General features: G+C 40.6%; 46 protein-coding genes (1 of these 46 only partly in view). 32 read left to right on the plus strand and 14 right to left on the minus strand.

Annotation, left to right across the window (positions count from 1 at the left end; genetic code table 11):
* The 6 genes from radC to MSG38_RS21445 form a co-directional block, all read left to right on the plus strand.
* Positions 1 to 456, plus strand: partial view of a DNA repair protein RadC gene (radC, locus tag MSG38_RS21420; RefSeq protein ID WP_050619728.1) — the 3' portion only. 219 nt of this gene lie to the left of the window's left edge; the window shows 456 of its 675 coding nt (coding positions 220–675); its start codon lies off the left edge, out of view; its stop codon occupies positions 454 to 456.
* Positions 457 to 747: 291 nt separating this feature from the next.
* Complete coding sequence (gene rpmB, locus MSG38_RS21425) at positions 748 to 984, plus strand: 50S ribosomal protein L28 (RefSeq protein ID WP_004728407.1); 237 nt, start codon at positions 748 to 750, stop codon at positions 982 to 984.
* A 13-nt stretch (positions 985 to 997) separates the two neighbouring features.
* Positions 998 to 1,165: a 50S ribosomal protein L33 gene (gene rpmG, locus MSG38_RS21430; protein WP_002535344.1), complete on the plus strand. Its 168-nt coding sequence runs from the start codon at positions 998 to 1,000 to the stop codon at positions 1,163 to 1,165.
* A gap of 204 nt (positions 1,166 to 1,369) precedes the next feature.
* Positions 1,370 to 1,894, plus strand: coding sequence for a hypothetical protein (locus MSG38_RS21435; RefSeq protein ID WP_050652114.1), 525 nt, complete (start codon positions 1,370 to 1,372; stop codon positions 1,892 to 1,894).
* Between the two features lie 2 nt (positions 1,895 to 1,896).
* On the plus strand, positions 1,897 to 2,706 hold the full coding sequence (gene mutM / locus MSG38_RS21440) for a bifunctional DNA-formamidopyrimidine glycosylase/DNA-(apurinic or apyrimidinic site) lyase (RefSeq protein WP_050652093.1): 810 nt from the start codon (positions 1,897 to 1,899) through the stop codon (positions 2,704 to 2,706).
* A gap of 91 nt (positions 2,707 to 2,797) precedes the next feature.
* On the plus strand, positions 2,798 to 3,802 hold the full coding sequence (locus tag MSG38_RS21445) for an NAD-dependent epimerase (protein ID WP_248402548.1): 1,005 nt from the start codon (positions 2,798 to 2,800) through the stop codon (positions 3,800 to 3,802).
* Positions 3,803 to 3,855: 53 nt separating this feature from the next.
* On the opposite strand, the gene MSG38_RS21450 is transcribed toward MSG38_RS21445, so the two are convergent.
* The 3 genes from MSG38_RS21450 to MSG38_RS21460 all read right to left on the minus strand — a co-directional run bounded on the left by MSG38_RS21450 (position 3,856) and on the right by MSG38_RS21460 (position 6,468).
* The gene (locus tag MSG38_RS21450) at positions 3,856 to 4,611 is read right to left on the minus strand and encodes a glycosyltransferase family 25 protein (RefSeq protein ID WP_248402549.1); all 756 of its coding nucleotides are present in this window, start codon (positions 4,609 to 4,611) and stop codon (positions 3,856 to 3,858) included.
* A gap of 308 nt (positions 4,612 to 4,919) precedes the next feature.
* Positions 4,920 to 5,402 (minus strand): pantetheine-phosphate adenylyltransferase, encoded by a 483-nt coding sequence (gene coaD / locus MSG38_RS21455; RefSeq protein ID WP_248402550.1) that lies wholly within the window; start codon positions 5,400 to 5,402, stop codon positions 4,920 to 4,922.
* 1 nt (position 5,403) lies between these two features.
* Entirely contained in the window at positions 5,404 to 6,468 is a 1,065-nt protein-coding gene (locus MSG38_RS21460) for a glycosyltransferase family 9 protein (protein WP_248402551.1), read from the minus strand.
* 96 nt (positions 6,469 to 6,564) lie between these two features.
* Here MSG38_RS21460 and MSG38_RS21465 point away from each other — a divergent pair, with 96 nt between their 5' ends.
* Positions 6,565 to 7,278 carry a 3-deoxy-D-manno-octulosonic acid kinase gene (locus MSG38_RS21465; RefSeq protein WP_248402552.1) on the plus strand — a complete coding sequence of 238 codons (714 nt, stop codon included), beginning with the start codon at positions 6,565 to 6,567 and terminating at the stop codon, positions 7,276 to 7,278.
* Positions 7,279 to 7,294: 16 nt separating this feature from the next.
* On the opposite strand, the gene waaA is transcribed toward MSG38_RS21465, so the two are convergent.
* A complete protein-coding gene (gene waaA / locus MSG38_RS21470; protein ID WP_248402553.1) occupies positions 7,295 to 8,557 on the minus strand; it encodes a lipid IV(A) 3-deoxy-D-manno-octulosonic acid transferase in 1,263 nt (420 codons plus the stop codon).
* Between the two features lie 132 nt (positions 8,558 to 8,689).
* Here waaA and MSG38_RS21475 point away from each other — a divergent pair, with 132 nt between their 5' ends.
* From MSG38_RS21475 to MSG38_RS21495, 5 genes are read left to right on the plus strand one after another with little or no spacing between them, the layout of a single operon-like run.
* A complete protein-coding gene (locus tag MSG38_RS21475; protein WP_248402580.1) occupies positions 8,690 to 9,721 on the plus strand; it encodes a UDP-N-acetylglucosamine 2-epimerase in 1,032 nt (343 codons plus the stop codon).
* Positions 9,722 to 9,730: 9 nt separating this feature from the next.
* Positions 9,731 to 10,522: a glycosyltransferase family 2 protein gene (locus tag MSG38_RS21480; RefSeq protein ID WP_010433802.1), complete on the plus strand. Its 792-nt coding sequence runs from the start codon at positions 9,731 to 9,733 to the stop codon at positions 10,520 to 10,522.
* A 10-nt stretch (positions 10,523 to 10,532) separates the two neighbouring features.
* Positions 10,533 to 11,612, plus strand: coding sequence for a glycosyltransferase family 4 protein (locus MSG38_RS21485; protein WP_248402554.1), 1,080 nt, complete (start codon positions 10,533 to 10,535; stop codon positions 11,610 to 11,612).
* Between the two features lie 2 nt (positions 11,613 to 11,614).
* Positions 11,615 to 12,664, plus strand: coding sequence for a glycosyltransferase family 52 (locus MSG38_RS21490; protein WP_248402581.1), 1,050 nt, complete (start codon positions 11,615 to 11,617; stop codon positions 12,662 to 12,664).
* A complete protein-coding gene (locus MSG38_RS21495; RefSeq protein ID WP_248402555.1) occupies positions 12,661 to 13,740 on the plus strand; it encodes a glycosyltransferase in 1,080 nt (359 codons plus the stop codon). Before MSG38_RS21490 ends, MSG38_RS21495 begins: the two co-directional genes overlap by 4 nt.
* Before the next feature lie 65 nt (positions 13,741 to 13,805).
* Here MSG38_RS21495 and MSG38_RS21500 read toward each other — a convergent pair whose 3' ends face one another.
* The 4 genes from MSG38_RS21500 to rfaD all read right to left on the minus strand — a co-directional run bounded on the left by MSG38_RS21500 (position 13,806) and on the right by rfaD (position 17,926).
* Positions 13,806 to 14,510 carry a glycosyltransferase gene (locus MSG38_RS21500; RefSeq protein WP_248402556.1) on the minus strand — a complete coding sequence of 235 codons (705 nt, stop codon included), beginning with the start codon at positions 14,508 to 14,510 and terminating at the stop codon, positions 13,806 to 13,808.
* On the minus strand, positions 14,497 to 15,810 hold the full coding sequence (locus MSG38_RS21505; RefSeq protein ID WP_248402557.1) for an O-antigen ligase family protein: 1,314 nt from the start codon (positions 15,808 to 15,810) through the stop codon (positions 14,497 to 14,499). The genes MSG38_RS21500 and MSG38_RS21505 overlap by 14 nt, the downstream gene beginning before the upstream one ends.
* A 77-nt stretch (positions 15,811 to 15,887) precedes the next feature.
* The gene (gene lpxM / locus MSG38_RS21510; protein WP_248402558.1) at positions 15,888 to 16,841 is read right to left on the minus strand and encodes a lauroyl-Kdo(2)-lipid IV(A) myristoyltransferase; all 954 of its coding nucleotides are present in this window, start codon (positions 16,839 to 16,841) and stop codon (positions 15,888 to 15,890) included.
* 143 nt (positions 16,842 to 16,984) lie between these two features.
* Positions 16,985 to 17,926: an ADP-glyceromanno-heptose 6-epimerase gene (gene rfaD / locus MSG38_RS21515; protein ID WP_248402559.1), complete on the minus strand. Its 942-nt coding sequence runs from the start codon at positions 17,924 to 17,926 to the stop codon at positions 16,985 to 16,987.
* A 152-nt stretch (positions 17,927 to 18,078) separates the two neighbouring features.
* Here rfaD and MSG38_RS21520 point away from each other — a divergent pair, with 152 nt between their 5' ends.
* On the plus strand, positions 18,079 to 19,242 hold the full coding sequence (locus MSG38_RS21520; protein WP_248402560.1) for a nucleotide sugar dehydrogenase: 1,164 nt from the start codon (positions 18,079 to 18,081) through the stop codon (positions 19,240 to 19,242).
* A 124-nt stretch (positions 19,243 to 19,366) separates the two neighbouring features.
* Entirely contained in the window at positions 19,367 to 20,005 is a 639-nt protein-coding gene (locus MSG38_RS21525; protein WP_248402561.1) for a TetR/AcrR family transcriptional regulator, read from the plus strand.
* A 191-nt stretch (positions 20,006 to 20,196) separates the two neighbouring features.
* On the opposite strand, the gene MSG38_RS21530 is transcribed toward MSG38_RS21525, so the two are convergent.
* The 5 genes from MSG38_RS21530 to MSG38_RS21550 form a co-directional block, all read right to left on the minus strand.
* A complete protein-coding gene (locus tag MSG38_RS21530; protein ID WP_248402562.1) occupies positions 20,197 to 21,348 on the minus strand; it encodes a peptidoglycan DD-metalloendopeptidase family protein in 1,152 nt (383 codons plus the stop codon).
* Between the two features lie 233 nt (positions 21,349 to 21,581).
* A complete protein-coding gene (cysE, locus tag MSG38_RS21535) occupies positions 21,582 to 22,403 on the minus strand; it encodes a serine O-acetyltransferase (protein WP_009847961.1) in 822 nt (273 codons plus the stop codon).
* 257 nt (positions 22,404 to 22,660) lie between these two features.
* Entirely contained in the window at positions 22,661 to 23,725 is a 1,065-nt protein-coding gene (gene gpsA, locus MSG38_RS21540) for an NAD(P)H-dependent glycerol-3-phosphate dehydrogenase (RefSeq protein ID WP_248402563.1), read from the minus strand.
* 195 nt (positions 23,726 to 23,920) lie between these two features.
* On the minus strand, positions 23,921 to 24,388 hold the full coding sequence (gene secB, locus MSG38_RS21545; protein WP_009847959.1) for a protein-export chaperone SecB: 468 nt from the start codon (positions 24,386 to 24,388) through the stop codon (positions 23,921 to 23,923).
* Positions 24,389 to 24,510: 122 nt separating this feature from the next.
* Positions 24,511 to 24,945 carry a rhodanese-like domain-containing protein gene (locus MSG38_RS21550; RefSeq protein ID WP_016786319.1) on the minus strand — a complete coding sequence of 145 codons (435 nt, stop codon included), beginning with the start codon at positions 24,943 to 24,945 and terminating at the stop codon, positions 24,511 to 24,513.
* A gap of 273 nt (positions 24,946 to 25,218) precedes the next feature.
* Here MSG38_RS21550 and rfbB point away from each other — a divergent pair, with 273 nt between their 5' ends.
* Genes rfbB through MSG38_RS21600 form a run of 10 tightly spaced genes read left to right on the plus strand, consistent with a single transcriptional unit; the run spans position 25,219 to position 36,479 of the window.
* Positions 25,219 to 26,316: a dTDP-glucose 4,6-dehydratase gene (gene rfbB, locus MSG38_RS21555; protein WP_248402564.1), complete on the plus strand. Its 1,098-nt coding sequence runs from the start codon at positions 25,219 to 25,221 to the stop codon at positions 26,314 to 26,316.
* A complete protein-coding gene (rfbA, locus tag MSG38_RS21560) occupies positions 26,316 to 27,197 on the plus strand; it encodes a glucose-1-phosphate thymidylyltransferase RfbA (RefSeq protein WP_248402565.1) in 882 nt (293 codons plus the stop codon). The genes rfbB and rfbA overlap by 1 nt, the downstream gene beginning before the upstream one ends.
* Positions 27,197 to 29,086 carry a CDP-glycerol glycerophosphotransferase family protein gene (locus tag MSG38_RS21565; RefSeq protein WP_248402566.1) on the plus strand — a complete coding sequence of 630 codons (1,890 nt, stop codon included), beginning with the start codon at positions 27,197 to 27,199 and terminating at the stop codon, positions 29,084 to 29,086. Before rfbA ends, MSG38_RS21565 begins: the two co-directional genes overlap by 1 nt.
* Complete coding sequence (locus MSG38_RS21570; protein ID WP_248402567.1) at positions 29,083 to 30,366, plus strand: ATP-grasp domain-containing protein; 1,284 nt, start codon at positions 29,083 to 29,085, stop codon at positions 30,364 to 30,366. Before MSG38_RS21565 ends, MSG38_RS21570 begins: the two co-directional genes overlap by 4 nt.
* A gap of 1 nt (position 30,367) precedes the next feature.
* Entirely contained in the window at positions 30,368 to 31,453 is a 1,086-nt protein-coding gene (locus tag MSG38_RS21575; RefSeq protein WP_248402568.1) for a DegT/DnrJ/EryC1/StrS family aminotransferase, read from the plus strand.
* On the plus strand, positions 31,443 to 32,933 hold the full coding sequence (locus MSG38_RS21580) for a glycosyltransferase (RefSeq protein WP_248402569.1): 1,491 nt from the start codon (positions 31,443 to 31,445) through the stop codon (positions 32,931 to 32,933). Before MSG38_RS21575 ends, MSG38_RS21580 begins: the two co-directional genes overlap by 11 nt.
* On the plus strand, positions 32,908 to 34,131 hold the full coding sequence (locus tag MSG38_RS21585) for a CDP-glycerol glycerophosphotransferase family protein (protein ID WP_248402570.1): 1,224 nt from the start codon (positions 32,908 to 32,910) through the stop codon (positions 34,129 to 34,131). Before MSG38_RS21580 ends, MSG38_RS21585 begins: the two co-directional genes overlap by 26 nt.
* On the plus strand, positions 34,131 to 34,526 hold the full coding sequence (locus MSG38_RS21590) for an adenylyltransferase/cytidyltransferase family protein (protein ID WP_248402571.1): 396 nt from the start codon (positions 34,131 to 34,133) through the stop codon (positions 34,524 to 34,526). Before MSG38_RS21585 ends, MSG38_RS21590 begins: the two co-directional genes overlap by 1 nt.
* The gene (locus MSG38_RS21595) at positions 34,523 to 35,320 is read left to right on the plus strand and encodes a hypothetical protein (protein WP_248402572.1); all 798 of its coding nucleotides are present in this window, start codon (positions 34,523 to 34,525) and stop codon (positions 35,318 to 35,320) included. The genes MSG38_RS21590 and MSG38_RS21595 overlap by 4 nt, the downstream gene beginning before the upstream one ends.
* The gene (locus MSG38_RS21600; protein ID WP_248402573.1) at positions 35,313 to 36,479 is read left to right on the plus strand and encodes a CDP-glycerol glycerophosphotransferase family protein; all 1,167 of its coding nucleotides are present in this window, start codon (positions 35,313 to 35,315) and stop codon (positions 36,477 to 36,479) included. The genes MSG38_RS21595 and MSG38_RS21600 overlap by 8 nt, the downstream gene beginning before the upstream one ends.
* Here the strand turns inward: MSG38_RS21600 and MSG38_RS21605 are convergent, their stop codons facing one another.
* Positions 36,480 to 38,345 carry a nucleoside-diphosphate sugar epimerase/dehydratase gene (locus tag MSG38_RS21605; protein ID WP_248402574.1) on the minus strand — a complete coding sequence of 622 codons (1,866 nt, stop codon included), beginning with the start codon at positions 38,343 to 38,345 and terminating at the stop codon, positions 36,480 to 36,482. It lies immediately after the preceding gene.
* A 176-nt stretch (positions 38,346 to 38,521) separates the two neighbouring features.
* On the opposite strand from MSG38_RS21605, the gene MSG38_RS21610 reads away from it, so the two are divergent.
* The 8 genes from MSG38_RS21610 (at position 38,522) to MSG38_RS21645 (ending at position 49,092) form a co-directional block, all read left to right on the plus strand.
* A complete protein-coding gene (locus tag MSG38_RS21610; RefSeq protein WP_248402575.1) occupies positions 38,522 to 39,466 on the plus strand; it encodes an SDR family oxidoreductase in 945 nt (314 codons plus the stop codon).
* Between the two features lie 113 nt (positions 39,467 to 39,579).
* Complete coding sequence (locus tag MSG38_RS21615; protein ID WP_248402582.1) at positions 39,580 to 40,128, plus strand: sugar transferase; 549 nt, start codon at positions 39,580 to 39,582, stop codon at positions 40,126 to 40,128.
* A gap of 567 nt (positions 40,129 to 40,695) precedes the next feature.
* Positions 40,696 to 41,238 carry an outer membrane beta-barrel protein gene (locus tag MSG38_RS21620; RefSeq protein WP_102500223.1) on the plus strand — a complete coding sequence of 181 codons (543 nt, stop codon included), beginning with the start codon at positions 40,696 to 40,698 and terminating at the stop codon, positions 41,236 to 41,238.
* 19 nt (positions 41,239 to 41,257) lie between these two features.
* Positions 41,258 to 42,151 carry a serine/threonine protein kinase gene (locus MSG38_RS21625; RefSeq protein ID WP_248402576.1) on the plus strand — a complete coding sequence of 298 codons (894 nt, stop codon included), beginning with the start codon at positions 41,258 to 41,260 and terminating at the stop codon, positions 42,149 to 42,151.
* A 179-nt stretch (positions 42,152 to 42,330) separates the two neighbouring features.
* Positions 42,331 to 44,448, plus strand: a complete 2,118-nt coding sequence (locus MSG38_RS21630; RefSeq protein WP_248402577.1) for a YjbH domain-containing protein — start codon at positions 42,331 to 42,333, stop codon at positions 44,446 to 44,448.
* 693 nt (positions 44,449 to 45,141) lie between these two features.
* A complete protein-coding gene (locus MSG38_RS21635) occupies positions 45,142 to 46,275 on the plus strand; it encodes a polysaccharide export protein (protein WP_248402578.1) in 1,134 nt (377 codons plus the stop codon).
* 83 nt (positions 46,276 to 46,358) lie between these two features.
* A complete protein-coding gene (locus MSG38_RS21640; RefSeq protein ID WP_050619771.1) occupies positions 46,359 to 46,799 on the plus strand; it encodes a low molecular weight protein-tyrosine-phosphatase in 441 nt (146 codons plus the stop codon).
* A gap of 121 nt (positions 46,800 to 46,920) precedes the next feature.
* Entirely contained in the window at positions 46,921 to 49,092 is a 2,172-nt protein-coding gene (locus tag MSG38_RS21645) for a polysaccharide biosynthesis tyrosine autokinase (protein WP_248402579.1), read from the plus strand.
* The last annotated feature ends 172 nt before the right edge of the window (positions 49,093 to 49,264 follow it).

Consider the following 49,264-nt stretch of genomic DNA (forward strand, 5'->3'; position numbering starts at 1 on the left):
ATGGGTCAGGCCAAGTATGTTCAATTACAGGCTGTGTTAGAGATGACGCAGCGCTATCTAGCAGAGACGTTATCTCGTGGAGATGCGCTCACGAGCCCTAGTCATACTAAGTTGTATCTTTCGAGCATGTTGCGTGATCGCCAGCGAGAAGCCTTCTATATATTGTTCCTCGATAACCAAAATAGGGTAATAAAGGACGAGGTGATGTTTGAAGGAACCATCGATGCCGCATCGGTTTACCCGCGGGAAGTGGTTAAACGGTCACTTCATCACAATGCGGCGGCATTAATCTTGGCTCATAACCATCCTTCGGGTGTCGCGGAGCCTAGCCAAGCGGATAGACGGATTACACGCCGATTAACCGATGCATTAGCGCTGGTGGACATCCGAGTTCTCGACCATTTTGTCGTTGGAGATGGCGAAGTTGTCTCTTTTGCAGAGCGTGGATGGATTTGAATCACATTTTAGGTTGTTAGTTGCGTTAAATCTGCTATTATTCCGCCCACATTTTTAGACCTAAAATCAGCTCTGATTACTCAAGCAAGCTGCGCTGCACAAAAAAAGATCACGAAATCCGTAAAAAGGATCTGTTCGGGTCTTGAGCAATGCGTGTCAAGTTAGTATAATGCGCGACCTTTGATAGCCTTGTATGGATTTTCCATAACGGTTTTTACCTTCTATTTTAATTGATAGAGAGGTTCGGCCACCAAGGTTGATATCGAGCTGAAACGATTGGAGAAGACATTCATGTCCCGAGTATGCCAAGTAACTGGTAAGCGTCCAGTAACGGGTAACAACCGTTCACACGCACGCAATGCTACTAAGCGCCGTTTTCTGCCGAACCTACAAACTCATCGTTTCTGGGTAGAGAGCGAAAAACGTTTTGTTAAACTACGTCTAACTGCTAAAGGCATGCGTATCATTGATAAGAAAGGCATCGATGCTGTTCTTGTTGATATCCGTGCACGTGGCGAAAACGTTTAAGAGGAATTAAGCAATGGCTAAAGGCATTCGTGAGAAAATTCGTCTAGTATCTTCTGCAGGTACTGGTCACTTCTACACAACTGATAAGAACAAGCGTAACATGCCAGGCAAATTTGAGATCAAAAAGTTTGATCCAGTAGTTCGCCAACACGTTATGTACAAAGAAGCTAAAATCAAGTAATTGATGCTTTTTTTGCTCTTCTTCAGTAGAAGAAAGAATTGAAAAACCCAGTTTAATCGCTGGGTTTTTTTATATCTAAAATTTGAGGAACTCAATTGTTCTTGCTTGATATAGCCTCTGATAGATAGAAATCTGTACAACATAGAAAGTATTGCCACTTTCACGATATACTGAATGTTCAATAGGTTAGATGAGCAGAATCAGATGAGATATCGTGGACGCCGGTGGAACAACATACTCATGTTCAGTGTGATCGCTTTTATTGGCGTGCTAAACCTTCCAACATTGATCAAAGCGTACCTTATCGAGCCTGAACCGCAGGTTGATAGCCCTTATCCTTATCTCCTGAATCCAAAAGCAGAGCTTCAAGCGTTACACTTTGCTAAGTGGTCCGTCATTCAACAAGATAATCAATGGGTTTACCAGTTTAAAGGTACGGACTTCCCTCAAGTCACCAATGCACAAGAGTTGTCACAACGTTGGAAAGAGCTTGTGGGCACGGAAGTCGACTCACAGACCTACACAGACCTTACGCCTCGGTTAAATACACCACACACCATCGAAGTATGGTATCAAGGCCAAGAAGAGCCCCAGCGTATTACCTATTATCAATTGCCTGAGTTCTGGTTGTTAAAAAACTGGAATGATCAGTGGTTGGCGGTGTCTATTGAAGAGAGCTACCTGTTTCCAAGCTTTAACGCTAACCACTCCTCTAAATCGGACGACTAACTATGCCTGAATTACCCGAAGTCGAAGTAAGCAGAATGGGGATCTCGCCTCATTTAGTCGGTGAGACCATTAAAACGCTTACCTTTCGCACGCCGAAGCTGCGTTGGGATATCCCTCAAGAGCTTAAGCAGTTAGAAGGGCAGGTGATTCGCTCTATCTCGCGTCGCGCAAAGTACCTATTGATTGAAACGGATATTGGCACTGCCATTGTTCACCTTGGTATGTCTGGCTCACTGCGCGTATTAGATGCTGACTTCCCAGCAGCCAAGCACGATCACGTGGATCTTAAACTCACTAACGGCAAGGTTCTGCGCTACAACGACCCTCGCCGCTTTGGCGCGTGGCTATGGTCGGCGCCTGATGAAATTCATTCTGTGTTACTGGGATCTGGTCCTGAGCCGCTCACTGACGACTTCAATGCCGACTACATAGCTGAGAAGGCAGAAAAACGTAAAGTCGCCGTTAAGCAATTCATTATGGACAACAAAGTGGTAGTGGGTGTCGGAAATATCTACGCCAACGAAGCGCTATTTGCTTCACGTATTAGCCCTTTGCGCCCTGCAAGTAAAGTGACAAAAGAAGAGTGGGCCTTGTTGACCAAAGAGATCAAACAAGTGCTCGCCACCGCCATTAAACAAGGCGGTACTACCTTAAAAGATTTCGCACAAGCAGATGGCAAGCCGGGGTATTTTGCCCAAGAACTTCAGGTTTATGGTAAAGCTGGTGAAAAGTGCCCTAATTGTGAAGCTCTGATTCAAGAGCTAAAAATAGGGCAGAGGAACACGTTTTATTGTGAAGAGTGCCAAGTATAAAAAAACTGAACTTATGTTCACTTTTTTACGCTAGTAGATAGGCAGGCTAGTAGCTACAATTACACTAATGATATGAATTGAGAATAGTAGAATGAAATATTTAGTAACTGGCGTTGCCGGGTTTATTGGCTCTGCAGTTTCAGAGCGACTATGTGCAGCAGGACATGAGGTTGTCGGTATTGATAACTTGAATGACTACTACGAAGTCTCTTTGAAACATGATCGTCTAAAGCGTATTGAGCATGAAAACCTAACCTTTATCGAGCTGGACCTTGCTGATAGAGAAGGCATGGCAACGCTGTTTGCTGAACAAAAATTTGACCGTGTTATTCATTTAGCGGCGCAAGCTGGCGTTCGTTATTCAATTGATAACCCGATGGCGTATGCCGATAGTAACCTTGTCGGTCACCTAGCTATTCTTGAAGGCTGTCGCCACAACAAGGTTGAACACCTGGTTTACGCTTCATCAAGCTCTGTTTATGGCTTGAACCAGAAAATGCCATTCCACACGGCAGACAGTGTTGACCACCCAATCTCATTGTACGCAGCGACGAAAAAGTCGAATGAGTTAATGGCACACACCTATTCTCATTTATACGATGTACCGACGACAGGCCTTCGTTTCTTTACCGTCTACGGCCCTTGGAGCCGTCCTGATATGGCGATGTTCAAGTTTGCGAACTTAATTGTAGCGGGCAAAGAGATCGACATTTACAACAATGGCGACATGATGCGCGACTTCACTTATATCGATGACATTGTTGAAGGTATTATTCGTGTGCAAGACCGAGTTCCAGCTAAACAGCCAGATTGGACAGTAGAGCAAGGCTCTCCAGCAACCAGTTCAGCACCATACAGAGTGTTTAATATCGGCCATGGTAGCCCAGTTAAATTAATGGACTACATCGAAGCATTAGAAGGCGCCCTAGGTATTGAAGCGAAAAAGAACTTCATGCCAATGCAGCCAGGTGATGTGTACGCGACTTACGCTGATACGGAAGATTTATTTGAAGCGGTTGGTTACAAGCCTCAAGTTAAGATCCAAGAAGGAGCAAAAGCTTTCGCGGATTGGTATAAAGCTTATTACTCGCTGTAGTAATTGATAAGCCTTGAATTAAAAATAGCGCTCAATGAGCGCTATTTTTTTCATCATTTTAATTTAGGACTGTATTCTTTGCTTAGGCTAAAAAAGTGAAAAATATTTGTAGCTAGATTAAGTACCATGCTTTTTACTTTGTTTAAAATTTTCATGATTGCTACGAAGTAATTTTTTTTACCTTTATGCTTACGGTTACCAATAATAGACGGTTGTTGGCTTCGCTGTAAGCCGGCTTGGCAGACACCGAACATCGGTTGTTTGTGAACCCATGTATTTCTCAAAAACACATCAACTGGGTATTTGAAAGTTGAACTATTTTCAATGAAAGCTTGCGCAGCATTTGGAGATATTGCGTAGCAAGCAGTTCCTTGAGGGACTTTTAAGTACTTTACAAGTTGTTGAGTATCGTACTTATCAACTGAGTAGAATAGTTTGTTTTTGCTGTCTTGCAGGCGAATGAAGCCACATTGCTCAATATGTTGTGTAGTAATATTTAAGGTGTTAAGAAATACGTCAGCGTTAAGAGCAATATGATCTTCGAATACTAGTATGGGTTCATTGAGTTCTACACATTTTTGCCAGATAAGATAATGACTTGCATAGCATCCGACTTCACCGGGAGCATGAGCCCTACCCATATTGTATAAAAATTTCTTGTCGTGAATTTTAGTTAGTAAACGATGTTCATCAGTACGCGCATCTACTCCTATAAAAAAATCAAAATCAACCTGAACGCTTTTGAGAGCGTTAGCTGTTGATATTTGTCGGCTATCATTGCCGTTTAAAGTAATGCAGTATGCTTTCATAAACTGTATGTATTTTTATATAGGGGCGATATGTTATCACTCACTTAGATTTATTGTAATGGTTGTTCTTTTTTCTAAGAGATTCTAGCTGTAGAAAGAGCAATTCACTCTAACGCTAGAGGAAAATGGATTCATTTCAATGAAGGACTACCACGAAGTAGCTTGATACATGACCTTATCAACGCCTTGATCTTGAATACGGAACCTTTGTTGATACCATAACTTTGTCCTGAGAAGTTTTTAAGGTTGGTATTACATCTACTACAACTTTTAGCGCTATGTTTGTTTTTTTGTGTAGGTAAAGAGAACTACTTCGCTGTTTTTATTGTGATTTCGTCTGATACTTTTTGTGGCACAAACTGACTAATATCCCCGCCGTGTATAGCGACTTCACGAACAATGGTTGAAGAGAGGAAGGCATATTCTTCTGAAGGGGTAAGGAACACGCTTTCAAGGCCGGGTAGGAGTTTTCGGTACATGCTCGTGAGACCGAACTCGTATTCAAAATCCATGGTTGTTCTTAGGCCACGTACCAATACGTTCGCTTTCTGTTGCTTCGCAAAATTGACCAGTAACCCAGAAAATCCCTCCACGGATACGTTAGGTAGGTGAGCCACTGCATCCCGCACCAGATCTACTCGCTCCTCTAACTCAAACATGGTTTTTTTACTTGGACTCGCTGCTACTCCAACAGTGATATGGTCAAACATGCTCGCGGCACGGACGATAATATCAAGGTGACCATTGGTGACCGGATCGAAAGTTCCTGGGTAGATAACGTGTGTGGTCATATTAGCTGTCCTTGCTTGGTGTTTTAATGGAGCTTAAGGCTCTATCGAGTTTCTGCTTTACCATGTCGAGTGTGATATCTTTCATCAAATCATCGCCCTTCGCACGGGTTCCCCATGGAAGATCTTCGACTGGTTTACCTTGCTGTGCTTCTACATGCTGTTGATAAACACTCACTACGATATCGAGATCGTTGTAAGGTCCTGTTCTACGAGGATCGCTGTGTGCGTACAAGCCGATGACCGGCGTTGACTGCGTAGTTGCCAAGTGGGCTGGGCCAGTATCAGGTGCCAATACCACAGTTGCATGTTTCAGTACGGCAGTCAGCTGCTTCAAGTTCGTTTTGCCAATCAAGTTAGTGACTGGCGACTGACATAATTTTTCGATGTCCTTACCAAGGTTTACTTCTCTTGGGGCAGGAGAGCCACAAAGCACCACTTGCATGCCTTGTTCGACAGCATAATCGGCAATAGCGGCGTACCGTTCTGTTAACCAATTACGTGAATCTTTACTAGCAGCAGGGGAGATAACCAGAGTCGGTTTGTTTGACATGGTGTTGATTGCGAGTTGCTCATCCTCTGATGTTAAAGGGATATCCCATTGAGGCTTATCGAAGGGGACACCAATGTAGCGAGCAAATTCCGCAAAGTTATCTAATACATGAAACTTGTCTGAAATAGGTAGATGGCGATTAGTAAAGAGTGACTGCATTTCACGAGTACGGTTTTTGCCAAATCCGACCTTACACTTCGCCTTTATTCCCCAGGAAAGCATGCTGGCTCTGAGTGCGGCTTGCATGTGTAGCAGTGCGTCAAATTTACGGTCAGACAGTTGGCGCCATAATTCACGCATTCCTTTGAAGCCTTGTTTCTTATCGAAAACAATTACCTCAATACCTGGCAAGTCGCCGATCAGCATGGCTTCAATTTTACCAGTTATCCAAGTGATTTTCGTTTCAGGCCACTGCTTCTGGATGGCTTGAACCACAGAAATAGCATGACAAACATCGCCAATCGCGGAGAGGCGAAGTATGCAAAGAGATTGAGGTGCAGTTGAGAACAGTGACATAAAGTGCCCGAAAAAAGTGAATAACATCAGGATTATGCAGATACTCGCATTAGTTGTAAAATAGCAATGACGAAAAGCGACCCAAAGGCCTCATAGATGGAAACGATTAGCACTAAGAACCAAACAATTTGGTATGACCCTGAACTTCTGGAGCAAGTGCCGGAGTGTGAGATGGTTCAGATCTTTGAGGCTGAATACTGGCAGCAACGTGAGGCTATTTCAGGGAGTGCACAGGGGCGTGGTACCACCTGGTTTATTCAGCTTGATGGAATACAGGCTGCATTGCGCCATTATCGCCGTGGCGGCTTGTTTGGGAAGTTAGTCGAAGACCAATATCGTTTCTCTGATTGGGAAAGCACGCGCTGTGCGATGGAGCTTAATGTTCTCAAGGCATTGGCAAACGCAGGTGTGAATGTACCTAGGCCTATTGCCGCTCGGGCGACGAAAAGTGGACTATTTTATCGTGCTGATCTGATGTCGGAACGGATTCCCAATGCGAAAGATTTGGTTGATGTCTTGGTTTCTGATCCAATAGATGCGGATGTTTATCGTCGAATTGGCCAAGAGGTACGCAAGATGCATGATGCTGGGGTTAATCATACCGATCTCAACATTCATAATATCTTACTTGATGACTCGCAAAGGGTGTGGATCATTGATTTTGACAAGTGTGGGCATCAAGCGGGTGATGACTGGAAAGAAGGCAACTTGAATCGCTTAAAGCGCTCGTTCCTAAAAGAAGTGAACAAGCGCCAGATTCAATGGCAAGAGTCGGATTGGGAGCCGTTGTTAAAAGGCTATCAAGACTAATTAAGTCAAATCGTTGTTAGCCAAGAATGTGCTGCAAGGTTTTATCCAATGCCCCTCGATTCTGATCAACCACTTGATAAGCCGCCAAGCCTTTGTCTTTACGTAATTTAGGTTGGGTGAACAGCTCTTTGAGTTGGCCTGCAATTTCATTGCTGTTTTGACAAATGGTGACAGTGTGAGCTTCAAGCAGTTTGTCGGTAATCTCGCTAAAATTAAAGTAACTAGGGCCATTCAGTAGAGGCAATTGCAGAGCTGCTGGCTCTAGCAGGTTATGACCTCCTACTTTATCTCCAACAAGGCTTCCTCCCATAAAACAGACATCAGCGCCACCGAGTAGTACCAACATTTCTCCCATCGTATCTGCTATATAGACTTCAACATCAGGCGTTATTGGTTGCTGACTCGTTCGAGTGATAGTGTTAAAGCCGTGCTCTTGAGCTAGCTCAGACACTTGGTTAAATCGCTCTGGGTGGCGAGGCACGATCATCAGTAGCGCACTAGGGTTGTCTTTAAGAAGTTGCCTATGGGCATCTAAAACAATTTCATCTTCACCTTGGTGAGTGCTCGCAGCAATCCAGACATCACGATGAAAGCCGACTTGCTCCCTCAAAGCTTTACCTTTTTCTACTTGTTCAGAAGAGACTTCAATATCAAACTTGATTGAGCCCGTCACATGCACTGATGCTTTATCTAATCCTAGCCTTACGAAGCGTTTTGCATCACTAGGATATTGGCAGAGTACTTGATAAAGGTTTTTCGCTAGAAGGTTAAAAACGGATTGGAATTTAGCATAGCGCTGGCACGAGCGCTCAGATAGGCGAGCGTTGAGTACTGATATAGGAATCCCAGCTTTCGCGACGCAGTGCAGTGTGTTCGGCCATAATTCCGTTTCCATGATTAGCATCTGTTTAGGCTGAACAGCTTTCAAGAAGCCTTGTACACACCAAGAAAAATCAATCGGCATGTAGCGGTGTTCGACTAAATCACCGAGTTTTTCTATCTGCTCTGCACCCGTACTGGTTGTCGTGGTAACGATGATGGCTTGATTTGGATCTCTCTGTTTCAATTGTTTAATGATAGGTATCGCAGCAATAGATTCACCTACTGACACGGCATGAATCCAGATAGGGCTTTTACCTTGAGTTTGCGGTGTAATACCGAAATGTTCTTTCCAGCGCTTACCGAAACTTGGTTTTCCGGGTTTGCTCTTATAAAGCCCATAGAGGAGTAGTGGAGAGGCCAATGACAATATAAGAGTGTATATAAGTCGTATAAGCATAAGAACAGTGACACCAGAGGGTAAATTCAGTAATCAGAAGAGTATTTTCTTCAATCTCGAAAGTAAAGAGCGTTATAATTAAATGCTTAGTTACACTTTCAAATGGAAATGGTGAACTCTATCTCATCGCTTATTCAAACCGATCAATCCTATCGTTTCTTGCTCTATGTCGAGCAAAACTACTCATTTGCTATTCTTCGCCCATTCTATGATTACGCGAAGCAACTCGGCCATGAGGTTAAGTGGTTGCTGGTTGGTGAAGACGCTTCTGAACATCTTTTAATGGATCAAGAGCAGAGCGTCTCTTTGACAGAAGCTGTTGCCTTTAATCCTTCGGCCGTTTTAGTGCCCGGTGATCGCGTTCCTGCATTTATTCCAGGGTTGAAGGTGCAAGTGTTTCACGGTTTGAACGAGAGCAAACGAGGGAACTTATATCCTGAGCGTGGTCTATTTGATTTGTATTGCACAGAAGGCCATGAAAGAACGAGTTCATTGGAACCACTAGCTAAACAGCGCGGCTATTTTCAAGTAAAAGAGACCGGATGGCTGAAGCTAGATAGCTTGTTTAATTATCAAGCTAGTGAGAACCGTCATGAGAGACCTCAAATTCTGTTCGCTTCCACTTTTTCGCCAAGCTTATCGTGTGCAGAGTTGGTTTATGAAGAGCTTAAGCGCCTCAGTCAACTGAGTCAGTGGCAATGGTTAGTGACTCTTCATCCGAAAATGAAGCAAGAGACACGGACGAAATATCAGGCATTGGAAGGGGATAACCTTCTGTTTTTCGATAATGACCGAGTGATTGAAATGCAACATCGTGCTGATGTTATGGTGTGTGACAACTCATCGATATTTCAGGAGTTTTTGTTGCTCAATAAGCCTGTTGTCACGGTCAATAATCGTAACCCTCAAGCAAGCTTTATTAGCATTACTCAAGCCGAGCAATTAGAGTCAGCAATTAAGCAAGCATTGCTACCTGATGAAGAAAGAGATAACGCTATCGCTCATTACGGCCCGTCAATAACACCATATTTAGATGGGCAATCCTCAGCGAGAGTTCTGAGTGCTATTACTGATGTGCTAGAAAGCGGCTGGCAAGATAACAAGCCAAAAAATTGGATTCGTAACTTTAAAATCCGTAAATCATTAAACTATTGGAAATTCTAGGGCTGAATAATGAGAAAACATACCCTGTCTGTCATTGTTATTACCAAGAATGAAGAAGACCGAATTGAAACTTGCCTTAAATCTGTTGTTGATATTGCCGATGAACTGATTGTTTTAGACAGTGGCTCAACAGATGCAACCGTTGAAATATGCCAAAAATATACAGATAACGTAACAATCACAGATTGGCCTGGCTTTGGTAAGCAAAAACAGCGAGCGCTAGATAAAGCGACATGTGATTGGGTGCTATCAATTGATGCTGACGAAGCTCTCGATAAAGAGATGAGCGACGCTCTTGTTGAACTATTAAAACAAGATCAAATCAAACACACTGCGTACAAACTGCCTTGGGGAGTGACTCTTTATGGCACGACTCTAAAACATGGCCGCAGTGCTCGTGCAGTATTAAGACTGTTTAAGAGAGAAGGCTCTCGATATACGTTAGACGAGGTTCACGAGACCGTCGTTCCTGAGCAAGGCTCTACAGGAGTACTGAAGGGGTTTCTTCTTCATTACACCCATCGCGATTATGGTCATGGTTTAGACAAAGCAGCGCAGTACGCTTGGCTTGGATCGCAAAAGTACCATCGCAAAGGTAAGAAATCACACGGCTTATTTTTAGCTTTATTACGTGCAATATGGACGTTCTTCCTTGTGTATATCATTCGCCGTGGCTTTATGGATGGCAGTGTCGGCTTCATTATGGCGATGACTTACGCTCAAGTGAATTTCAATAAATATGTCGGTTTGTGGATTCTTGAAAACCGCTCAGATGACCGCTCAAACGACCAAGCCAAATAGGAACCGAGAGATGAAGATTTTAGTTTGTGCATCTTACTTACATGCATGGAATAGTTTGCGTCCAGAAGCTGCGATTTTTATAGAGCTTGCGCGTCAAGGTCACCAAGTCACTATCATGACCCAAGGTGAGTCTGAGCATGTATCAAAGCTAGAAGAGTGCGGTATTCGAGTCGTTGATGGTTACCCAAAGCGTAAAGTTTGTTTTGACACCATTAAAAAGATTCGCCACGAGCTGAAAACGCATGATTACGACATCTGCTATGCTTTCAACTCAAAAACGATACCTAATGCCGCGTTTGCGTGTATTGGTTTTGACGTTAAGTTAGTTGTTTATCGAGGCACCACTGGTGGATTGTATCGACATGACCCTAGTGCTTACCTAACTCAGCTTCACCCTCGAGTAGATGGCATTGTGTGTGTGTCTGAAGCGGTGCGACAAGACGTTGTGAAGCGCGTTTGGAAGAACAAAGGTAACGTTGTTACCATATACAAAGGGCATGAATTGGATTGGTACAAGGTGCCGCCAACCGAGCGCTCTGAGTTTGGTTTGAATGAAGATGATGTAGTCGCGATTACTGCAGCACATGTAAGGCCAAGTAAAGGCATCTCAGTTTTACTTGAGGCGACTAAATACATTAGTGCGCCCAATTTCCATTTAATCTTAGCGGGCAGTGGCTATGAGCCTCACTTTGATGAGATGAAAGCGAGCCCTATGAGTGAGCGAATTCACTACATTGGTCATCGTACTGACATCCCTTCGATCATGTGTATGGCAGACTTTCAAGTTCAACCATCGATCAGCGGAGAAGGGCTACCGCGTACAATTGTTGAAGCCATGGCGAATGGCACAACCTCAGTAGTTACAACTACCGGTGGCGCTCCTGAACTCGTTGTAGATGGTGAGACTGGTTATATTGTCCCGACTGGTGACGCCAAAGCGTTAGGTGAGGCTATGGACAAGCTCGCACAAGATAAGGCCAAGTGCACAACAATGAGTGAAGCAGCTAAGAAGCGCCTAGATGAAAGCTTTAGTTCACGAGTGACAGTGAAGAAGCATTTGGAATTTTTTGATAGATTGTTGAGTAAATAGTGATGAACCTGTATTTGTGTTCTACATTACGACACTTTCTATTTGCTTTATTGAAATCATTAAATGAGATAGAGCAGAAAAGTAGAATCATAGTTGTTACGGATCAACAGGGACTTGATCCTGAAAGCTTCGATTTGTCTATCTTACCCAGTACCATTACCGTGACGTTTATTGGGAGAAAAAAACTTCTTAAAGAAATATATAGTGGTGGTATGGGACTTATTCATAAATGCTTTGCTGTTGCTAATTATCAAAATGATTTTTTTAAAAAGAGAACCGCTAATAAGCTTTATGAAAGTGAAATATTAAGTGAGCCATTCACAAGCGAAAATACTCGTTTGTTTTTATTTAATGATCGTAACCGCCTTTCAAGGCTAATACGTTTAGCTTTCCCCTTTTATGAAGTTATAGAAGACGGGTTGTCGAATTATACAGGCACTGAGCTAAGTTTCACTGACCGTTTTTTTTGTAATAAAAAAGGTCGACGTTATATTGGAGATGATAGACGCTGTAAATTTATTCATTTACTAACCCCTGAATTGGCTCCTAGTAAAATTGCAAGCAAAGTACAACGTATAGACTTCATCGATCCTAATAACGTCAACACATTCTTGTATTCAATTTTTAAGTTGGATCATTCAAACGTAGTGATCCCTGATGTAATCATTGCAACTCAACCTATTTCTATCTCTGGTATGAACGAGTCAGGAAAGGATATAGACATTTATCGTAAGATGGCGGAGTACCTTGAAGATCAAAACTGTACATATGCTTTTAAAGTACACCCTAGAGAAAATGAAGATAAGTATAAAAATGCATTTCCATCTTCAAAGTTTATAAAAAGTAAAGTCCCATTGGAGTTGCTAGTGTTTGGTTCTACAAGCTCACCAATAGTCCTATCGGTGTACTCTAGTGCTGGTATGGGATTTGAAGGTTTTTGCCATAGAATAACTTTAATAACGGATAATGAAGCTGAGATGCAGGCTGAGATTTATAATCAATGGAAAGAAAGTTTTTTAGACTTAAATAAACGCTTAGAGGCAATGTTTTGATAAAAAAGATGGTTTTTGTAATATCAGCTTTGCGAGGCGGTGGAGCTGAGAAGTTTGTGCTTAACCTTTATAAGGCAATGGAAAAATATCAAGGTTATGAGTGCCATATTGTCGCTATAGAAAAAGCCGTTGAACATGACATTACAGGGTACAGAGTACACTTCGTTAGTGATTTTTGTAACGTATCTAAAAAAGGGTTAAGACGCCTTTCATATAAGAAAAATGTGGCAAAATCCATAGATACATATATTACTAAGGAAATCTCAAAAGATGCATTGGTACTGAGTAATATGTTACTTGCTGACAAAATAATGTCTGAAAGTGCATTGCGAGTACATCACGTAATTCATAGTTCATACCATTCGGCGTTTTTACTCGGGAAGGGTTGGCTTAAGACAAAACAAATAAAAAGAAAAATAAACGCTACTTATAGAAATCACGCTTTGATTTTTGTGTCTGAAGCTTCAAAGTATGAATACGAATCATCATTTGAGTCTAAATTTTCAAATACTGTTATTTATAACCCAACAGAGTTAGCAGAGCTTAAAAATTTAGCTGATGAACCTGTTGATGTGGATAGTTTAGGTGACTATTTTGTTCACATTGGACGATTCAATCGAGCTAAGCGACATGACCGCTTGATTGATGCATTCTCAAAAATGACTAACACATCAGTCAAGCTTGTCTTACTTGGAAATGGTGGCCTGTTAGAGAAAGCTCAGCAACAAGTTAAAGCTCTAGGTATTGAAAAGCGTGTTATTTTTAACGGTTTTTTAGCGAACCCATACCCTTATTTAAAGCATTCTAAAGGCTTAGTGTTAACCTCTGATTTCGAGGGGCTACCTACGGTATTGATAGAAGCGATAGCCCTTGAAAAACCAATACTTACTACGAATTGCTCGGGTGGTATCTATGAAATTGTTGGTGATAATCAATCCGTAATTTCTACAGAAAGTGACTTACCCATACATATGGAAAAAATTCTAGCTAACGAGCAATGTTATACTGTTCCATTTGATAATAAATTTTCGGCTAAGTGTATAGCTGATGCTTACCATCAGCTAAACACACCCTAAAATCGGTGACTTGTAAATTGTATTTCTTTCTTGGAGTAAGGGGCTTAATACCCCTTTCATTTATCTTATCTAAATTTGTTTTTTAGTTTGAATAGATATTTTTGGCGAGTATATAGCTTTCCCCAGAACCCTTTATGTTTAGATTTTAAGAAAATGATACCTTTACTACTTTTCCAAGAATGCTGATACCAATGGGTCATGTAGCGGGGTATATTTTCGTTTATATCTAATAGTTTCTTTCCATCATATGCATAAAAATAAGCTTGTTCATACAATCGACATGGTTCTAATTCTTGGAAACCATCGTGAGTTAACTTGTAGGATAAAACCTTAGGTCCCATGTATAGTGAAGATGACATTATTTCGTTTTCATAGAAATGAACAAGCTTCGCCAATATTTTTGAGTTTTTATTGGCGTAAATTATTGCATTTCCTAGAAATTTATCACTTTCCCACCCAGCAGAAAAAGACAAATCATCAAATAGTGGGAAGGGATCTTTGGTAATTGTTACGTCTGTATCTAAATAGAGACCACCTTCCAAAGACAATATTTTTAGGCGCAAGTAATCGGTGACGAAAGCATAGAGTTTTCTCTTATAGCATTCTCGAGCAAAATCACAGCCATTTATCAAGTCGATTATTACAGGGTTATCATCTAACCAAAGTTTATAAGTAAATCCCTGTTTTTCCCAATCATCTATACATGCATTAGAGAAACTATTCGGAGTTCCTCCCAGCCAGATTGCGTGAATTGTTTTATTTTGCTTCATTTTCAATGTCACCTTTGAATTTGTAACTATATAGTATCCCGAGAGTTAGTGTATGAATCAAAACGCCACTTTTTACAAAAATATATGACTCAAAAAGGTTTATAACGCCCAAAAATGAGTACAGGCAAACAGCAAGAATTAGTACTTCCTTATCGCCACTATTTTTCACAACACTGAAAACATAAAAATATAAATAGCCTATCAATACTATACCAAGTAAACCATAGGACGCTACTATCTCCATGTAGCTACTATGAAGGTGTTTAAAGTTTTTCTTTTTATATATTTTCTTGTGGTCGGAATGTTCTAATATATATTTGTTTGCATTATTTCCTAGACCAAAAGTTGGGTTGTATAGGGATTGTTTAACAGTATCTATCCAGAAATGAAAGCGGTAGCCTACAGGGGTATAAGGTATATTATCCGAGACATGGTCTAATTTTTTAACTATGTTTTCTCTTAAACTGAAATGTTCGATTAGTTCTGGTTCCGGGTTAAATTCTGCTGATTTCTTAGTTAAAGGTAACTTAGGTTTAGCTGTTATAGGTCGTAACTTTTCATTGTTAACTTCAACATTATGTTCATATTTTTTTTGAAAAACTTCAGCTTCGGAGCTTACTCGGGGCATGGAGGAGTAAATAAAGCTACCAATTGTTAACACAGTAATTGAAACAGTAAAAGCTAAGTTCTTTTTACTATTTTTACCGCTGTAATAGATTAAAATTGAAAATGGTATTACTAATGCGACATAAGCTGAACGAGACTGAGTTCCCATCAGTAGAAAGATGACTATTGCTGAAAGTATCAGTAATAATGTCATATACTTTATGTTGGACGCTAACTTTGAAGTCATATATGTAACTATGACTAAAGACGTAGCAAGAAGTGCTGCTGAATGGTTTGCATTCATGAAATGGTAATCAGTTCTCAAACCACTAATGACCTTTATGAAATCGGCATGAATGTTCTTTGAGTGTAGTAAACACGTAAGTATAGTACCGATAACAAAAGCAAGCATCGTGGCATTTATTTTCTTTTGATTACCTTTGAGCCATAGTGCAACTGTAAAAAATATAAATAGGTAACCCAACCAAGTAAGTGACAGCTCATTGGGATAATTAGGGTCTAATCGGTATAAGTTATACCAACTGATCGTTTGTAAAAAAATTGATAACAAGAAAATCTGTACTACGCGGCACTTTAAAATATTGACCTTGTGTAGGTATAAAGCACCTAAAGTACCTAGATATAGTAGAGTTTGAAAGACATCACCAAGATAACGATAAGATGTCTTAAACATGAAATATCCCAAAATACTTATAAGCATAATCAGGCTAAGCAAATTGTTGTTTTTTTGTGATAAATTCAAGGTGATCATTACTTATAAGGGTTGGTATGGGTTTCAGGGCGAGTCTTAAGTAACCTTAAGATCCACATATATTGTTCAGGATTCTTACTCACATAGTCTTCAATGCATTGATTCATCATACGTGCATCTAGCTCTTCACTTCCTGTCGGGAATGGTAGGGCAGGGTAAAAATCCAACGTGTATTGACCAGTATTACTATCATATTGAGCAAACAAAGGTACTATTTTAGCTTTACTTAGTTTTGATAGGCGACCAAGACCTGAGATAGTTGCTTTTTGAGTCGCAAAAAAGTCAACGAAGACACTGTGCTCACGGCCAAGATCTTCATCAGGGAGGTAGTAACCAAGGTACCCATCACGTACTGACTTGATGAAAGGTTTGATACCACCACTGCGATCATAAACACGACCGCCGTATTGCACGCGCTGTCGGTGCATTAGCCAGTCACTGAGTTTGTTTTTTTGTGCTTTCGCCATCGCAGACACAGGTAAATTGCGTGAAGCTAATAATACCGCTGGGATATCAATAGCCCATGTGTGTGGCACCAGTAAGATCACATTCTCGCCATTGTCTGTAATATCGGTTAGGTTGCTCAGGCCGTTTATCGAAGTGTTATTCTCTAGCCAAGTTTTGTTCTTTAGTGTTAAAGAAGCAAACCCCATCAAAAACGATATAGATGTAACGTATGACTGATAGAGAGTTTCTTCGCGCTGTTCTATAGATTGCTCGGGAAAGCACATCTCCAGGTTTACGCGAGCTCGGCGGTTAGCCTTATTCTTGATTTTTACAGCTTGCTTAGCCATAAACTTAGCCAGTGCTAAACGAATGCTATTAGGTAAGAAGCAGACTAGAGACGATAACAGAACAGCAATCCAAGTGCCCCAGTATTTAGGCGCTAGAAATCCCCAATCAAATTCAGGATTGTAAGCTTTTGGATCAAAATCATTACGTTGTGTGGTCATTCGTTCACTACATTTTTAAAATCAGAGGGTTAACTTTATATCGGTCACTCGGGGAATGATTATGTTTACTAGACTGTCCGATAATGCACCCCACAAATAGGGTGCACTATTATAAGTCTTAATCTTAAATATAAAGCTTACAGTTACGCGTTTACGAGCTTCATGTATTCAGCAACGCCATCTGCCACTGTTCTAAACTCGATGCCGCAACCTGTATTGCGAAGCTTAGTTAAGTCAGCTTGAGTGAACTCTTGGTAAGCGCCTTTCAAATGCTCAGGGAAAGGAATCGTTTCGATTTCGCCTTTACCATGGTGCTTGATGACTGCTTTTGCGACCTCTTCAAAAGACTCTGCGTTACCTGTACCTAGGTTGAAAATACCTGAAACACCGTTTTCTAGGAACCATAGGTTTACTGCTGCTACATCACCAACATATACAAAATCACGCTTGAAGGTTTCACTACCTGCGAACAACTTAGGGTTTTCACCGGCGTTCATTTGGTTGTTTAGGTGAAATGCTACCGATGCCATACTGCCTTTGTGTTGCTCACGTGGACCATAAACATTGAAGTAACGAAAGCCAACGATTTGTGGAAGCGTTTCGTTATGCGCTGCAGCATCCGCAGTTAGGCGTCGAACATAGTTATCAAACTGTTGTTTTGAATAGCCGTATACGTTCAATGCGCCTTCGTATTCTCTCTCCTCAATGAAAGTATCTGTTTCGCCATAAGTGGCAGCAGAAGAGGCATATAGGAAGGGAATTTCACGCTCCACACAGTAATGAAGTAGCTCTTTTGAGTACTCATAGTTGTTGAGCATCATGTATTTGCCATCCCACTCAGTGGTAGCAGAGCATGCACCTTCATGGAAAACAGCTTCAATATGACCGAAATCATCACCAGCCATTACTTGAGTTAGAAAATCATCACGATCCATGTAATCCGTGATGTCTAGGTCTACAAGGTTCTTAAATTTCTTACCATCTTTTAAGTTGTCGACGACTAGAATATCGTTGTGGCCCGCTTCATTGAGCGCCTTAACAATATTGCTGCCAATCATGCCAGCACCACCAGTTACGATAATCATAATTTTCTAACTCTTTTGAATACAAAACTGTCACGAGTATAGCAAGGAATGGATAAAGCGGGCTAGTGGAATAATTCCCGAACCAGAGTATGATACGGTAAGCTAAGTTATAAATTATGTTGAGTTAATTACTCAAAACTATAGGTATTATCATGAAGATTGCAGTAGCCGGTACTGGGTATGTAGGTCTATCAAACGCAATGCTGTTAGCACAACATCATGAAGTAGTTGCGGTAGATATCATCGATGAAAAAGTGACAATGCTGAATAATAAGCAGTCGCCGATTGTAGATAATGAGATTGAGCACTTTCTATCAAATAAGGTGCTGAATTTCAGGGCGACAACAGATAAAGCGGCTTACCAAGATGCTGAGTTTGTCATCATTGCTACTCCAACTGATTATGATCCAAAAAATAATTATTTTGATACCAGCTCTGTCGAATCGGTCATTAAAGACGTCATGGATATCAATCCCAAGGCCGTCATGGTGATCAAATCAACGATACCTGTTGGTTATACTGAACGCGTTAAGCAAGAGCTGAACTGCGAAAATGTTATGTTCTCACCTGAGTTTTTACGCGAAGGCAAAGCCCTGTACGATAATCTACACCCATCACGTATTATCGTTGGTGAGTGTTCTGAACGCGCTAAAGTGTTTGCGAATCTTCTTGTTGAAGGTGCAGAAAAAGAGAATATCGACGTGCTATTTACCAACTCTACGGAAGCGGAAGCGGTAAAACTTTTCTCAAATACCTACCTAGCGATGCGCGTTTCTTATTTCAATGAGCTCGATTCTTACGCCGAAGCGCATGGTTTGGATTCTCGTCAGATCATTGAAGGTGTGGTTTTAGACCCTCGTATTGGTAATCACTATAACAACCCTTCATTTGGTTACGGTGGTTACTGCCTGCCGAAGGACACCAAGCAGCTGTTAGCTAACTATCAAGATGTACCAAACAACATTGTGGGGGCAATTGTCGATGCTAACCGCACTCGTAAGGACTTCATTGCGGATTCAATTATTAAGCGTTCACCTAAAATTGTAGGTATTTATCGTTTGATCATGAAGGCCGGTTCGGACAACTTCCGTGCTTCTTCAATTCAAGGCATCATGAAGCGCTTAAAAGCCAAAGGTATCGAAGTAGTCGTGTTCGAACCGGTGCTAGAAGAAGAGCACTTCTTTAACTCGAAGGTTTATTCTGATCTCGAAGAGTTCAAAGCTGTATCGGATGTGATTGTATCCAACAGAATGGTCGATGAAATATCAGACGTTGCAGATAAGGTATACACACGAGATCTGTTTGGCTGTGATTGATTACAGCGTGATTGATAGAAGGTTAGTTTTAGCGCTTGCTAATTCGACCAGATGTTAACAGCTCGATCTATCCGTTTAGTGGCGATATACTGAGTCACTAAACGGATAGGGATACTAATTACTAATGAAAACACGTGACAAGATTGTTTACGCTGCACTAGAGCTTTTTAATGAGCACGGCGAGCGCAGTATTACGACCAATCATATTGCTGAACATATTGAGATTAGCCCTGGCAACCTCTACTACCACTTCCGCAACAAACAAGAAATTGTCCGTGATATCTTTACGCTCTATTCGACAGAATTACTTGAAAGATTCACACCGATTCAAGGACAGCAAGAAAGCCTCACGCTACTAAAGATCTACTTAGATTCTATCTTCACGTTGATGTGGAAGTACCGATTCTTCTATGCGAACCTACCTGAAATATTGTCACGTGATGAAAAACTCCACCTTGATTACATGGCCGTTCAAGAAAAGCTGCAAACGAATCTTGTGGATATTATGAGAGCCTTCGTTGAGTTGAACTTGCTCAAAGCAACGGATACGGAAATGAAGTCGATGGTCACTTCTCTTCACTTGATCGCATCAGGTTGGTTGGCTTATCAATCTGCGATGTCTCCAAAAGCTCAAATCACAGAGCAAGTCGTTCACCAAGGAATGCTGCAGATGATTGCGACCGTTAAACCGATTGCAACAGCTCAAGGTTTTGAACAGCTGACACTGTTGGAAGATGGTGTAAGGGCGTTGAACTCTAAGTAGAAAGGTGCGAGTAAGCGAGATACGGGTAACGAAGATCGGGAAAGAGCAGATTCGAGTCACGGGATATGAGTAAACGAAAAGCAGGGTAGAGCGACGACGAGGCTAGCGTTTTTCGTGTCACGTTTTACTCTAACCTTGTATCGGCTTTTAAGCTCTTCGCATCTCGATTACTCGAATCCCGTATCTGCTCTTTATCGAACCAACCAACTCTTCGGATTCTGAGCTTGGCTGTTTCTGCGAATCTCAAAGTACAGTGATGGGCGAGTTTGGCCGCCAGTGTCACCGGCAAGCGCGATGGCTTCGCCCGCTTTAACCTTGTCACCTTCTTTCTTTAAAAGTGCTTGGTTAAAGCCGTAGAGCGTCATATCACCTTTACCGTGGTCAAGTAGTACCACTAAGCCATAACCTCGTAAGTACTCGGCAAATACCACTGTGCCTGAGTAAACCGACTTTACCTGCTGCCCGTATTTGGCATTGATCACCATGCCTTTCCAGTTAACTTGACCCGTTTGGCTTGAACCATAGCTATGCAGAACTTTGTCTTTGATTGGCCAAGGCAGTTTGCCTTTACGTTTGGCTAACCCATCCATAGGAACGGCATTACGTCTCTCGCGAGCCGCTTTCTCTGCTTTCGCTATTTCAGCTTTGAGGCGAGTTTCATTTCGCTGAAGCTCCGCCAAGTAATTCTTATCACCCGAGATGTTTTTCTTGATGCTGCCAACGGTTTTCTTACGCTGCGTTTGAGTCTTAGATAGCTTGTCGCGCTTGGTGGTTTGCTGTTTTAACAATGTTGCTATCTGTTCTTGCTCGAGTTGACGCTGTTTGTGGCTTTCTTCTAATTCAAGTTGCGTCTGTTCAATCGTTTTGATTGTTGCAGAGCGCGCTTTGGCAAGGTGTTGGTAGTAGTGACTGATGCGATCTTCTTCCACACCTGTGTTGAGGATGTGAGAAGACGCTTTAGCTCGACTTGTCATGTAGTAAGTCTGAATCAGTTGCTCTAACTTATCGGTATGGATTTTTTTCTGTGCTGTGAGTGCTTTAATCTTGGTGTCTAAGTTAGCAATATTAGCATTAGCGGTATTGAGTTGCTTTTTACTGTCTAGAATCGCCTTTTCAAGCGAAACAATGGATAGCTCTTGTTTCTTGAGGTTTGCTTGCAAGCTATCGAGTTTTTTCTGCTGTGAGGAAAGGTTTTTTTGTTGGCGAGATATTTCGCTCGATACGCCTTTCAGTTCTCCCTGAGAGGCGGCAAATGACGATGTAGATAACAGAGCAGCGCAAAGGCTGGCAGATATCAGAAGAGTCCGGCTAATAGCTCGAATTTGTTTCATCATTATCGTCATTTAGTTGTATTCATCTGCTCTTAATTTTTAGAATTTTGCTGAATCGAATTCCGAACCTGCTTTTAAGCTTTTCGTATCTCGGTTACTTGAATTCCGCACCTGCTTTTAAGCTCTTCGTATCTCGGTTACTCGCATCCGCATCTGCTTTTAAGCTTTTCGTATCTCGGTTACTCGCATCCCGAATCTGCTTTTAAGCTCTTCGTATCTCGGTTACTCGAATCCCGTATCTGCTCTTAAATCCCATCACCATGGATGAAGTTCTGAGAGCGACCATTGAACCCTTGGTCCATATCTAAAGATGGCTTGTCGGTTTTAGGTTTTCCGACAATTTTTGCAGGCACGCCAGCGACTGTTGTATGAGGTGGTACGGCTTGCAGAACCACAGAGCAAGAGCCAATCTTCGCGCCTTCACCCACTTCAATGTTGCCGAGTATTTTAGCGCCGGCACCAATCATTACGCCTTCGCGGATCTTAGGGTGACGATCGCCGCCTTCTTTACCTGTACCCCCAAGGGTCACGTCTTGAAGGATAGATACATCATTCTCCACTACGGCTGTTTCACCAATCACAATGCCTGTAGCGTGGTCGAGCATGATAGCTTTACCGATACGAGCTGCAGGGTGAATATCCACTTGGCAAGCAACCGAAATTTGGTTTTGTAGGTAAGTGGCCAGCGCAATACGACCTTGCTTCCACAACCAGTTAGCCACTCGGTAACCTTGAAGGGCGTGGTAGCCTTTCAGATAAAGCAGAGGCATCGAGTACATCTCGACCGCAGGATCTCGATTTACCGTCGCGCAAATATCACAAGCTGCCGCATCAATAATCGATTGGTCCTGTTTAAATGCTTGTTCAACCACTTCACGTACTGCCATTGCTGGCATTGAAGCCGTCTTTAGCTTGTTTGCTAGGATGTAGCTAAGTGCTGCGCCTAAACTTTCATGGTTGATGATCGTGGCATGGTAAAAACTCGCTAGCATAGGTTCCTGCTCCGACTGCTGTCGAGCTTCCTTCACAATGCATTGCCAAACTTTTTGTTGTTCACAGTGTTTCATTTTACCATCCATTCATTTAAACCAGATACGCGTAGCGAGATAAGAGATTCGAAGAGCTATAAGAGCAGATGCGAGTAACCGAGATACGAAGAACGAGATGTAAAGAACACAGTAGATTAGCGAGATGCGGATAACGAAAAGCAGCCTTCTTTAAGCGGTCAATCTGCTCTTACTCTCTTCGCATCTCGTTTACCCGAATCTTGTATCTGCTTTTACTCTTTTCGCATCTCGATTACTCGAATCCCGTATCTGCTCTTCTATCTTTCTGATTTCTTGTCTCGAGCAAGTAGATCTTGTGCTGCTAAGTGTGCATCTTTCCCTTGATACAACACTTGATAAATTTGTTCAACAATTGGCATCTCAACGCCCATGCGCTCTGATAATAACCAAACTTCTTTGGTGTTGCGATAACCTTCAACGACTTGGCCAATTTCTTCTTGTGCAGTATCTACATCTTTGCCTGCGCCAAGTGCCAAACCAAAGCGACGGTTGCGTGATTGGTTATCAGTACAGGTTAGTACTAGGTCGCCTAATCCAGCCATGCCCATGAAGGTTTCTGGCTGGGCACCAAGCGCTGCGCCCAAGCGACTCATCTCAGCCAAGCCGCGAGTGATGAGAGCGGTACGTGCATTAGCACCAAAGCCAATACCATCCGACATGCCTGCGCCAATTGCGATAACATTCTTCACTGCGCCGCCAAGCTGCATACCAATGAAATCTGAGTTTGCGTACACGCGGAATGTTTTACCGCAGTGAATTTTCTCTTGAAGCTCTTCTAGGAAAACTTCATCAGGTGAAGCTACAGAGATAGCCGTTGGCATGCCCATCGCTAACTCTTTGGCGAAGGTTGGTCCTGATAGAACCGCTAACGAGTAACCATCACCAATCACATCGTGCGCGACATCTTTTAGCAGGCGGCCGGTTTCTGGCTCTAGGCCTTTGGTCGCCCAACAGATGCGAGAGTCTGAGGCTAAGTAAGGTTTAACGCTGTTAAGCACGACGCCGAACACGTGGCTCGGGACGACAAGCAAAAGGTCTCGGCTTGAAGTCACTGCTTTTTCTAAGTCAGATTCAATGATCAGACTTTCTGGGAATTCTATATTTGGTAGAAACTCATTGTTCGCACGCTCTGATTCAAGGCGATTCATATGAACAGGATCATGTCCCCAAAGAACAACATTGGCACCGTTACGCGCTAGAGATATCGCTAAAGATGTCCCATAAGAACCTGCGCCAATCACTGTCATGGCGATCTCTTTTCCGTAAGCGCTGTCTTTACCGTAAGCGTCTGCCGTATTAGTCGGGCGAGTTGTTTCTGTCATGCTTCCACCTAAAAATAATGAGGGAAATCGAAGAGTTCTTGAGATGTTTCTAAATTAAGAAGAAAAAGCTCTCTATCAAAATACAGTGTAAATAAAAAATGCACATCGCAGAAGCAGCGATGTGCATTTAAAAGCTAAGCTTCTTATAACATAAACTATTTAAGCGTTCGCTAGAGTTAAGTTCTACTGTGAGACTTAAGCCTGCTCGCCTTCAGCTTGTTGTGCTTGGTTTTGTAGGTAGTTCATGAACAAAGCATCAAAGTTTACAGGTGCTAGGTTCAGTTGTGGGAACGTACCTTTAACCACTAGGCTAGAGATCGTTTCACGAGCGTATGGGAACAGGATGTTCGGGCAGAATGCGCCTAGGCAATGAGCCAGTTGACCAGCTTCCATTTCACTTGCAGAGAAGATACCGCCTTGTTGAACTTCACAAAGGAATGCTGTGTCTTCGGCATTCTTAACGGTAACAGTTAGACGTAGGATTACTTCGTAAACGCCTTCGCCAAGTTCACGGCTTTGAGTGTCTAGGTCCAGTTTTACATCTGGGTTCCACTCTTTTTGAAACATGTCTGGAGAGTTTGGCGCTTCGAAAGATACGTCTTTTAGGAAGATACGTTGGATTGCGAAGTTTTGTTGTGCGTCTTGTTGTGCTGCTTCAGCCATTTTCTTGTCCTTAAAAATTTAAATTAGGTTTTGTTCGTTATATCAGCCGAACAAAAACCTTAAAGTCATATTCGTGTAATCAGGTCAGCTTGCTGCTTGTCGTTAACGGGTATTGCCTTTAACTACTTCTTACCTTTAACCAAAGGTAGGTTAGCTTCGCTCCAAGCCACTAAGCCGCTTTTCAGTACGCTTACGTTTTCGAAACCTGCTTTAACCAGCAGATTAGCGCTTTCTTGAGCGGTTTGACCTGTCTTGCATACTACGATGATTGGGTCTGCTTTGTGGCTTTCAAGGCTTCCAAAGCTATTTGCTTTGATATCTGACGGCAAAATGTGAACTGCGTCCGTAATATGGCCCTTTTTGAACTCATCCTTAGTACGAATATCAACCACAACCCCGTTTTCACGGTTAATCATGTGTGTGGTTTGCGCTGCCGTGATCTCTTTGTAGGCTGCGTTTGATGTCTTGATAACGTTCGCAATGATGGCAACAACCAAGCCGATCCATACGATGGCTAAAATCATATTCTCTTGAACAAATGGAACTAACTCTTGCATATCTTGAACTCTTATTCGTTATTGGGCGAAAAACTATAGGTCAGGAGTATAGCGAGATTTTGGGTTTAGTGTACATAGAGTTAGCTTACTGACGCACATAACTGGATTTTTTTTTGATTATATTCACGCATACATAGATAATAGATTAATTTACATTTTTAACTTTGAATGCGTAGTGTGGTTTCGCTTTGTGACCAATGGGCGGTAGCATGCTTAATGGCAAGCCCCTTACGCGCTAGGAGTTGATTTTCCAGGCTTATTTTAGGAGTTTTTGTGAAAATATTAGTCACCGGTGGTGCTGGTTTTATCGGTTCAGCAGTTATACGTCATATTATAAATAATACATCTGACAGCGTAATCAACGTTGATAAGCTCACTTATGCAGGAAATTTAGAATCACTTGTTGAAGTTGATTCGAACGAACGTTATGCGTTCGAACAAGTTGATATTTGTAATCGTTCAGAACTGGGTCGTGTTTTTTCCCAGCACCAACCGGATGCGGTGATGCACCTCGCAGCCGAATCGCATGTTGACCGTTCAATCACTGGCCCAGCGGCATTTATCGAAACCAATATTGTCGGCACTTATACCCTGTTAGAAGCGACTCGAGAGTACTGGAATACGCTTGAAGAAGGTGCGAAGTCAGAATTTCGGTTTCACCATATTTCTACCGATGAAGTGTATGGCGACCTACTACACCCAGATGAAGTTCCAGAGGGGACAGATCTCCCAATGTTTTTGGAGACGACATCTTATGAACCATCTAGCCCTTATTCGGCTTCAAAAGCATCAAGTGATCACTTAGTGCGCGCCTGGCTGCGTACTTACGGCCTGCCAACCATCGTAACTAACTGTTCAAACAACTATGGTCCTTATCATTTTCCTGAAAAATTGATCCCATTGGTCATCCTTAATGCACTTGAAGGCAAAGATTTACCTATTTACGGTAAGGGCGACCAAATTCGTGACTGGCTATATGTTGAAGATCACGCACGAGCACTCTATAAAGTAGTGATGGAAGGTAAAGTGGGTGAAACCTATAATATTGGTGGTCACAACGAGAAGAAAAACCTCGAAGTCGTCAATACGATTTGTGAAATCCTAGATACGTTAGTACCGAAAAATTCGGCGTATGCAGAGCAAATTACTTATGTTCAAGACCGTCCTGGCCACGATCGCCGTTATGCTATTGACTCATCTAAGATGCAACGAGAATTAGGTTGGACACCGGAGGAGACTTTCGAAACGGGTCTTCGTAAGACAGTACAATGGTATTTAGACAACTCTGAGTGGTGTCAAAACGTGCAAAATGGTAGTTACCAACGTGAGCGCTTGGGTGTAGATGCAGCTAAATCAAAGGAAAATAAGTAATGAAAGGTATTGTATTAGCTGGTGGTTCAGGTACTCGTCTGTACCCAATGACCCGTGGTGTGTCTAAACAATTACTCCCAATTTACGATAAGCCAATGGTTTTTTATCCTATATCGACCTTAATGTTGGCTGGAATAAAGGATATTCTGATAATCACCACACCTGAAGATAGTGCAGGTTTTCAGCGTTTATTAGGTGATGGAGCCGATTTCGGGATTAATCTTAAATATGAGGTTCAACCAAGTCCTGATGGTCTAGCGCAAGCCTTTATTATCGGAGAGGACTTTATTGGTGACGATAGTGTATGTTTGGTTTTAGGCGACAATATATTTTATGGCAGTCATTTTTCAGAGAAATTAATTAAAGCAAAAAACGAAACTGAGGAAAAAGGAAACGCAAGTGTTTTTGGATATCAAGTCGCAGACCCTGAACGTTTTGGTGTCGTAGAGTTTGACGATAATCAAAAAGCCATATCTATTGAAGAAAAGCCTGTAAAACCTAAGTCAAACTTTGCGGTAACCGGTTTATATTTCTATGATAACCGAGTTATCGAAATAGCCAAAAACGTCGAGCCTTCAGAGCGTGGGGAACTGGAGATTACCACCATAAACGAAGAGTACTTAAAAAAAGATGCGTTAAATGTGGAGTTGCTAGGCAGAGGTAATGCTTGGTTAGACACAGGAACGTACGATAGCTTACTTGAGGCATCGAATTTTGTCCAAACTATAGAACATCGACAGGGCTATAAAATTGCATGTTTAGAAGAGATCGCATTTCGTCAAGGATGGATATCATTGGAACATCTTAAGAGTCGAGCTAAAGAACTAAGTAAAAACTCATATGGCGAATATTTAAACAAATTGGCCAAAGGACTTTATTGATGAATTTAATAAAATTGGTGTTGCTAAGAATATGTAGGTTTTTTATTTTGGCAAAGATAAACAAAACCAATATAACGTGCTCGTCTAGGATTCCATTAGTTAAAAAATTTTTTCTAACTAATGGCGTTAATGTGATCTATCTTACTAGCAGAAATAAAAATCATAATATCGATTTATCGACAATTACGACAAATCAGCATCTCTCACTGCATATGATAGTATCGATATTTAATAAAAGTATTTCATTACCTTTAATATCGCCTTTTATTAAATGTTCTAAGCAATCAAGTTTAAAAGGAAGCTCGACAACATTAGCAACAAAGAGGGATGGTCTTTCTTTTAATTTATCAGTCATCAAAAATGCAATTTTTTATGAAATGGAAACTAAAATCATCGATGGTAAGTCGTTTGAGTTTAGAGGGCCTGAATTATTCTTAAACGGTGTCGAAAATATTTATCTGAAACGCCGTGATAGTGGAGATATTGTTGAATGCAAAAAGAATGGAAGCGCAATAACATTTCCTTTAGAACAGTACTTTGAAAACGATTCTCGCTGGGATTTCTATACTCGCATTAATGGACAAGAGATCCCTCTAAAAATTAAAAAAGCTACTGATATAATAAATGATGAAGATCGTTACCAAGTTCGTGAAAAAATTTCTGATGAAGTAGAAGATGGCTTGGAGGTCTGTATGTATATGACCGAAGGATCAAAAACACTATCTCTATGGATCGCAAATACAAAGAGAATTGATGAAGTTATCTGCTTCGCGGAAGGAAAGACGGTTTATTATAATGAGCTAAATAATCCTGTAATTGAAACCCTAATTGTGTTTGAAAGCTTCTTCGGTAAAAACTACTCGGGTCAACCTAAATATATCTACGAATATATTAAAGAAAACTTCCCCGATTTTAAGTGTGTTTGGAGTTATAATAAAGAAGAGCCTATTCTGGGGGCTGACGACTGCGTAAAGCGTGGAAGCAAAGAGTATTATCGTTACCTTGCAAGAGCAAAGTATTGGGTCGGTAATATTGTATTTCCTATTCATACAAAACGAAAAGAAACCATTTATCTACAGACATGGCATGGCACACCTCTAAAGAGATTAGGCTTTGATATAGAGGTTGAGGGGCCTGAAGTTTTAGCAAGAGAAAACTTTTTTATTGAATCTAGAAACTGGGACTACCTGATAAGCCAGAATCGTTACTCAACTGATATATTTAAGCGAGCGTTTAAATATAAAGGTAAAGTTTTAGAGGTTGGTTATCCACACAATGATCCACTATCAAACAAGGTTGATGAACTTAAAGTAGAAGAGATAAAGGACAAGATAGGCCTTCCTAAAAATAAAAAAGTAGTTTTATACGCCCCTACTTGGCGAGATGATCAAGCAACAGGAGCATGGGAGTATGAGTTTGGTCTAGCTTTAGACTTTAAAGAGCTCGCAAGTAAATTGAGTGAAGATACTGTATTTCTTATTAGGGGCCATCATCTCGTTAACGAGCTTTTAGTTTCAGAGGAATATAAAGATTTTATTTATGATGTGTCAAAGTTTGATGACGTACAAGACTTAGCGTTAATATCTGACATTCTAATTACAGACTATTCATCTGTTTTCTTTGACTTCGCAGTGACTAGAAAACCGATACTTTTCTATGTGTATGATTATAAAGAGTATAAAGAAAAGCTGCGTGGATTTTATGTGGATATGGATGCAGAGATGCCAGGTCCCCTCATTTATAAGCATGAAGATTTGATCGACGCAATAGAAAATATCGAAGATATATGTGAAGAGTATAAGTTAAGATACGAAAACTTTACACGTAAATATAACTATCTGGATAACGGCAATTGTGCACAGCAAGTAGTAGAGGAAGTTTTTAGATGAAACGAGTGGCTATTTTCCCAGCGGGAACAGAAATAGGTCTAGAGATACATAATAGCTTGAGATTTGCAAAAGACATTGAATTATTTGGGATATCTAGCGCTCATGACCATAGCAACGTTGTTTTTGAAAATATAGTATCCGATGCTCCTTATTTAGGTGATGATCAATTGCTAGGTTTTATTAAAGAGTATGTGGCGATAAATAAAATTGACTACATATTCCCAGCACATGATGATGCTGTTGTTTTCCTGAGTGAAAATGAGGAAAAATTAGGTTGCAAAGTAGTATCTTCAGGGGAGGAAGTTGCTAACATATGCAGATATAAATCAAAAACATATTCTGCATTGTCAGGCCAAGATTTTATACCTAGAACATACAGCGTGGAAAATCTTAAAAGTTCAGATTTTCCACTATTCATAAAGCCCGATCGAGGCCAAGGTTCTAATGGAGCTCAGAAAGTATTAAATGCTGATGAGTTAAAGTCTATAGCGAATATCCAAGAATACGTTATATGTGAGTACCTCGAAGGGAGTGAGTATACTGTTGACTGTTTGAGTTGTACTGACTCTAAGGTACTTTATTCTAGCCCAAGGGTAAGAGCTAGGGTTAGAAATGGAATCAGTGTATCAACAACTAACGTCCAAGACTTGAATTCAGAGTTTGCTGGTATTGCTAGCCAGATATCAAGAAGGCTGAATATGAAGGGCGCATGGTTCTTCCAAGTTAAGAGAAACTCACAAGGCAAACTTATTTTACTTGAAGTAGCATGCCGAATAGCTGGCTCTATGGGGTTGCACAGAAACCTAGGTATGAATTTTGCTCTAAATAGTCTTTATATTCGTGATGGAATAAATGTAAAGCCATGTGTTAATAATTTTACTCAAACGGTTGATAGAGCTCTAATATCAAGGTATTCAAATAACCTTGAATATAATAATGTTTACATCGACTTTGACGACACAATTACCAGAGCTGACAAAGTTAATTCGATTGTAATGTCATTTATTTATCAATGTAGAAATAAGGGAGTGAACTTATTTCTAATTACTAGGCATGATAAGGATATTTATAAAACATTGAATAGTCTTGAAATATCCAAAGGCCTATTCTCTGATATTATACATATTAAAGATGGCAGTAAGAAATCTAGTCACATATCAGCAGAAAATAGTATCTTTATAGATGATTCATTTAGAGAAAGGTTTGATGTAAAAAGAACCTTAAAAATTCCTGTTTTCGATGTTGACTCAATTGAACTCTTGTTAGATTGGAAGTATTAATATGATCCCTCAAAATATACCATTTCTTCCTCCTTTTGAAGAATATAGTAATTTGATTAAACGAATTTGGGAATCCAAACACCTAACCAATAGTGGCCCAATCGAACAAGAGTTCGTAACTAAGCTTGAAGGTCTAGGATTTAAAAATGTTAGTACCGTAGTTAATGGACATATGGCATTAGAGGCGTGTATTGATGTATTTGATTTGACGGGTGAAGTAATCACTACGCCATTTACTTTCGCATCAACAATTACTGCTATTCATCGAAAGGGTTTAACTCCTATATTTGCTGATATTGATGTAAGAACATTCAATATCGACCCTAAAGAGATCGAAAAGAAGATTACATCAAAAACAACAGCAATATTCGCAGTTCACGTTTTTGGAAATCTATCGGATCATAATGCACTTCGTAAAATAGCTGATAAGCATGGTTTAAAGTTAATTTATGATGCAGCACACTGTTTTGGTTGTTATAAGGACGACGAAAATGTTTCCTTATTGGGTGATGCTTCAATGTTTAGCTTACATGCAACAAAAGTAATGCATTCTGTCGAGGGGGGGTTAGTTACATTTAAAGAAGAGAGCGACCTTGAAAAATTTAAATTGCTTAAAAACTTTGGGATTCAAGGCGATACAGTAGTCCTTCCTGGTGGCAACTTGAAGATGAACGAGTTCAGCGCTGCCATGGGGATGATTAATTTAAATTATATTGATAGCATAATTGAGAAACGAAAGTCCATTTCTCAAGTTTACTTAGATAGATTACAAATTGAAAATAAACTATCTTTTCAACATGATTCTGAAGTTAACTTTACAAAAAATTATGCATATTTTCCTGTAGTTCTTTCCCAAGACATAGATAGAGACTATGTATTTAATAAATTAAACGATTACGGCGTAAATGTTAGGAAATATTTTTATCCGTTAGCAACTGACTATGATTTTGTAAAGTCTTGTGACGAATACAGTAATGCGAAAAGGATTTCTAATAGTATCTTAACATTGCCGCTCTACGCTGACTTGTCTGTAGAAGATGCGAATCTAGTTTGTGATAAGGTGCTTGAGGTTTTAAATGAAATATAATTTAAGCGTTGTCGTTTTAGTTTACAATACAGCTGAATATTTACATGAGTGTATTGACTCATTGTTATCTCAATCTTTAAAAAATGTAGAAATTATTTTAGTTGATGATGATAGTACAGATGATTCGTTACTTATATGTAGAGAATATGAAGACAATCATGATAATGTCAAAGTCATCCATCAGAGTAACCAGGGTGGAGCTGTAGCCGGTAATAATGGTGTTAAGCATGCTACTGGTGAATATGTCGCGATCATCGATAGTGATGATGTCGTACCTTCTAATGCATACAAATTACTATTTGAACAAGCTCAGAAAAATCAAGCAGATATATCCATAGGTAAGCCTATGAGGCTTGTGTCTGGAAAGGTTGTTGACATAGCTTTAGATCGAGAAAAGCACGTTTGGCAAACAGAGCGAGTAATAAATTCATATGTCGATTTTGAGGCTATTACTTCAGATGGCTACTATTGGAACAAAATATTTAAGAGAGATTTTGTTACTAAACATCAAATAGGAATGCCAGATGGTTTCTTGTATGCAGACAGAACCATGGTGCATTCCGCATATCTTCATGCAAAAAAGATCGCAATCACAAATCAGGTTGTTTATCTTTGGAGAAAAAGAGATGCAACAACCACTAACAAGTCCATTATCCAGAATAGTGGTGACTTAAATAACCTAAAAGAACGTTTGAAATCGTTTGAGCATGAAAATACTATTTTTAGTAGTAATGAAGAATTTTGTTTGAATATTGCCCAAGATTCAATTAGTCGCTTGTTATTTAACATCAATAGTAATCTGTCAAACAACAAAACTAGAGACTTTTACTTAAATGAGGTTAGTCAATTTTTCCGAATGTTTGATCTAAGTAGCATGAATAGCCTTACTCCTAGAGAAAAGCTACTTTGCTTCTTTATTTCAGAGAAGATGGAGTTTGAACTTGGTTATTATTTGAACCAAATGTGGAAGCAATTCCCTTATGTCTACGAAAATGGAAAACTATATAGTCAATTACCTATTACTTTAACTGAGAACCTCCCTACTTTCATTTTTGAAAATAAAAAACTCGAATCATCAAATATAAGGAATTCACAGTTTATATCTTCGGGAAATGAAGTTAAAATTCAGTGTCTCATCCGAGAGTATTCATCAAATATGAATATTAAGATTAAACTTATATCGGATGATGAACTACTTGAACTAGATACTGAGCGTTTTGGTGATTATTATCTAGCAAGGGTTGATAAGAGTATCTTTAAAGAAAATAGTAATTATTATATTACTGTTTCAGATGGTTTGCATGATTCTATCTATTTACGACGTGCGAATTTTGAACCTAGGATGAAAAATAGCTTATTTTCAAGTATTTTCATTCGATTTACTGCGTCAGCTAAGTACGTGAGAGTCAAGAAAGTAAAACTCTCATTGGAACTATTAAAGAAAGGTTTAAGGCGTGGGCTTAAAAAATTTAAAAACTAGAGTTAAGCATAATATATCGAGGAATCCAAAGATAGATTTTTTATTTAGGTTTCTGTGGATTAAATTGTATCAAGCTAATTACTTTGTTCGCTACAGACGATTTAAATTAGAAGATACTATTGTATTTGAGTGCTTCAAAGGTAAGTTTATTAATGATAGTCCTCTTGCTATTTATAATGAGTTAAAGGGGCTAAATACAGGTTTTAGTTATATATGGGTTGTAAATAGCACCACAGATATACCTAACGACTTAGCCAAAGATGAAAAGGTAACGTTTGTAAAGTATGGTAGCAGAGAATACTTTTTAGCATATTCAAAGTCCAAGTTTTGGATTGTTAATTGTCGAATACACTCTTCCATTCTTAAGAAAAATGGTCAAAAATTTATTCAATGTTGGCACGGTACGCCATTGAAGAAAATGGCTCATGATATTAAAGTTGGGAATAACGTTAATACGAGTATTGACAGTTTAAAATACTCTTATCAACGAGAGGTATCACGATTAGATTATTTTTTATCCCCGAGTCAGTATGCCTCAAAGTGCTTTATGTCTAGCTTTAACATGAAGAAAAATAAAATATTGGAGGTTGGCTATCCAAGAAATGATACTTTGGTTAGATTTAAAGATAATCAAGCCTATATATCGGAGGTGAAGCATAAGTTGGGTCTAGATTCTACGAAGAGAGTCGTCCTTTATGCACCAACTTGGCGAGATAATCAATTCAATGTTAAAACAGGAAAGCATGTATTAAAAAATATTCTTGATGATGAGTCGTTCACCAGAGATTTCGAAGATACTATATTTTTATATAGGGGGCACTACTTCACTCGACCTGAATCGGGTATGAATAATTTCATAGACGTATCTGACTATTCAAACTTGAATGACCTTTTCCTTGTCGCTGATGTTTTGATTACTGATTACTCTAGCTTGTTTTTCGATTTTTTAATTCTAGAGAAGCAAGTGATCTTTTATATGCCGGATCTAATGGAGTATGCGAATCAAACAAGGGGTTTCTATCTCGATGTTACTACTGAGTTACCATACTCAATAGCAGAAGACCTAGAAGGTCTAAAAAAACAATTGAATGAAAAAATAATCGACATAGATAAAACTGTAGATTTTAATAAACAATATAACCCTCATGAAGACGGTTCTTCATCTTTAAGGGTAATTAAAGAGGTTGGTATAATATAATGGCGACAAGAGTTATTACATTTGGTACTTTTGATGTTTTTCACGTTGGACATATTAACATACTTGAACGGTGTGCAAGTCTGGGGGATACATTAATCGTAGGCGTTTCTAGCGATGAGCTAAACTATAGTAAAAAATCTAGATATCCAATATATGCTCAAGATGACAGGCTGAAAATCTTACAGTCTGTAAAGTTTGTTGATGAAGTGTTCTTTGAAGAGTCTTTAGAAAAGAAGCGTGAGTATATAAAATTCTTTAAAGCTGATATTTTAGCTATGGGTGATGATTGGGCAGGAAAGTTTGATGAATTTTCTGATATTTGTAAAGTTGTATACTTTCCTAGAACGCCATCGATATCAACAACAGAGATTATTGAGATAGCAAAGAAAATATGATGAAACTACTTAATACTGCTTGGCTTGACTTAAAAGAGAAAGTTCTTTTTTCATTTGAAATATTGCAGCTGTATAGAATAGAGGTAAATGCATCGATATTAGAAGTATCAACGTTTAGGTTTATGTCTAAGTTTGTAAATGTTCTTATTATGTATCTGCCAATTAAAGTTCTGTTAGCAATATCAGATACAAGCAGTATTAAGGTTTTGTTTAATTATGAATTGGATGTAAAAACTTACAGTGCGATTTTATTTGCAGTAACAATTGGTCTTTATTTATTCCACACTATTGTTCAAATATATATAGCTAAAAAGTTTTCCCTCCAAAAAAACAATAATATCATTAATGGCAATGTGTATGAGAGCAAGGGTAAAAAATATACTTCCAGGTTCTTGAAGGCAAGTTTTGATATATATCTAAATAATGTAGCTTGCTATATAAATATTGTTGTTATGGTTGTTTTATTTTACTTTCTTTCTGTAGAGTTTACTCTTGTATTTATGTTATCAATACTTTTGTTTTCTTGCTTTACTGAAATGTTTATATTTAACCCAGATTATTCTATTATTAAAAATAGTGCGATGAGTAAAAAGCAAGCACTTACTATATTAAGTAGTTTTTTCTACCTTTTTATTTTCTTTGGCCTTTTTTTTGTATACATAAATTATGACATTCCTATTCATTCCGCAATATTGATTCTTTTGTTCAGCAGAGTATCAAACTCATCTGTTAGAGAGCTTTTTGTTACGCTAGATCAATTAAATTATAATTTGAAAAAATATAACAATGAATAAGAATAAATATTTAATTACTCGCTTGGTATTACACTTTATTGGCTTTATACCCTCAACGTTATTTATCTTTTTTCCTGTAAGGAATAAGAATTCTATAATATTTAGCTCTCAGTTCAATACTACCTTTGAACATAATTCTAAATCATTATTCTTGCATATGATAGAAGACAAGAATAATGATTTGGAAATATATTATGTAATTAACGATGATACTCTCCGAAGAAAATTAAACAGAAAGTATGGTGATTATTTTATCTCTACTTCAAGTGTGCTAGGTCTGTTTAAAGTTCTTTTGGCTCATACCTGGATTACATCATCGTTAGAAACGCCAGTTGGTGGTGTTGGACTATCGATAAAAAGAAACGTTATTCATTTGGGTCATGGTTCACCAATAAAGAAGGTTGGGTTAGGAGTTAACTCAAACTCTATTTTAAGGCGCTTGTACTATCATTTATTGAAAAGTAATTTCTCTTATTTTCTATCAACGTCTAAAGAGTTCGATGATGCATGGGCTGGTTGTCTAGGTTTTAATAGTAATAGGGTAGTTAGAGCGCCACAAGCAAGGAATGATCGTATAGTTAAATCTCAAGCAACCCCTTTTAATAACGATTATTATTCTATTCTTTACGCTCCGACTTGGAGGCCTGGCTCAGATATCGAGTTGTTTCCATTTACTGATTTTAATATCGAATTATTAGAATCGTTTTTGAATGAAAACAACATACATATTTATCTCAGAGTTCACCCTAATTTTTTACAGTCACTTGCTCCTAGTTTAGTTCATCACAGCAACATTTTTATTTTGTCAAATGATGAAGTTGAAGATATAAACGAAGTCCTTGGCTCTTTCGATTTGTTAATTACCGACTATTCAAGTATTTACTTCGACTACCTGCTTACGCTTAAACCAATTATATTTTTACCATATGACCAAGATAACTATGAACAGGTTGTGGGCTTTACTATCCCTTACGAAAAGCTATCTCCAGGGCCTAAACCTAGTACTTTCTTAGATTTCATACATGAGGTTGAACATTTTCATAACAATAATGATGAATATTACTCGCAAAGAGAAGAGGTAAATGATTTGGTAAACCCTACAAAATCAGAGCACGCTCAGAGCTGCGCTAGTATTGTGCGAGAGCTTATTAAAGTATAGTCATGTTGTAGCTTTGTATCCCGTGGGCGCTTCAAGTAATATGCGTTTAATACACTCCACATTAAAATCATGGCAGCACTCGTCTAGCTCGTTCAATAGTATCTGCATCTCTGGCCAATTGAGCTTACTCTCCATTGCCGTCATGATTTTTTCGTGGCTAGTTCCTTCAACATTGTCACCAATTAGAAGCTCTTCATATAGCTTCTCTCCGGGTCTTAAACCTGTAAATTTGATTTCAACATCACCTTCATCCGAGCTTGAATTAAGGCTTTCCTTCATTCCCATTAAATGTACCATGCGTTTTGCAAGGTCTAGAATTTTAACGGGTTCGCCCATATCCAGCACGAAAACTTGGCCATTGTTTCCCATTGCACCGGCCTGAATGACAAGCTGTGCAGCTTCTGGGATTAACATGAAGTAACGGATGATATCAGGGTGCGTCACAGTAACAGGGCCGCCAGCTTTGATTTGCTTCTTAAAAAGTGGCACTACCGACCCGGAAGAGCCTAACACATTGCCAAACCTGACCATGGTAAAGACAGTATCTGTACCTTTATCTGCAAGCGCTTGAAGAACGAGTTCAGCCATCCTTTTACTCGCACCCATGACATTCGTTGGTCTTACGGCTTTGTCGGTTGAAATTAGCGTGAAATTTTTCACACCGCACTCTATAGCGGCTTGTGCGCAGGATAGTGTCCCAAAAACATTATTACGAATTCCTTCAACAACGTTATCCTCGACTAGGGGAACATGCTTATATGCGGCGGCATGATACAAGGTCTCAACTTCATAAGTATTGATCAACTTTTCAAGACGGTTTTGCCTTTGGACTGAACCTAAAGCGGCAATGATCTGAGTCTGGCTCTTTAAGTTTTTCTTCGTAGAAAGTAGTTCTTGTTCAATTTTGTATAGGTTGTACTCATTGAGTTCGAATAGAACTAATGTTTTCGGTTGCTGCGCTAAGATTTGGCGACATAGCTCTGAACCAATTGAGCCACCGGCACCGGTTACCATGACACTCTTGTTGTGAATATTCTTTGCCAGCAATTCACTGTCAGGTGTTATGGGCGCTCTACCCAATAGATCTGCCACGTCGAGATCTTTAATTTCTGTTGCTGTAGCTTTACCTGCTGCAATATCTTCTACTGATGGTACTGACTGAATAGCAATAGGCCAATCAGATAATTTTTCTACCAGTCTTAATCGTTTACCTTTATTAATATTATTAATTGCTAGTAATAGCTTTACTGGCTGATAAAGAGATTGAAGATGCTCAAATTCGCTTGGGTGATGGACTTTTAGCCCAAATAAGATATTGCCCCTTTTGCTCGGATCGTCGTCTAATAATATAACCGGGTTATATTCATCACCGTGTATTAGAGCATATACAAGTTCGCGACCTGTAGCCCCGGCACCGTAGATAAATACATTGGGTTTTTTGCGTTTGATCATCTGATCATAGGCAGAGCGGATCATTATCCTTGGTCCACCTAAGGTCAGTATTGCAAGCCCTGCATAGATAAACGGGACACTTCTAGGGATAAAGGTATGAAAAAAGAATCCGCTCATAACTAAGGTTAGAGATGAGATAAATACCGCAAGGAAGATGTTGCCGACGGCAGGGAACATCATGTAGCGTAGCACAGCTCGGTACATCCCAAGTTTGGCAAAGGTGAATACCGTAACTGAAATTGTCAGTAGTAAAGTTACCCACTCGTCTAATCCTAGCTCAAAAGTGTACGTGCCTAACCTTAAAGCAATAGCTAAATAGATTGACATTGCTATCGCGAATATGTCGTAGCCAATACTAATCAAACGCTTATTTTTTCGTTTAGTATTGAGGACAAGGCGTATCGGCTTAATCATTATATTCCTTGGTAACTGTCTAAATCAGGCTTGTAAGCTGTAGCTGAGTAATTTCATATCGGAAATATTTTAATGTTCTTGAGTGCGGTAAGCTAGTTGTAATTGATGATTCTGTGGTACTTAGTTGTTCTGCAGTTTTTGTTGCTCATTATTTGTTCGGTTGAGGCCGCTTTGTTATGAATATGCTAGTCACAGGTAGCACTGGTTTTGTAGGTTCTAGAATTGTTGAGTTAGCTAAAGAGCGTGACTGGGCAGTCATTCCGGTTGTGCGTAAGCAAATTGAGCCACTAACTAATAGCTTGGTTATCCCTTCCATTGATGCTTCTACCGATTGGTCTGGTGCATTCGAAGGTGTGGATTGTGTTGTTCATTGTGCTGCTCGAGTACATCAAATGAGTGAGACTGAGCAAGATGCATTAATAGCCTATCGAGATATCAACACCCTTGGCACTTTGAGCCTAGCGAAGCAAGCCGCTGAAGCGGGCGTTAAAAGGTTTGTTTTTGTCAGCTCGATTAAAGTTAACGGTGAACTCAGTGAGCCAAATTTACCCTTTGAACCGAATTTAAATAATACTCCTCAAGACCCTTATGGTTTGAGTAAGTATGAAGCTGAGGTTAAGTTGGCTAAGCTTTCAAAAGAGACCGGCTTAGAAGTAGTTATTATTAGGCCTCCATTAGTTTACGGACCTGGTGTAAAAGCGAATTTCTTATCTATGATGCGTTTGATAGATAAAGGCATTCCGTTACCGTTTGGTGCTATAAAAAACCAAAGAAGCTTAGTGTATCTGGATAATTTATCTAATTTGATACTAACTTGTTGCGAGCACCCTTCAGCTCCGGGCTATACCTTCTTAGCTTCTGATGATCAGGATGTATCGACTACTCAATTGATGCAAACCATCGCTCATGCTATGGGGAAATCACCGCGATTAATTCCAATCCCAATGTCTTGGATACAAGCTGGATCGTCAGTTTTAAATAAACAGCACATAGCGCAAAGAATATGCGGAAACCTCCAAGTGGAGATAGGTTTGACGAAAGAGATATTGGGATGGAACCCCCCTGTAAGTTTTGAACAAGGGATCAAAAGAACCGTAGAAGCTTACTTGAAGTCGTATTGATGCGTTTTAGGTAGTTTATAGCTTTCTTGTCCATAAATTTTTCAGGTATCCTTTATTGATTAGTGGTGCTTATAGTGCCCCCACGTTTTCAATCCGAATTTGATAGGACACATATTTTGATCCGTTTGTTAGATTTCACTTTTGCTTTCTTTGGCCTGTTGTTTCTATGGCCAGTATTTCTCGTGATTTGTATCCTTGGTTACTTTGATACGGGGTCGCCTGTCTTTTTTCAAACACGAGTAGGGCGCAACAAAAAACCATTCACCTTGGTCAAATTCCGAACCATGCCTGTCGAAACCAAGTCTGTTGCGACCCATTTAGTTGGAGCGAGTTCAGTGACTAAGCTCGGTGGATTCCTGCGTAAGACCAAGCTTGATGAGCTACCTCAACTGTACAACGTGCTTAAAGGTGAAATGAGCTTAGTCGGTCCAAGGCCATGTTTGTTCAACCAAAAAGAACTGATCGATGAGAGGGAGTCAAGAGGCGTACTCGCGGTAAGGCCAGGCGTAACCGGACTAGCTCAAATCAATGATATCGACATGTCGACACCGAAAAAACTCGCGGAGTGGGATCAACGCATGATTCACACGTTGAATACTAAATTGTACTTCCAATACATCATTCAAACAGTATTAGGTAAAGGCTCGGGCGACCGCGTTTAATTTGCCTTCTTTCTTATCTTTCACCTCTTTCTGACGCAGCTCTGACGTTTTTTTTGAATCGTTGTGGTGCGTTTACTAATTATACATTTACTTGATAGCGGTTATTACCTATCATGTTGTTCAATTAGTTGTTTAATCAGAGTAATTCCTTTTTAGGCTATCTATCATTGATTAGGTGGTCTTAGTTGGATATTGAAAGCAACGCAGTAATCTTTTTGTGTTGGTTCCTTGTGAGTACCATTTTTGTAGTGTCATACGAAAAGATTATGCTAACTGCTCGTTTGTAATAGCTTAAGCAAGCTACTCTCAAGCTCTTTGTGCTTGTTAAACAACATTGATAAATCTGGCGAAATTCAAAAGTACAGTATTGAGTTGCTTCTAGCTTCTAGCTTCTAGCTTCTAGCTTCAGCATGCAATATTGTTCAATTGTGTCAGTAGCTTTGGTACGGAATGGCGTGTATGAGTGTCTGCTTTTGGGGCTTTCATACAAAAACTGATTAGACTATCGCTTAGATTTGCTAGGAAAATCAGCCTCAGTTCAGTTTGAAATATGGAAGATATAATTATATGAAAATGCAGTGGTTAGCTAGGGTTTCTCCTTTGTTGTTGCTATCAGCAACAGCTGTTGGAGCTGAAAATTTATACGTGGGCGCTAAAGTTGGTAATGTAACTGCCGATAACTTTGCACCATTAGTTGAGAGCCGCACGGCTATTGATGACTCAGACACATCTTACGGTCTGTTTGTTGGTTATCATATCGTAGATACACTGGCCATCGAAGGTGGTTATAACTACCTTGGCGAGTATGATCTTAAAGACATTGCAGGTGGCAGCTACGAAGCAAGCAGCTTTGATGTGGTTCTTAAAGCCTCTGGAAATGTAACGGACAGCTTAGCGTTATACGCAAAAGGTGGCATCGCCATTTATGACTGGAAAGCAAACGGTCCAGGTGTTGAGTCTGACGATTCTGGTGTGACTCCAACGATTGCTTTTGGTACTGAATACTCGATTACTTCAGCAATGAAGATCGGTCTAGAATACCAGTTGTATCAAGATATTGGTGGTGTCGATATCGACTCGTTTAATGTTGCCTTGTCTCATAGCTTTTAATCATTTGTAGGGATAAATTGTGAAATATAAAATTTTAGCGTTATCAGTCGTTGGTGCAATCCTTGGTGGTTGTGGCAGTGACAACAACAACAGCGTTCCTCCTGAAGAGGCGTATCGTAACATTATGGCATTCGACCCTGCAGTAATGGGTATGAAAGGCACATACAGCTGTGATGATGGCACAAAGGGTTCTCTTGAAGAAACGAACTACCATGGTGTTTCTGAAGTAACTGAGCTTACGGTTCTTAACTATCCTGAAACTTGTTCGTTTGCTTACAATGCAACGGCTGGTGCGGTTGATGTATCTAACGGCAAAGACATGAGCAAGGTGAGCTACAAGTTCCCTAAAGGCTTAGCTAATTATGATGATCTTGTGACTTCTTCTCCAATCTCAACTTTGATTGAGAAAGAGCTAGATGGCCAGCCGTACACTGAAGCTACAGGTGTCCAAGTACTTACAGATCTTGGCTTGGATGGTTTACTGAACAATGGTGTTGCTTCTGTAGCGGACTTCCTGCGTCGTACACAAGAAATTATTGAAGGCCTTCCAGCAAAAGATGCTAGCTTAGTTTCAGCAACTGCAGCAGTACTATCAGACGTACTTGTGGTAAGCCCTACTGCAACAGCTAGTGAGCTAGCTGCGGCGACAGAGTCAATTACACAAGAAGTTATTTCAACCTACCCTGATTACCCTAAAGCACCGGGTGGTGGTGAGATTTACTTAGATCTAACTGAAGATCCGAAGTTAATTGAAGATGCAGTGAAAGACCCTGGCAATGTAGGTACTCTTCCACCACCAATAGATTCGGAACCGGTTCCAGACCCAGATGATGGCACTAACCCACCAACTGGTGGTACTGGTGGTACTGGTGGTACTGGCGGCGGTGGCTCTGCTGGTGGCCCTGGCGCTTAGTATAGGCATCAATAATAAAAGGCACCACTCGGTGCCTTTTTTACATTGTTACTATCAAGCACTGTCGCCATTAAACTCTGTCACCATTAAACGTAGTCACTATCAACACTGCTACTAATAAACACGGCCACTATCTAACATAATCACTGTCAAATACGGTTAAAACCTATTGTATCCCAATGAAAATAATCAGTTATTCTAAAAGCGCACCTCTCATAGCATCGCTTAGCGCATTAGCCATCGCTTATAACGCCTATGCTGTCGATAACTTGATGTCGTCCCAAAGTTATACCGGCGCAATCATTGTGCCCAATGCTCAAGTGATGGACACTGGCGACATCTCTTACCTCTATGGCCAAGGCGTGCCATATAGGGGAAAAACCAGTGAGTTAGATAACATATTATTTAGCGTTGGTTTATTTGATGGCTTTGAAGCGGCAGGCAGAATTGTCACAAAAACTTATGACTGTCACCTTTACCCAAATGTACCCAACTACAATCCTAATTGTGGTAACGGTATTCGTGATTTGTCGGCATCGTTTAAATACCAGCTTCCTTTCGTTAAAGATTGGACAGGGTTCGATTTGGCGATAGGTGTTCAAGATCTCGGTGGCGCGGCCAGCAACTTTGAAACTTTTTACGCAGTTGCCGATTATGAACCTGATTTTGTCCCTGCAAGGTTTAGTGCTGGTTACGGTAAATCAGAAGTAAGTCATGGCGTTCTGAACGGGCCCTTTGCCAGCTTAGAGTATCAGCCACTGGACTTTGTTCAGCTGATTGCAGAGCACGACTCTCACCAATTCAACGCTGGCTTTAAGGTATTTACACCAGAACATTACTTACCACTGGATACGCAGTTATCTTTTCAATACCAGTTTTACACCAGTGGTAATGCCGATATCGATATTTGGTCGGTAGCGGCATCAACCCCTTTAATGGGCTTCTCTGAATCGCGCCGAGTGAATGAGTTAACCCTAGAAGACAAGATCGCAGTAGAACAAGCGCATCATAAATTTGCCGGTATGGTTCAACTTAAAAAAGCCCTGGTTGATGAAGGCTTTCTTAACGTTAGAATTTCTGCGGATGATATTGGTTTAAACGTTGCGCTGGAAAACAGACGTTATAATCGTAACCAAGTCGACGGTGTGGGTGTTGCGTTGGGTATTATCTCTTCCTACGTGGGAGAAGGTATGCTTCAAGACCTTGGGGTTAAAAACTACCAACAACAAAACATTCGCCTGTTTAACTTGGTGAATGACATGCCGATGATGGAAGTGATCACCAGTGCACCATGTTACCGTGAATTTGTTAAAACAGGCGAGCCTTGTAAAACGCTTCTTGTGCGAACTTCTGATGTGAAAAAGAGCTACGCTAAAGCGAACTTTAGCGAAGAGGTTTCTCGTTCTGGATTTGGTCGCACACAGGTGATTGTGTCTCCTGCTTTGTATCACAATACTGCGACAGAGTACGGTGTATTTGATTACTCGCTAGCACTAGCGACTAACTTGTACACACCTTTGTGGAAAGGTGCTGCGTTGGATGTTCGACACCTAATGCCACTGGCAGAAAGTGACGACTTCGAAGACGGCGAGATTTGGGGTGACGAGGCTTTTGAAAATGAAGTCGACAGGGTTCTTTTCCACCAAGCATTCCAGCTGCCTTATAACCTCACGACTCAATTCTCATTCGGTCAGATTTACGGAAACTTCCTGGGCTTTTTGAATGAAACTCAGTATGCGAGTAATAGTGGTCGTCATATTCTAGGTACTGAATATGGTAACTTTTCTGCTCAAGATAAGTTTGATTCAAGAGGGAAAGCCATCTTAGATGCAACTCCAATGATTGGTCATTATGCTTATTTAAGACCAGATTGGAATTGGCAAGGTAAAGTAGAAGCCGGTCAATTCTGGAAAGGTGACGAAGGGGTACGAGTGACCACCAGTCATTGGTTAGGTGATGTAAGAGTTGATGCTTCATATCAAACCACAAAAGCAGTCGGCAGCAGTGAAGCTGAAGATTTTGTGACTCTGGGTATCGCGATTCCTTTAACATTATGGCGTGATATGAGCCCTGACTACGTTCAATTACGAGGGGTAGACCAATTTGTATATAACCTACAGACCCGTGTTGGTGAGACTCACAATAATTTAGGTGAGGGTTTAGGCTTAAATGTTGCTTTGCAGCATAATATTGAAAGACAGTACTTCAACCGTAACCGCATCGGTGCAAGTTACTACTATGAAAACCGACAGCGCTTACGCAATGCTTACCTAAAATACTTAGAAGCAGTAAAATAATTCAGCGTAACATCTAAAATTAAGAGCCAGCACTTCATGTGTTGGCTCTTTTTTTGCTCTTGCTCTTGCTCTTGCTCTTCGTTTACTCGTATCTCGCTACTCTCATCCGCTCTTAGCTCTTAGCTCTTCGTTTACTCGTATCTAGCTACTCTCATCTGCTCTTGAGCTCTTCGATACTCGCTTACCCGCCTCTCGTCACTGCTCTTTAGAATCCCGCCACTGCTCTTATCTTTTCGAATCTCGCTTACTCGCATCTCTCATCTGCTCTTGAGCTCTTGAGCTCTTCGATACTCGCTTACCTGCATCTCGATGCTGCTCTTTAGAATCCCGCACTTGCTCTTATCTTTTCGCATCTCGTTCACTCGCATCCCGTATCTGGTCTTAAGCTCTTCCCCCTTAAAACCATTCAACTAGGTTGATAATAAACACAAATTGTGGATAATGTTTACGGATTAAAATGACCGGATGCAAGCATCGTTTTTGCTGCGTTTGGTATCAACTACGCAGTGTGGTGTCGCGGACGATCAAGGGGCGGTAGCGTCTTGATTTTTCGATGCCAAATGAGAGCTAGATCTTATTATTTCTCTACTTCAGCTCTATTTAAAACTGCATAGCTGATAAAATTACGCGCTTAACTTCCTTGGGTGTCCTTTTGGGTATCACAACACATTCCATCTCTATTACTTGGTTAACATGAAGATCAATAAAAATCGTCTCCTTTTCGCGCTTATACCTGCATTGCTTGTAGGGTGTACGACTCCAGGTACTCACCTGTCTACCGGTGGTAAGAATGTGATTCAACCTTCTGAGGAGCAGCAAGAGTCTGATATTTCTGAAGTGGTGAATGTGTATCCGCTGACGGCACAGTTAGTATCGACTTACCAAACCAGTACATTGTCGGTGTCACAAGCCAACCCTGAACTCGACGTAGACATCGCAAAGTATGAATACAAAGTCGGCGTGGGCGATATCTTAAATATCACGATCTGGGATCACCCTGAACTGACCATTCCTGCGGGCTCTTACCGTAGCAGCACAGAAGCGGGTAACTGGGTTCATGCAGACGGCACCATCTTCTACCCGTACATTGGTACAGTAGAAGTTGCAGGAAAAACGGTTCGTGAAATTCGTTCTGATATAGCGGAACGTTTAGCGAAATACATCGAAAGCCCGCAAGTTGATGTGAACGTAGCGGCTTTCCGATCTAAGAAAACCTACATTACTGGCGAAGTGTCTAAACCTGGCCAGCAGCCGATTACCAATATCCCACTAACATTACTGGATGCCGTGAACCGCTCTGGTGGTTTGTCTGAAGATGCTGATTGGCGTAACGTTTCATTAACCCGTAATGGCGTGGAAGAGAACCTTTCGCTTTACGGCTTGATGCAACGTGGTGACTTAACGCAAAACCGCTTACTGCAAGCCGGTGATATTGTTCACGTACCTCGTAACGACAATCAGAAAGTGTTTGTGATGGGGGAAGTGAAAGAGCCTAAGTTATTAAAGATTGATCGCGTAGGAATGAGCCTAACCGAAGCACTCAGTAACGTAGGTGGTATTAATGAACTTACCGCCGATGCAACGGGTGTGTTTGTGATCCGAACTTCTGATGATAAATCAGAACGCATGGCGGATATTTACCAACTGGACATCGAAGATGCATCAGCTTTAGTGATTGGCACCGAGTTTGATTTAAAGCCTTATGATATTGTTTACGTAACGGCAGCGCCAATCAGCCGCTGGAACCGTGTAATCGGTCAGCTTGTACCAACCATTTCAGGCTTCAACGACCTAACCGAAGGTATGTTGCGCGTTCGGAATTGGTAATAACTGAATATTAATCATCAGGTTGCACTTAGCGTGTAACCTGATTTTTTATGCTTATAAGCCCAATACAATTAGAGACCATTATGTTTAATAAAATTTTAGTCGTATGCGTGGGCAACATTTGTCGTTCCCCGACTGGAGAGCGAGTTTTACAAAACTTGCTGCCAAACAAAGAAGTGGCCTCTGCCGGTATCGCTGCTGAGAAAAGCCGTTTAATTGGTAAGCCTGCAGATGAAACGGCGATTGTGATTGCCGCTGAAAATGGGGTTGATGTTGAAAACCATCAGTCTCAGCAAGTTACGCCACAGCTTTGTGCTCAGTATGACTTGATCTTGGTGATGGAGAAGGGCCATTTAGAAGCGCTTACTCAAATATCGCCGGAGGCACGCGGTAAAACTATGCTGTTCGGTCAGTGGATTGGCCAAAAAGACATTCCTGACCCTTATCGTCAAAGTCGAGAAGCCTTTGAACACGCTTATAAGTTGATTGACGAAGCGGCACAAGCTTGGGCAAAAAAGCTGTAATTGATAGAGAAAATCTTCAGTTAAGCTATGTTGCATAGCCACCAACAGAATCATATAAAAGAGAAGTACGCGGAGCGTATATAGTATCTTAAATAGCAATAATTTAGGAAGTAGCAAACAAATGACAACACAAACCTCTCAGCAATCGCATACAGATAACTCTGATGAGATAGATTTAGGAAAACTGCTTGGCATCTTATTAGATGCTAAATGGCTAATCATGCTGACCACATTTGCTTTTGCTGTGTTTGGTATTGCGTTTGCATTGCTTTCAACGCCGATATACAAAGCCGATGCCCTGATCCAAATTGAAGAGAAGAGCTCTGGCGGCATCTCATCGATGGTCGGTGATATGGGGGAGTTGTTCTCTCAAGAATCTTCTGCGACAACAGAAGTAGAGATCATCAAATCGCGTATGATCTTGGGCGAAACAGTAGATAAGTTTAACCTCACCACGGTGACATCTCCTAACTATGCACCTATCGTAGGTAAAGGTTTTGCTCGCTTAACCGGCGACATCAACCACATTGTAGTGAGCCGTTTTACTTTGCCTAGCTATGCGAGCGATTACGCACACACCATTCAAATTCTCGATGCTGAGCAGGGTACTTACCAATTGGTTCGCGATGATGAGCGCATTATCTTGCAAGGCAAAGTAGGTGAGCTAGCCACCGCCGACGACTACAGTTTGTTTGTGGCAGGTTTTGAATCACACAACGATTTTGAATTCTCTATTAGTCAACGTAGCCGACTAGAAGCGATCGAATGGTTGAAAGCTTCTTTGTCTTTGTCTGAGCAAGGTAAGCAAACCGGTATTCTGAAGCTAAGCTTTGAAGGCGAAAACAAACAGCAGATTTCTGAAATCCTCAATCACATTAGCCAGATCTACTTCTTACAAAACGTGAAACGTAATTCAGCAGAAGCAGAAAAGAGCCTACAGTTCTTAGAGAGCCACCTTCCGGGCATTAAATCTGAGCTGACTGGCTATGAAGATACATTAAACAATTACCGCCAAAAGAACGAATCGATCGACTTGGGCTTAGAAGCACAATCAACCCTGAAGGTAATGGTAGAGCTTGAAGCACAATTGAATGAATTGACGTTTAAAGAGAGTGAAATTAGCCAACGCTTCACTAAAGATCACCCGGCATACAAAGCCCTGCTTGATAAACGTAAAACGCTGATGGGTGAGAAAGAGCGCCTAAACAAGCAAGTACAAAAGCTACCAAAAACACAGCGTGAAGTACTGCGTATGACACGTGATGTTGAAGTAAACCAACAAATCTACATCCAGTTATTAAACAAGGTTCAAGAGCTAAGCATCATCAAAGCCGGTACCGTCGGTAACGTTCGTATCTTAGATGACGCGCAAGCCTATGCTCGTGCCGTTAAACCGAAGAAGCCACTGATTGTTGTATTAGCGACGCTACTGGGTGGCATGCTAAGTGTCGCGTTTGTATTGGTGAAAGCGGCGTTCCACCGTGGCGTTGAAAGCCCAGACCAAATTGAACAAATCGGTCTGCCTGTTTATGCAGCGGTACCAAAATCTGATTTACAAATTGAACTGACTAACCGCTTTAAATCGAAGAAAGTACAAACAAAAGGCGTTCAAGCACTGCTTGCTGAATCGAACCCTGCTGACCTTTCGGTTGAAGCACTGCGTGGCCTTCGTACCAGCTTACACTTTGCAATGCTCGAAGCGAAAAACAACATCTTGATGATCTCTGGCCCTGCACCGGGCATTGGTAAATCATTCATCTCGACCAACTTTGCTGCAGTAGCCGCAAAAACAGGCCAAAAGGTATTATTGATTGATGCCGATATGCGTAAAGGTTACCTACAACAAAGCTTTGGCGTGAGCTGGGACAACGGCCTTTCTGATGTACTGAGCAGTAAGCAAGAGTTCTCTCAATCAGTGAAAACGACACCAGTAGAAAACCTACATATTATTACTCGCGGCCAAGTACCACCCAATCCATCTGAACTGTTAATGCACCCACGCTTTGCAGAGCTAATGGAGTGGGCATCAAAAGAGTATGATTTGGTGATTGTCGATACCCCGCCAGTACTCGCAGTAACCGACCCTAGCATTGTTGGCGCTTTCGCTGGCACCACGTTAATGGTCGCGCGTTACGGTCAAAACACCATTAAAGAGATCGATGTAGCTCGTAACCGTTTCGAACAATCAGGTATCGAAGTGAAAGGCGTTATCTTCAACGCCATCGAGAAGAAAGCTTCAAGCTCGTACGGCTACGGTTACTACAACTACACGTATTCTAGCGACAAGAAATAAAGAGCAGTAACGAGATTCGAGTAACCGGGTAAACGAAGAGCTGAAAGGCAAATACGAGATTCGAGTGGCGAGATACGAAAAGCGCCACTCGAATCGAGATTGTCCTGAATTCTGTGTAACTGTCTAAACTTAAGCCTTAAAGGCTAAGGATGGACAGTATGGATAAGAAAGC

It is taken from the genome of Vibrio sp. 1CM24A (assembly GCF_023161725.1).
Classification (GTDB): Bacteria; Pseudomonadota; Gammaproteobacteria; order Enterobacterales; family Vibrionaceae; genus Vibrio; species Vibrio coralliirubri.

What these genes read in the sequence shown, in the direction of transcription:
- rpmB (WP_004728407.1), top strand. Translation starts at nt 748, where the DNA reads ATGTCCCGAGTATGCCAAGTAACTGGTAAGCGTCCAGTAACGGGTAAC.
- rpmG (WP_002535344.1), top strand. Translation starts at nt 998, where the DNA reads ATGGCTAAAGGCATTCGTGAGAAAATTCGTCTAGTATCTTCTGCAGGT.
- MSG38_RS21435 (WP_050652114.1), top strand. Translation starts at nt 1,370, where the DNA reads ATGAGATATCGTGGACGCCGGTGGAACAACATACTCATGTTCAGTGTG.
- mutM (WP_050652093.1), top strand. Translation starts at nt 1,897, where the DNA reads ATGCCTGAATTACCCGAAGTCGAAGTAAGCAGAATGGGGATCTCGCCT.
- MSG38_RS21445 (WP_248402548.1), top strand. Translation starts at nt 2,798, where the DNA reads ATGAAATATTTAGTAACTGGCGTTGCCGGGTTTATTGGCTCTGCAGTT.
- MSG38_RS21450 (WP_248402549.1), bottom strand. Translation starts at nt 4,611, where the DNA reads ATGAAAGCATACTGCATTACTTTAAACGGCAATGATAGCCGACAAATA.
- coaD (WP_248402550.1), bottom strand. Translation starts at nt 5,402, where the DNA reads ATGACCACACACGTTATCTACCCAGGAACTTTCGATCCGGTCACCAAT.
- MSG38_RS21460 (WP_248402551.1), bottom strand. Translation starts at nt 6,468, where the DNA reads ATGTCACTGTTCTCAACTGCACCTCAATCTCTTTGCATACTTCGCCTC.
- MSG38_RS21465 (WP_248402552.1), top strand. Translation starts at nt 6,565, where the DNA reads ATGGAAACGATTAGCACTAAGAACCAAACAATTTGGTATGACCCTGAA.
- waaA (WP_248402553.1), bottom strand. Translation starts at nt 8,557, where the DNA reads ATGCTTATACGACTTATATACACTCTTATATTGTCATTGGCCTCTCCA.
- MSG38_RS21480 (WP_010433802.1), top strand. Translation starts at nt 9,731, where the DNA reads ATGAGAAAACATACCCTGTCTGTCATTGTTATTACCAAGAATGAAGAA.
- MSG38_RS21485 (WP_248402554.1), top strand. Translation starts at nt 10,533, where the DNA reads ATGAAGATTTTAGTTTGTGCATCTTACTTACATGCATGGAATAGTTTG.
- MSG38_RS21490 (WP_248402581.1), top strand. Translation starts at nt 11,615, where the DNA reads ATGAACCTGTATTTGTGTTCTACATTACGACACTTTCTATTTGCTTTA.
- MSG38_RS21500 (WP_248402556.1), bottom strand. Translation starts at nt 14,510, where the DNA reads ATGAAGCAAAATAAAACAATTCACGCAATCTGGCTGGGAGGAACTCCG.
- MSG38_RS21505 (WP_248402557.1), bottom strand. Translation starts at nt 15,810, where the DNA reads ATGTTTAAGACATCTTATCGTTATCTTGGTGATGTCTTTCAAACTCTA.
- lpxM (WP_248402558.1), bottom strand. Translation starts at nt 16,841, where the DNA reads ATGACCACACAACGTAATGATTTTGATCCAAAAGCTTACAATCCTGAA.
- rfaD (WP_248402559.1), bottom strand. Translation starts at nt 17,926, where the DNA reads ATGATTATCGTAACTGGTGGTGCTGGCATGATTGGCAGCAATATTGTT.
- MSG38_RS21520 (WP_248402560.1), top strand. Translation starts at nt 18,079, where the DNA reads ATGAAGATTGCAGTAGCCGGTACTGGGTATGTAGGTCTATCAAACGCA.
- MSG38_RS21525 (WP_248402561.1), top strand. Translation starts at nt 19,367, where the DNA reads ATGAAAACACGTGACAAGATTGTTTACGCTGCACTAGAGCTTTTTAAT.
- MSG38_RS21530 (WP_248402562.1), bottom strand. Translation starts at nt 21,348, where the DNA reads ATGACGATAATGATGAAACAAATTCGAGCTATTAGCCGGACTCTTCTG.
- cysE (WP_009847961.1), bottom strand. Translation starts at nt 22,403, where the DNA reads ATGAAACACTGTGAACAACAAAAAGTTTGGCAATGCATTGTGAAGGAA.
- gpsA (WP_248402563.1), bottom strand. Translation starts at nt 23,725, where the DNA reads ATGACAGAAACAACTCGCCCGACTAATACGGCAGACGCTTACGGTAAA.
- secB (WP_009847959.1), bottom strand. Translation starts at nt 24,388, where the DNA reads ATGGCTGAAGCAGCACAACAAGACGCACAACAAAACTTCGCAATCCAA.
- MSG38_RS21550 (WP_016786319.1), bottom strand. Translation starts at nt 24,945, where the DNA reads ATGCAAGAGTTAGTTCCATTTGTTCAAGAGAATATGATTTTAGCCATC.
- rfbA (WP_248402565.1), top strand. Translation starts at nt 26,316, where the DNA reads ATGAAAGGTATTGTATTAGCTGGTGGTTCAGGTACTCGTCTGTACCCA.
- MSG38_RS21565 (WP_248402566.1), top strand. Translation starts at nt 27,197, where the DNA reads ATGAATTTAATAAAATTGGTGTTGCTAAGAATATGTAGGTTTTTTATT.
- MSG38_RS21570 (WP_248402567.1), top strand. Translation starts at nt 29,083, where the DNA reads ATGAAACGAGTGGCTATTTTCCCAGCGGGAACAGAAATAGGTCTAGAG.
- MSG38_RS21575 (WP_248402568.1), top strand. Translation starts at nt 30,368, where the DNA reads ATGATCCCTCAAAATATACCATTTCTTCCTCCTTTTGAAGAATATAGT.
- MSG38_RS21580 (WP_248402569.1), top strand. Translation starts at nt 31,443, where the DNA reads ATGAAATATAATTTAAGCGTTGTCGTTTTAGTTTACAATACAGCTGAA.
- MSG38_RS21590 (WP_248402571.1), top strand. Translation starts at nt 34,131, where the DNA reads ATGGCGACAAGAGTTATTACATTTGGTACTTTTGATGTTTTTCACGTT.
- MSG38_RS21595 (WP_248402572.1), top strand. Translation starts at nt 34,523, where the DNA reads ATGATGAAACTACTTAATACTGCTTGGCTTGACTTAAAAGAGAAAGTT.
- MSG38_RS21600 (WP_248402573.1), top strand. Translation starts at nt 35,313, where the DNA reads ATGAATAAGAATAAATATTTAATTACTCGCTTGGTATTACACTTTATT.
- MSG38_RS21605 (WP_248402574.1), bottom strand. Translation starts at nt 38,345, where the DNA reads ATGATTAAGCCGATACGCCTTGTCCTCAATACTAAACGAAAAAATAAG.
- MSG38_RS21610 (WP_248402575.1), top strand. Translation starts at nt 38,522, where the DNA reads ATGAATATGCTAGTCACAGGTAGCACTGGTTTTGTAGGTTCTAGAATT.
- MSG38_RS21620 (WP_102500223.1), top strand. Translation starts at nt 40,696, where the DNA reads ATGAAAATGCAGTGGTTAGCTAGGGTTTCTCCTTTGTTGTTGCTATCA.
- MSG38_RS21630 (WP_248402577.1), top strand. Translation starts at nt 42,331, where the DNA reads ATGAAAATAATCAGTTATTCTAAAAGCGCACCTCTCATAGCATCGCTT.
- MSG38_RS21635 (WP_248402578.1), top strand. Translation starts at nt 45,142, where the DNA reads ATGAAGATCAATAAAAATCGTCTCCTTTTCGCGCTTATACCTGCATTG.
- MSG38_RS21640 (WP_050619771.1), top strand. Translation starts at nt 46,359, where the DNA reads ATGTTTAATAAAATTTTAGTCGTATGCGTGGGCAACATTTGTCGTTCC.
- MSG38_RS21645 (WP_248402579.1), top strand. Translation starts at nt 46,921, where the DNA reads ATGACAACACAAACCTCTCAGCAATCGCATACAGATAACTCTGATGAG.